General features: G+C 62.9%; 40 protein-coding genes, 3 tRNA genes and 1 riboswitch (1 of these 44 only partly in view). Of the genes, 14 read left to right on the top strand and 29 right to left on the bottom strand.

Annotated features, from left to right (window positions below):
- The 8 genes from ACQ4WO_RS16485 to ACQ4WO_RS16450 all read right to left on the bottom strand — a co-directional run.
- Positions 1-402: GTP-binding protein (locus ACQ4WO_RS16485; RefSeq protein WP_436482359.1), on the bottom strand; the 402-nt coding region annotated here is incomplete at its 3' end.
- Between the two features lie 88 nt (positions 403-490).
- Positions 491-565: transfer RNA gene (locus ACQ4WO_RS16480), tRNA-Thr, on the bottom strand.
- A 43-nt stretch (positions 566-608) separates the two neighbouring features.
- A tRNA-Gly gene (locus tag ACQ4WO_RS16475) sits at positions 609-682 on the bottom strand.
- Positions 683-744: 62 nt separating this feature from the next.
- Positions 745-829 (bottom strand) — tRNA-Tyr (locus ACQ4WO_RS16470).
- 222 nt (positions 830-1,051) lie between these two features.
- Positions 1,052-2,698 carry a response regulator gene (locus tag ACQ4WO_RS16465; RefSeq protein WP_436482358.1) on the bottom strand — a complete coding sequence of 549 codons (1,647 nt, stop codon included), beginning with the start codon at positions 2,696-2,698 and terminating at the stop codon, positions 1,052-1,054.
- A 133-nt stretch (positions 2,699-2,831) separates the two neighbouring features.
- Positions 2,832-4,427: a DUF3369 domain-containing protein gene (locus ACQ4WO_RS16460; RefSeq protein ID WP_436482357.1), complete on the bottom strand. Its 1,596-nt coding sequence runs from the start codon at positions 4,425-4,427 to the stop codon at positions 2,832-2,834.
- Between the two features lie 63 nt (positions 4,428-4,490).
- Entirely contained in the window at positions 4,491-5,576 is a 1,086-nt protein-coding gene (locus tag ACQ4WO_RS16455) for a J domain-containing protein (RefSeq protein WP_436482356.1), read from the bottom strand.
- A gap of 149 nt (positions 5,577-5,725) precedes the next feature.
- Positions 5,726-6,877 carry a class I SAM-dependent methyltransferase gene (locus ACQ4WO_RS16450; RefSeq protein ID WP_436482355.1) on the bottom strand — a complete coding sequence of 384 codons (1,152 nt, stop codon included), beginning with the start codon at positions 6,875-6,877 and terminating at the stop codon, positions 5,726-5,728.
- 74 nt (positions 6,878-6,951) lie between these two features.
- On the opposite strand from ACQ4WO_RS16450, the gene ACQ4WO_RS16445 reads away from it, so the two are divergent.
- The 3 genes from ACQ4WO_RS16445 to ttcA are packed head-to-tail and all read left to right on the top strand — an operon-like array spanning position 6,952 to position 9,151.
- Positions 6,952-7,740: an SDR family oxidoreductase gene (locus tag ACQ4WO_RS16445; RefSeq protein ID WP_436482354.1), complete on the top strand. Its 789-nt coding sequence runs from the start codon at positions 6,952-6,954 to the stop codon at positions 7,738-7,740.
- Positions 7,741-7,793: 53 nt separating this feature from the next.
- Entirely contained in the window at positions 7,794-8,192 is a 399-nt protein-coding gene (locus tag ACQ4WO_RS16440; RefSeq protein WP_092713601.1) for a dihydroneopterin aldolase, read from the top strand.
- Between the two features lie 5 nt (positions 8,193-8,197).
- Entirely contained in the window at positions 8,198-9,151 is a 954-nt protein-coding gene (gene ttcA, locus ACQ4WO_RS16435) for a tRNA 2-thiocytidine(32) synthetase TtcA (RefSeq protein WP_436482353.1), read from the top strand.
- 54 nt (positions 9,152-9,205) lie between these two features.
- On the opposite strand, the gene ACQ4WO_RS16430 is transcribed toward ttcA, so the two are convergent.
- The gene (locus ACQ4WO_RS16430; protein ID WP_436482352.1) at positions 9,206-10,903 is read right to left on the bottom strand and encodes a methyl-accepting chemotaxis protein; all 1,698 of its coding nucleotides are present in this window, start codon (positions 10,901-10,903) and stop codon (positions 9,206-9,208) included.
- Between the two features lie 194 nt (positions 10,904-11,097).
- Between ACQ4WO_RS16430 and ACQ4WO_RS16425 the strand changes: the two genes are divergently transcribed.
- Both ACQ4WO_RS16425 and pepF read left to right on the top strand, forming a co-directional pair.
- Positions 11,098-12,426 (top strand): amidohydrolase, encoded by a 1,329-nt coding sequence (locus ACQ4WO_RS16425; RefSeq protein WP_436482351.1) that lies wholly within the window; start codon positions 11,098-11,100, stop codon positions 12,424-12,426.
- Between the two features lie 148 nt (positions 12,427-12,574).
- Entirely contained in the window at positions 12,575-14,449 is a 1,875-nt protein-coding gene (gene pepF, locus ACQ4WO_RS16420) for an oligoendopeptidase F (RefSeq protein ID WP_436482350.1), read from the top strand.
- Positions 14,450-14,459: 10 nt separating this feature from the next.
- Here the strand turns inward: pepF and kefC are convergent, their stop codons facing one another.
- The 11 genes from kefC to hppD all read right to left on the bottom strand — a co-directional run bounded on the left by kefC (position 14,460) and on the right by hppD (position 31,998).
- Positions 14,460-16,286, bottom strand: coding sequence for a glutathione-regulated potassium-efflux system protein KefC (gene kefC, locus ACQ4WO_RS16415; protein ID WP_034753107.1), 1,827 nt, complete (start codon positions 16,284-16,286; stop codon positions 14,460-14,462).
- Between the two features lie 84 nt (positions 16,287-16,370).
- Positions 16,371-16,955 (bottom strand): SRPBCC family protein, encoded by a 585-nt coding sequence (locus tag ACQ4WO_RS16410; protein WP_436482349.1) that lies wholly within the window; start codon positions 16,953-16,955, stop codon positions 16,371-16,373.
- Complete coding sequence (locus ACQ4WO_RS16405) at positions 16,952-17,527, bottom strand: dual specificity protein phosphatase family protein (RefSeq protein ID WP_436482348.1); 576 nt, start codon at positions 17,525-17,527, stop codon at positions 16,952-16,954. Before ACQ4WO_RS16405 ends, ACQ4WO_RS16410 begins: the two co-directional genes overlap by 4 nt.
- Entirely contained in the window at positions 17,524-18,006 is a 483-nt protein-coding gene (locus ACQ4WO_RS16400; RefSeq protein WP_230518163.1) for a hypothetical protein, read from the bottom strand. Before ACQ4WO_RS16400 ends, ACQ4WO_RS16405 begins: the two co-directional genes overlap by 4 nt.
- A complete protein-coding gene (locus ACQ4WO_RS16395; RefSeq protein ID WP_436482347.1) occupies positions 18,003-19,130 on the bottom strand; it encodes an MGDG synthase family glycosyltransferase in 1,128 nt (375 codons plus the stop codon). Before ACQ4WO_RS16395 ends, ACQ4WO_RS16400 begins: the two co-directional genes overlap by 4 nt.
- A 111-nt stretch (positions 19,131-19,241) precedes the next feature.
- Positions 19,242-20,387 (bottom strand): ankyrin repeat domain-containing protein, encoded by a 1,146-nt coding sequence (locus ACQ4WO_RS16390; protein WP_436482346.1) that lies wholly within the window; start codon positions 20,385-20,387, stop codon positions 19,242-19,244.
- A gap of 61 nt (positions 20,388-20,448) precedes the next feature.
- Positions 20,449-22,269: a M14 family metallopeptidase gene (locus tag ACQ4WO_RS16385; protein ID WP_436482344.1), complete on the bottom strand. Its 1,821-nt coding sequence runs from the start codon at positions 22,267-22,269 to the stop codon at positions 20,449-20,451.
- Between the two features lie 127 nt (positions 22,270-22,396).
- On the bottom strand, positions 22,397-25,120 hold the full coding sequence (locus ACQ4WO_RS16380) for a TonB-dependent receptor plug domain-containing protein (protein ID WP_436482343.1): 2,724 nt from the start codon (positions 25,118-25,120) through the stop codon (positions 22,397-22,399).
- 162 nt (positions 25,121-25,282) lie between these two features.
- Positions 25,283-26,737 (bottom strand): S41 family peptidase, encoded by a 1,455-nt coding sequence (locus ACQ4WO_RS16375; protein WP_436482367.1) that lies wholly within the window; start codon positions 26,735-26,737, stop codon positions 25,283-25,285.
- Positions 26,738-26,905: 168 nt separating this feature from the next.
- Complete coding sequence (locus ACQ4WO_RS16370) at positions 26,906-30,502, bottom strand: indolepyruvate ferredoxin oxidoreductase family protein (RefSeq protein ID WP_436482342.1); 3,597 nt, start codon at positions 30,500-30,502, stop codon at positions 26,906-26,908.
- Positions 30,503-30,870: 368 nt separating this feature from the next.
- Positions 30,871-31,998, bottom strand: coding sequence for a 4-hydroxyphenylpyruvate dioxygenase (hppD, locus tag ACQ4WO_RS16365; protein WP_128141023.1), 1,128 nt, complete (start codon positions 31,996-31,998; stop codon positions 30,871-30,873).
- Between the two features lie 125 nt (positions 31,999-32,123).
- On the opposite strand from hppD, the gene ACQ4WO_RS16360 reads away from it, so the two are divergent.
- Entirely contained in the window at positions 32,124-32,648 is a 525-nt protein-coding gene (locus ACQ4WO_RS16360) for an Lrp/AsnC family transcriptional regulator (protein WP_034753092.1), read from the top strand.
- Here ACQ4WO_RS16360 and ACQ4WO_RS16355 read toward each other — a convergent pair.
- The 4 genes from ACQ4WO_RS16355 to ACQ4WO_RS16340 are packed head-to-tail and all read right to left on the bottom strand — an operon-like array spanning position 32,640 to position 37,192.
- Positions 32,640-33,353, bottom strand: coding sequence for a GNAT family N-acetyltransferase (locus ACQ4WO_RS16355; RefSeq protein ID WP_436482340.1), 714 nt, complete (start codon positions 33,351-33,353; stop codon positions 32,640-32,642). The genes ACQ4WO_RS16360 and ACQ4WO_RS16355 overlap by 9 nt on opposite strands.
- Positions 33,350-34,462, bottom strand: coding sequence for a tRNA nucleotidyltransferase/poly(A) polymerase-related protein (locus tag ACQ4WO_RS16350; RefSeq protein WP_436482339.1), 1,113 nt, complete (start codon positions 34,460-34,462; stop codon positions 33,350-33,352). The genes ACQ4WO_RS16355 and ACQ4WO_RS16350 overlap by 4 nt, the downstream gene beginning before the upstream one ends.
- 12 nt (positions 34,463-34,474) lie before the next feature.
- Complete coding sequence (locus ACQ4WO_RS16345) at positions 34,475-35,191, bottom strand: glutathione S-transferase family protein (RefSeq protein ID WP_436482338.1); 717 nt, start codon at positions 35,189-35,191, stop codon at positions 34,475-34,477.
- A 12-nt stretch (positions 35,192-35,203) separates the two neighbouring features.
- The gene (locus tag ACQ4WO_RS16340) at positions 35,204-37,192 is read right to left on the bottom strand and encodes a lytic transglycosylase domain-containing protein (protein ID WP_436482337.1); all 1,989 of its coding nucleotides are present in this window, start codon (positions 37,190-37,192) and stop codon (positions 35,204-35,206) included.
- A 32-nt stretch (positions 37,193-37,224) separates the two neighbouring features.
- On the opposite strand from ACQ4WO_RS16340, the gene ACQ4WO_RS16335 reads away from it, so the two are divergent.
- Positions 37,225-37,824, top strand: a complete 600-nt coding sequence (locus ACQ4WO_RS16335) for a 5-formyltetrahydrofolate cyclo-ligase (RefSeq protein WP_495542770.1) — start codon at positions 37,225-37,227, stop codon at positions 37,822-37,824.
- Positions 37,825-37,839: 15 nt separating this feature from the next.
- Here the strand turns inward: ACQ4WO_RS16335 and metF are convergent, their stop codons facing one another.
- The 4 genes from metF to metK all read right to left on the bottom strand — a co-directional run bounded on the left by metF (position 37,840) and on the right by metK (position 42,022).
- Entirely contained in the window at positions 37,840-38,670 is an 831-nt protein-coding gene (metF, locus tag ACQ4WO_RS16330) for a methylenetetrahydrofolate reductase [NAD(P)H] (RefSeq protein ID WP_436482335.1), read from the bottom strand.
- Positions 38,657-39,013 (bottom strand): phage holin family protein, encoded by a 357-nt coding sequence (locus ACQ4WO_RS16325; RefSeq protein WP_034753082.1) that lies wholly within the window; start codon positions 39,011-39,013, stop codon positions 38,657-38,659. Before ACQ4WO_RS16325 ends, metF begins: the two co-directional genes overlap by 14 nt.
- Positions 39,014-39,214: 201 nt before the next feature.
- Positions 39,215-40,639 (bottom strand): adenosylhomocysteinase, encoded by a 1,425-nt coding sequence (ahcY, locus tag ACQ4WO_RS16320; RefSeq protein WP_092713571.1) that lies wholly within the window; start codon positions 40,637-40,639, stop codon positions 39,215-39,217.
- Positions 40,640-40,663: 24 nt separating this feature from the next.
- Positions 40,664-40,732, bottom strand: a riboswitch (S-adenosyl-L-homocysteine riboswitch).
- Positions 40,733-40,855: 123 nt separating this feature from the next.
- Positions 40,856-42,022 carry a methionine adenosyltransferase gene (gene metK, locus ACQ4WO_RS16315; protein WP_436482334.1) on the bottom strand — a complete coding sequence of 389 codons (1,167 nt, stop codon included), beginning with the start codon at positions 42,020-42,022 and terminating at the stop codon, positions 40,856-40,858.
- A 188-nt stretch (positions 42,023-42,210) separates the two neighbouring features.
- On the opposite strand from metK, the gene ACQ4WO_RS16310 reads away from it, so the two are divergent.
- The 3 genes from ACQ4WO_RS16310 to dapF are packed head-to-tail and all read left to right on the top strand — an operon-like array spanning position 42,211 to position 44,827.
- Positions 42,211-43,080, top strand: a complete 870-nt coding sequence (locus tag ACQ4WO_RS16310) for a lysophospholipid acyltransferase family protein (protein ID WP_070304528.1) — start codon at positions 42,211-42,213, stop codon at positions 43,078-43,080.
- Positions 43,077-43,952 carry an LpxL/LpxP family acyltransferase gene (locus ACQ4WO_RS16305; RefSeq protein ID WP_034753075.1) on the top strand — a complete coding sequence of 292 codons (876 nt, stop codon included), beginning with the start codon at positions 43,077-43,079 and terminating at the stop codon, positions 43,950-43,952. Before ACQ4WO_RS16310 ends, ACQ4WO_RS16305 begins: the two co-directional genes overlap by 4 nt.
- A gap of 11 nt (positions 43,953-43,963) precedes the next feature.
- Positions 43,964-44,827: a diaminopimelate epimerase gene (gene dapF / locus ACQ4WO_RS16300; protein WP_436482333.1), complete on the top strand. Its 864-nt coding sequence runs from the start codon at positions 43,964-43,966 to the stop codon at positions 44,825-44,827.
- A gap of 11 nt (positions 44,828-44,838) precedes the next feature.
- Here dapF and ACQ4WO_RS16295 read toward each other — a convergent pair whose 3' ends face one another.
- Positions 44,839-46,341 carry a tetratricopeptide repeat protein gene (locus tag ACQ4WO_RS16295; protein ID WP_436482332.1) on the bottom strand — a complete coding sequence of 501 codons (1,503 nt, stop codon included), beginning with the start codon at positions 46,339-46,341 and terminating at the stop codon, positions 44,839-44,841.
- Between the two features lie 415 nt (positions 46,342-46,756).
- Between ACQ4WO_RS16295 and ACQ4WO_RS16290 the strand changes: the two genes are divergently transcribed.
- The 4 genes from ACQ4WO_RS16290 to ACQ4WO_RS16275 all read left to right on the top strand — a co-directional run.
- Positions 46,757-47,776: a porin gene (locus tag ACQ4WO_RS16290; RefSeq protein WP_230518147.1), complete on the top strand. Its 1,020-nt coding sequence runs from the start codon at positions 46,757-46,759 to the stop codon at positions 47,774-47,776.
- Positions 47,777-47,954: 178 nt separating this feature from the next.
- Positions 47,955-48,632 carry a DUF484 family protein gene (locus ACQ4WO_RS16285; RefSeq protein WP_035823876.1) on the top strand — a complete coding sequence of 226 codons (678 nt, stop codon included), beginning with the start codon at positions 47,955-47,957 and terminating at the stop codon, positions 48,630-48,632.
- 7 nt (positions 48,633-48,639) lie between these two features.
- Positions 48,640-49,587, top strand: a complete 948-nt coding sequence (locus ACQ4WO_RS16280; protein ID WP_436482331.1) for a tyrosine recombinase XerC — start codon at positions 48,640-48,642, stop codon at positions 49,585-49,587.
- Positions 49,588-49,725: 138 nt separating this feature from the next.
- Positions 49,726-50,501, top strand: partial view of a CobW family GTP-binding protein gene (locus tag ACQ4WO_RS16275; RefSeq protein WP_436482330.1) — the 5' portion only. Its footprint extends 307 nt past the window's final position; the window shows 776 of its 1,083 coding nt (coding positions 1-776); it begins with the start codon at positions 49,726-49,728; the stop codon falls past the right edge of the window.

The following is a 50,501-nucleotide window of genomic DNA, read 5'->3' as shown; positions in this document are numbered from 1 at the left end:
GAACACGATGATGTATGGAACGCCAACTTGGCGGGCCAGCAGGATGTGTTCGCGGGTCTGTGGCATTGGGCCGTCAGCTGCGGAGCACACCAGGATCGCGCCGTCCATCTGGGCTGCGCCGGTAATCATGTTTTTGATGTAATCGGCGTGGCCTGGGCAGTCAACGTGCGCGTAATGACGCGTTTCCGTTTCGTACTCGACGTGGGCGGTGTTAATCGTGATACCGCGCGCTTTTTCTTCTGGTGCCGCATCGATCTGGTCGTATGCTTTAGCTTCGCCGCCGAATTTCTTCGACAGAACCGTTGCGATTGCAGCGGTCAGCGTGGTTTTACCGTGGTCGACGTGGCCGATGGTGCCGACGTTGACGTGCGGCTTGGTCCGTTCGAATTTACCTTTTGCCATTTTGAACTCCTAATGATTTGATTAGATTGCTCAGGCACACGCCCGACGGTCTGGTTTGAATTGCTTCTGTGCTGCCTGCTGCGAATTCTGGTGCCCTTGACGTGGATCGAACACGTGGCCTCTCCCTTACCAAGGGAGTGCTCTACCACTGAGCTACAAGGGCTGTAATTTGTTGCATGCGATGCATCAAGCATCTGAACGGAAACTGGAGCGGGTGAAGGGAATCGAACCCTCGTCGTAAGCTTGGAAGGCTTCTGCTCTACCATTGAGCTACACCCGCGAGGTATCGTTCACTTTTCTTCACTTGCTTTTTGCTACTACCCAGTTTTCCTTGCAAAAACTTGGTGGAGGGGGCTGGATTCGAACCAGCGTACTCATAGAGAACAGATTTACAGTCTGTCGCCTTTAACCACTCGGCCACCCCTCCGCGGGAACCGCAGAGTATGAAGCATCTACTCACAACTGTCAACCTTATTTACTGATGCCTGACTGCTGCATTTGCGTATAAAAAAGAAGTTGGCTGCTTCGGGGCGTGATTATAAGCTCCCGATTTGAGAATGTGCAAGGGTTGGCGCGAAAAAGTCGGCTTTTTTCGCATTTTTTTTATCCTCCCTGCCCGCAAGCCGCATTTTCCCGTCATTTACTCCATTTACCTTGCGTCAGGCGGATGCATCCAGGAGTTGCCCAAGGGCTTATATTTACGCAACAACTGCTGATGCAGGCCCGACAGTACCGGCAATTTGGGGTTGCGCGGGTCCAAACGGCGCACGCCGGCGATAAACGTCAGCGCCTGCTGGCCCATGCGCTCATCCCAGCCCTCGTGCTCCAGGCATTTCAGCACGGCCACGGCCGCATTGAAGACTACTTGCGGATTATCGGGCAGGCGCGTGACGGCCTCGCCCATCAGGTCGACGGCGCCGCGGAAATCGCCCTCTCCCGCTCGGGCGGCGCCGGCCGCCACCATGTCGGCCACTTCCTGGCGGCTTTGCCGTGCCAGCGCCTTGGCCAGCTCTTCGCGCCCCGCCTGTTCGAACACGGCCATGGCGCGCGTCATGGCGGCGCTGTCGGGCGCATTGCGCATGACTTCGCGCATCACCTCGGCCGCGCCATCCTCGCGCCCATGCGCCAGGCAGTGGCGCGCCAGTTCGGTTTTCAGCATGTTCGAGCCGCCCACGCTGTGGCGGTTGGCGGCCAGCGCTACGTCCAGCGATTGCTGCAGGCGCTCTTCGTTGCCCGTATGCGCATGCAGCATGGCGCTGCACAGGGCACTGCACAGTTCCGCATTCTTTTGCCCGCCCATCGACTTGTCGAGGTCGCGGATCACGGCGCCCGCCTGCAGCGGGTCGCCTTTGCGCACCAGGGTCTGCACGAGGCGCACATGGTCTTCCGGATCGCGGAATTCCGAATACTTGGCCTTGCTGACCACCAACTTGAGGGATTTTTCCGCCATCTCGATATCGTCGGCCGCCAGGGCCGCCTCGCCCAGGCGGCGCAAGCGGCGCACGGCGTGCGGCGAGAGGACCACCGCTTCGCTCAGGGCCGCCTGCGCCAGTTCCGGCTTGCCTTGCGCCAAGTGCGTGCGCGCCAGCCAGTCATAGGCGTCGAGAAAACGCTTGTTGTTTTCCAGCAGCCCTTCCAGGGTGCCCTGCGCCGCTTCGTATTCGCCCAGTAGGAACTGTGTCTTGGCCTGCCCCAGGCGCGCCCAGCCGATGGACTTGCTCTCGTACAAGGCTGCGTAGATCGGTTCGGCGTCGGTCGCCTCGCCCAGCAGCAGATGCAGTTCCGCGCGCAGGCGCAGGAAATCCGTGGCGTAGCGCGGATACAGGCTGGCGCCCTCGGCGCAGGCGGCAATCGCCGCACGCTCGTTGCCCACGTCGATCAGTGCATACACGGGCACGAAGGCATTGCGCTTGTCCAGCGCGCGGCCGATGCGCTCAAGCATGTTGTCAGCGGTGAATGGCTTGAGGATGTAATCGGTGGGCAACAGCTCGACGGCGCTGACCACCTTGGCGAAGCTGCCTTCGCCCGTGACCATGAAGAACATGGTCGATGCGTGCATCAACTTGTGGTGGCGCAAGTCTTCCAGCATCTGCTGGCCATCCTGCCCGCCGTCGAGGTCGTATTCGCACAGGATCAGATCATATGATTTGCTGCCCAGCATGCGGATCGCCTGGCCCGAACTGGCCGCGTCGTCGATCTTCGCCAGGCCGCACAGGTTGAGCATATTGTGCAGGCTGGCGCGCATGCCCGGATGCGGCTCGATGATCAGTGCACTGAGGCCCTTGAGTTCTTTCATGTCGTGATGTCCGAAAACTCCGCGGCGCGCCACACTGGTGCGTGGCGCCGGCCAGCATGAGGCTGCCGAGTATATGACGGCGCCGCGCGCAAGGGAATGGCGGCGTGCCGAAAAGCGCCAACGAAGTTGCTGCTCAAGCGGTGGCGCGCTCCGGATGCCACAGTTGCGGCTCGTTGTCGATCAGGTCGAGCAGCGCCGTCACCACTTCCGGATCGAACTGGCTGCCGCTGCGCTGCTCGATGTATTCGCGCACCTGCGGATACGGCCACGGCTCCTTGTAGGGCCGCTCGTGCAGCAAGGCATCGAAGACGTCGACCACGGCAACGATGCGCGCGGCCACGGGGATGTCGCGCCCCTTGAGGCCATTCGGGTAGCCTGCGCCATCGAAGTGTTCATGGTGGCCACCGGCGATCTGCGCGCCATATGTGAGGTAGCTGATGCCGTCGACCATGTTGGCGGCCCGCTCGAGGATGGTGCGCCCGACGCTGGCATGCAGCTGCATCTGCGCCCGCTCCTCGTCCGTATGCCGGCCCGGCTTGAGCAGCACGGCGTCCGGCGTGGCCACCTTGCCCACGTCGTGCAGGATGCTGGCCAGGCCGATCATGTCGAGCAGCTGCGGGCTGAGCTCGTCGGCATACACGCCGCGCTGGTGCATGCGCTGGGCGATGGCGTCGGACAAGAGCTGCACGCGCCGCACGTGGCCGCCCGTGTCGCTGTCGCGGAACTCGGCCAGGTCGGCCAGCGCCACGACGGTCGCTTCCTGCGCCTTGCGCAGCTGGCCGAACATGTACAGGTTGTCGAAGGCGGCGGCGATACGCTGGCAAAACACTTCCAGCAAGTCGCGCTGGATCTGCGCCAGCGGCCACGGCGGCGTAACGGAGATGGCCAGCTCGCGGTTGCCTTCCGTATGGATGAACAGCACATTGGCAGGATGCTCGAACTGGCTGCGCTTTTCCGCGAACGCCTTGTCGATGGTGGGCGTGAGCGCGTGATCTGCCGGCATCGCTTCGGACTCGGCCAGCACGGCATATGTGCCCGTGGCGGCCACCACCTCGGGCCGTCCGGCGCCGCCCTGCATCAGGCACAGCACGCCGTCGGCACCCACGTCGAGGATGGCGCTGACCTGGTTGAGCACGCCGGAAGCGAATTCGCGCAGGGAATGGATCTGGTACAGATTGGTGGCGCCGGCCAGGATCTTGCCCAGGCCGATGCGGCTGCGCTCGAGCATCATCAGGCTCTCGTAGGCGCGCAGGGCCGAAATGACGGTCGTAAACAGCTTTTGCGTCGTCAGTTCCGTCTTCGCCTTGTAATCGTTGATGTCGTATTCGATGATGACGCGCTGCTCGGGCGCCTGACCCGGCTGACCTGTGCGCAGCACGACGCGCACGATGGAATTATTCAGGTCGGCGCGGATGCGTTTGGCGAGGATCAGGCCCGCATCATCCGTTTCCATCACCACGTCGAGCAGCACCAGCGCGATATCGGGCGTGTCGCGCAGGATCTCGTATCCTTCGCGACCGCTGTAGGCGGAAAACAGTTCCAGTTCACGGCCCTTGAAACTGACATTGCGCAGCGCCAGCCGCGTCACCGCATGCACATCGACGTCGTCATCGACGATCAGCACACGCCACAGGCGCTGGTCGGGCGCGGCCAGCCCGGAGGGACTGGCCACCGGCTCATCTTCGTCGAGCAGCCAGTTATCATCTGCATCGGCTTTGAGGTCGGTCATGAATACTCCTAAGGGATAAGTTCGATGTGGACGCTGCGTTGACGCATATCAAGCATAATCAGATTAGATGCTGCTTACAACAGGATTCTGCGTACCGTCCTCTCCCGCGGCCGGTGCCGGTATCGAGGCACCGCTGCGCGTGGCGCCGCCGCAATTGTCCTGGCCTGGCCCGACGGCCTGGTAACGTACTTCGTACTTGCCCGCGCTGAGCTGCTCCACCGTCAGCTTGTCATTGGCCAGGATGTACAGGTAGCGCACATTCGAGCGCCGTTCCTGGTCATACAACTTGACGAAGACGGGTGCCGTGTTGCTGCTGTTGTCGATGGTCAAGCTCAGTTCGGCGCCCTTGTTACCGATCGGGAAGCCATCGACATAGCCGGACCGCGCAGGCCAAGGCTCGCCATTCGGTGCCACCAGCGACGCCGACTCGGCCTGGCCGGCACCATCGCAGGCGGGCCGGCTGGCTTTCAGGCTCAGCTGCGCCACGGCCAGCACGCGGATCTCGGGCGCCTTCGCTTGCGCGGGCTCGGCCGCATACGGTTTGCCTACCGCCCAGCTATCGACGGCCACGGCCTCGTTTTTTGCCGGCGGCGTGGCGACGCTGTCCGCCGTTGCCGTGTCCGGATGCGCCTTGGCGCCATCGCGGGCCAGGCCGCTCCAGGCCGAGGCCAGCGCGGCAGGCACGGGCTGCGAAGTATCGAGCATCAGCAAGGCGCCCAGCCAGCCCAGCAGCAGGCAGACAAGCAAACTCAGCCACCAACGCCAGTTGCGCCAGATGGGCAGCGCCGCGGTCCGCGGCTTGCCCTTCGGCGGCGGCACATCCTGCGCCCAGGCGTGCTCATGCGATTGGGCATGGCCTTTCGCACGGCCATCGCGGGTCTTGCCTTCTTCGTGGCGGGTGCTTTCCAGCCATTCGATTTCCCACTCCTCGGCGGCGATCCACTCGTCATGTTCCTTGCGGCGTTGTGGATCGGACAAGGTGCCATAGGCGCTGTTGAGGATGGCCATGATGCGGGCGGCCTTTTCGTCGCCGGGATTCTTGTCCGGGTGGTATTTCTGGCTGAGGGCTTTGTACGCGGCACGTATGACTTCCTGCGGCGCCAGGCGCGCCACTTTCAGGTTGTCATAGTGTGTATGTATCTTTCCCATCGTTCTATCTTGAAATCGGTGCGCGGCGACGGGTTCTTGCAGGATGGAACCGTGCTGTGTCGGTCATCATATACGATATGACAAGATAATAACCACCGGCGGACAGGAAATTGCAGGGCGATACTGCCCCGCCTTGATATTGCCGGCGCTTACAGGCGGTGACTGCGGTCACTGGACAACAGCGCTTCCGGCAACTCCACGCCATACCCTACCACCAGCACCTTGAACAATTCCCCCATCTCGGCCGGCGACACCAGCTTTTGTACGGCGCTGGCCTGCGGCAAGTACGTTTTGACCTGTTCGGGGTCGGTACGCAGCAGCAAGTCGCCGATACCGGAGCCCAGCAGGAAGGACGCCTGGTTCATGTAGGCGAGCACGTCGAGGCCCGCGTCCTGGGCCGCCACCGCCATGGCCGTAAAGTCCACGTGCGCCGTGATGTCCTGCAGGCCGGGCAGATAAAACGGTTCCGCGTGGGCGTGATGGCGGTAATGACACATCAGGGTGCCCGTGGCGCGCAAGTCCAGGTAATACTCGTGCGCAGGAAAACCGTAATCGAACAGCACGGCCGCGCCGCCCTTGCCATTCGTCAGCATCTGCGCCAGCGAGCGCATGAAGCCGCAGGCCACACCATGAATTTCTGTGACATAACCGACCGGCAAGTCATCGGCGCCGGGCACCTGGGCGGTGATCTGCGCGGCCACGTCGGCGCCGGCCGGGCGCTCGACAAACACGAACTGGCCGTCGGCAATGCTGACGTCGAGTTCGCACCAGCCGGCCGGTGTCTTGCTGATCAGGTTGACGGGCATGGCGTCGAGCACTTCATTGCCGAACACGGCGCCTTCGAAACTGTCGGGGAAACCGTCGAGCCACACCACTTGCGGGAAGGCGGCCAGCGCCTGCTCCTGGCGCGCGCGCAATTCTCCGGACAATTCGACGATCGCATACTGTTCGATCGCGATGCCGGCATTCGCCGCTTCCGTCAGGATGTCCAGGGCCAGCTTGCCCGTGCCGGCGCCGAATTCGAGGATGCGCGGGGCCGTTTGCGCCATAATAGCGGCTGCCACATGGGCCAGAGTGGCGCCGAACAGGGGCGAAATCTCCGGCGCGGTTGTAAAATCGCCATCTTTGCCCAGCTTGGCGGCACCGCCGCTGTAATAGCCGAGGTCAGGCGCATACAGCGCCAGCTCCATGAAACGGACAAAGGGAATGGCGCCGTCGTTGCGCGCGATTTCGGCGGCAATCTGGTGCTGCAAGGCATGGGACGCGGCCAGCGCGTCGCTATCGGGTACGGGAAGAGACATTCCCGCATTGTAGCGAATCGGCGGCGCATGCCGCCAGTGTGGCGTCCACCGAATATCTCAACCATAGCAAAGACATGACAGAAGCAACGACAACGCCCTTCGACAGCACTCCCCGCGTCGCCCTCGTCACGGGCGCGGCGCGCCGCATCGGCCGCGCCATCGCGCTGGGCCTGGCGCGCGACGGCTGGGATATCGCCGTCCATTACCGCGACTCGCGCGAGGAAGCGCAGAGCCTGGTGGCGGAAATCACGGCGCTGGGCCGCCGCGCGCAAGCGTTCCCCTGCGACCTGGCGCAGGAAGTGGCCGTGCGCCAGCTGTTGCCGCAGGCACAGGCGGCGCTGGGGCCAGTGACTTGCGTGGTCAACAACGCATCGTTGTTTGCATACGACAATGCCGGCGATTTTTCCTTCACCGCGCTCGACGCCCACATGCACGCCAACCTGGCCGCCCCCATCCTGCTGGCGCAAGCGCTGTACCAGGCAACCCCGGCAGGCGGGCAAGCCGTGGTCATCAACTTGCTGGATCAAAAACTGTACAATCTCAATCCTGATTTTTTGTCGTACACCCTGTCCAAGGCGGCGCTGCTGTCGGCGACCACCATGCTGGCCCAGGCGCTGGCGCCGAAAGTGCGCGTGGTGGGCATCGCCCCCGGCATCACCATGGTCTCCGGCGAACAGACGGAAGCGAACTTTGCCAAGGCGCATGAAAACACGCCGCTGGGACGCTCCAGCACGCCAGAGGATGTGGCCGACTGCGTCTGTTACGTGGCCGGCGCGCGCGCGCTGACGGGCACGACCCTGCTGGTCGATGGCGGCCAGCATCTGATCGGTTTGCCGCGCGACGTCATGTTTTTGACCAAATAATCAGCAGCCGCACCAAACAACCAGCATTCCAGCATCCCCTAAAAGGTAAAACTATGTCGTCCGCCCTGTCCCACCCTCGCCTGGCCGATTGCCGCCGGCTGTTCCTGCGCAATTACGAAGTCCTCATCAACATCGGCGTCTACGACTTCGAGAAAAAGGGCGAGCAGCGCGTCCTCATCAACGTCGACCTGTACATTCCCTTGGCCCTGTCGACGCCGAAGGATGACCAGCTGGAAGAAGTGGTCGACTACGACTTCATGCGCGAAACCATCGCCAGGCGCATGGCGCAAGGCCACGTGCAACTGCAGGAAAGCCTGGTCGACGACGTGCTGGCCGCCATGCTGGCCCACCCGCGCGTGCGCGCCGCGCGCGTGTCGAGCATGAAACCGGACGTGTATCCCGACTGCGAAGGCGTGGGCGTCGAAGTATTCAAGATCAAGGATGAAGTATGAGCAATATGAACGACACCGCAATCATGGAAACCGCCGTGGAAATTCCGGCCAACGTGGAAGCGCAGAAACTGGCGCGCAAGAAGGCGGAAAAGATCGCCCTGGAAAACAACAAGCTGCACAAGCGCCTGTGTCGCCTGGTGGGGCAAGCCATCGGCGACTTCAACATGATCGAAGACGGCGACAAGGTGATGGTCTGTCTGTCCGGCGGCAAGGATAGCTATGCGCTGCTGGACATTTTGATGACCTTGCGCGAACGCGCGCCGATTCACTTCGATATCGTCGCCGTCAACCTGGATCAAAAGCAGCCGAACTTCCCGCCGAAAATCCTGCCCGCCTACCTGACGGAACTGGGCGTGGCTTTCCACATCGAAAACCAGGATACCTACAGCATCGTCAAGCGTTTGATCCCGGAAGGCAAGACGACGTGTTCGCTGTGCTCGCGCCTGCGCCGCGGCATCCTGTACCGCGTGGCCGACGAGCTGGGCGCCAACAAGATCGCCCTGGGCCACCACCGCGACGACATCCTGGAAACGTTCTTCCTGAATATGTTCTTCGGCGGCAAACTGAAAGGCATGCCGGCCAAGCTGCAATCGGACGACGGCAAGCACATCGTCATCCGCCCGATGGCCTACGTGAAGGAAGAAGACACGCAGCGCTATGCGGAAGTCAAGGGCTTCCCCATCATTCCGTGCGACCTGTGCGGTTCGCAGGAAAACCTGCAGCGCAAGCAGATCAAGGGCTTGATGCGCGAATGGGACAAGAAATTCCCCGGCCGCGTGGAAAGCATCTTCTCGGCCCTGTCGAACGTGGCGCCATCGCATCTGATGGACCCGAAACTGTTCGGCTTCAAGGACTTGAAGGCGGACGGCGTGGCCAACCCCATGGGCGACATCGCCTTCGACGAAGAGCCGTGCTCGACGCCGACGACGTTCGGCACGATCCCGCTGCAACAAGGCTGACCCTGACGCAAGGCGCCATCAAGGCGATGGCGCCGTTCACTTAAGTAGCCTGTCTTAAAACTCTTCCCAGTCATCACCGGCCAGTGCTTTCGCGGGAGCCGGCGGCTTCGCCTTGACGGCAATGCTGCGCGCGGCAACACGCGGCGCCGGCGCAGGGCGCGCGGCTGCCGGCTGTGGCGCCGGGCGGCGCAGCAAGCCTGGCTGCTCGCGCAGCTTGAATACGCTCACCACTTGCGCCAGGCCATGCGCCTGCTCTTGCAGCGAACCGGCGGCGGCCGCCGCCTCTTCCACCAGCGCCGCATTTTGCTGGGTCACCTGGTCCATCTGGGTAATCGCCTGGTTGACTTGCCCGATGCCATGCGTCTGCTCCTGGCTGGCGCTGGAAATCTCGCCGATGATGTCGGTCACGCGCTTGACGCTGGACACCACTTCATCCATCGTCGCGCCAGCCTGGTCGACCAGCTTGGCGCCCGCGCCCACCTTGCTGACGGAATCGTCGATCAAGCCCTTGATTTCCTTGGCCGCCGCCGCCGAGCGCTGCGCCAGATTGCGTACTTCGCCGGCCACGACGGCGAAACCGCGGCCCTGCTCGCCGGCCCGCGCCGCTTCCACGGCCGCGTTGAGCGCCAGGATATTCGTCTGGAAGGCGATGCCGTCGATCACGCTGATGATGTCGACGATCTTGCGCGACGATTCGTTGATCGAACCCATGGTCTCCACCACTTCGGCCACCACCGCGCCGCCGCGGCTGGCGATACCGGCCGCCGCGATAGCCAGCTGGTTGGCCTGGCGTGCGTTGTCCGCGTTCTGCCTGACGGTGCTGGTCAGTTCTTCCATCGACGAGGCGGTTTCTTCCAGCGAACCGGCCTGCTGTTCCGTGCGTGACGACAGGTCCAGGTTGCCGGCGGCGATTTCCGACGAGGCCGTGGCGATGCTGTCCGTGCCGCTGCGCACCTGGCTGACGATGCCGACCAGGTTGTTGTTCATATTGCCAAGAGCCGTCAGCAGCGCCCCCGTTTCATCCTTCGCCGTCGTGGCGACGGTCTGCGTCAGGTCGCCGGCGGCCACCGTTTCGGCCAGCGCCAGCGCCTGGCGCAGCGGACGCGTGATGCCCGTCGTCAGCAGCCACGAACACACCACGCCGAACGCCACGGCGAACAGGGTCAGCAGGCTGATGACGGTGGTGTCATGCACGGCGGAAGCGTCGATCTGCTTGGCCGTCGCATCGATGCTTTCGCGCTGCATGGTCACCAGTTCCTGCAGCAAATCCTGGTAGACCTTGGCGGCCGGGGTGAACGCGGTGTCGAGGATGTGCGCCGCGCCTTCCACGTCGCCATCGGCCTTGGCCTTGACGGCGCCATCGCGCGAGGCGCTGTACACCTTGCGCTGTTCGAGGATCTTGGCGAACAGGGCTTTTTCCTTGTCGCCCGCGACCAGCGGCTCGATCTGCTTGAGCAATTCGGCCGCCTTCTTCACGGACGCGGCCGAGTCTTCCTTGAAATACGGTCCCAGCGCCGGGTCACTGCTCTTGACGATGGCGGCCGTGCGGCGGATCGAGGCAAAGTTCAAGCCATACCAGTCGGTAATCAGGCGTTCCTTGGTCAGCGGTTCGGCCATCATGGCGCGCGTGGACGTCGCCACTTCATTGAGGCGCCACACGCCTACGGTAGCGATCAGAACGGTCATTGCCAGGATCAGGACAAAGCCGATGCTCAGGCGCTTGCCGATCTTGATATTTGCGATAAAGCCCATGGTGTCTTTTCTCTCAATAAGTGCATCGAAGATATATTTAATTCCATATGGAATTTTTTATCTTGCAGATTATACATTGTTGAAATATATGTAGCTGATTTATTGATTTTGAGAAATGTTTCTGTTAAGTTAAAAGTCTTCTCCGCAACTACGGGTACCGCGCATGTCCGCGCACCTGTTTCTCAAAGAAACCTATGAAATTTTCCTCATTCCCCCTGAAACAAATCACCTTCGCCGCCGCTCTCGCCTGCGCCGGCAGCGTCCACGGCGCGGCCCTGCCGCCCGCCATCGCGGCCCAGCTCGCGGCCAATTACCCGGCCGTCGAAAGCCTGTACCTGGACCTGCACCGCCACCCGGAACTGGCGTTCCAGGAAGTCGAGACGGCAAAGAAGCTGGCCGACAAGGTCAAGGCGCTCGGTTTTGACGTGACCACGGGCGTGGGCGGCACGGGTGTCGTCGCCATCTTGCGCAACGGCCCCGGCCCCGTCGTCATGCTGCGCACGGAGATCGACGCCCTGCCCGTGCTGGAAAAAACCGGCCTGCCGTTTGCCAGCAGCGCGGTCGCCAAGAACGCGGCCGGCGAAACCGTGCCGGTGATGCATGCCTGCGGCCACGACGTGCACATGTCGGCCTGGTATGGCAGCGCCAAGCTGATGGCCGACAACCGCCAGCACTGGAGCGGCACCCTGATGCTGGTGGGCCAGCCGGCCGAAGAGCCGCTGCTGGGCGCGGCCGCCATGCTGAAGGACGGCTTGTTTACGCGCTTCCCGAAACCGGACTACGCGCTGTCTTTCCACGATGAAGCGACGCTGCCATCGGGCACGGTGGGCTACCACGCCGGCTACTTCCGCGCCGCCGCCGACACCATCAGCATTACGGTGTACGGCCAGGGCGGCCACGGCGCCGCGCCGCACGATACGCGCGACCCCGTCGTGATGGCTGCGCGCATCGTGCTGGCACTACAAACCCTGGTCTCGCGCGAAAACAATCCGATGGATCCCGTCGTCATCACGGTGGGCAGCATCCATGGCGGCACGCAGGCCAACATCGTGCCCGACCAGGTCACCATGCAGCTGACGGTGCGCACCTTCAAGGACGCCGTGCGCAAGCGCGTGCTGGCCAGCATCGCACGTGAAGTCAAGGGTGAAGCGTTTGCCGCCGGCGCGCCGAAAGAGCCGCTGGTGGAGATTCGTCCCGGTACGGACGCCGTCTACAACGATCCGGACCTGACCCTGCGCATGGTGTCTACCCTGCAAAAATCGCTGGGCACGGCCAACGTGACGGAAATGCCGGCCAAGATGACGTCGGAAGACTTCGCCAACTACGGCCAGGCCGGCGTAAAAGCCGTGCTGCTGCATATCGGCGCGGTGGAGCCGGCCAAGCTAGCCGCGGCCAAGGCCAGCGGCAAACCGCTGGCCGGCCCGCACTCGCCGCAATGGGCGCCCGAGTACCAGCCGACCATCAAGGCGGCGATCACGGCGGAAACGTCGATCCTGCTCGATTTGCTGAGCAAGAAGCAGTAAGCATGGCGTACGCGGGGAAGCCAGCCTTCCCCGCTTCCCTCCCCCACGTCCGAAATGCTTTCCTTCATCCCCCTGCTGCAGTAAGCTCGGTGTCTGCCGCCACGCCCGTGCCGGCATCCCTTGCAACCAGACCATGAACGGATACTGTATGCCGACACCCGCGCTCAAACGCCCCGTACTGACCCTGCTGGCCCTCGGCTTTGCCCTCTCCACAGCCTTCGCCGCCCCCACCGACCGCCAGGCCGACCGCTGGGATTTGACGGCGCTGTATCAAAACGACGCCGCGTTCGACGCCGACGCGAAAAAGCTGTCGGCCCAGCTGCAGCAACTGGGCGCCTGCAAGGGGCAATTGAAAGCCTCGCCGGCCCGCCTGAAAAGCTGCCTGGACTTGTACGCCGAGGTGCGCAAGCGCGTCAACACGCTGACCACCTATGCGGCGCAGTATTACGACCAGGATACGGGCGACAGCAAGGGCAACCAGTTGAACCAGCGCGCCGCCCTGCTGGGCAACGACTTCAGCCAGGCGACGACCTTTTTGCAGCCGGAAATCCTTGCCTTGGGCAGCAAGCGCATCGACGCCATGCTGGCGAAGGACAAGGGCTTGCAGCTGTACCGCTTTCAATTGAGTAACATGCTGCGCAGCGCGCCGCATACGCTGGACGCGGCCGGCGAACAACTGGTGGCCCAGTTCGGCCTGGCAACAAGTTCGGCCGCCAGCGTCTACCGCACCTTGGCCAATGCGGAAATCCCGTGGCCCACCGTGAAACTGTCGGACGGCAAGGAAGTGCGCCTCGACCAGGCGGCCTACACGAAATACCGGGGCGACGACCAGCGCGCCGACCGCAAGCTGGTATTCGACGCCTTCTTCGGCAAGTGGAAAGAGTATGAACGCACGTTCGGCGAAACCCTGTACGGCCAGCTGAAGACGGACGCCGCCTACGCGAAAGTGCGCCGCTATCCAGACTCGCAAAGCGCGGCGCTCGACGCCGACAATTTGCCGCCGGCCGTCTACCAGACCCTGATCGCGCAAACCAACGCCAACCTGCCCACCTTGCACCGCTACTTCAAGCTGCGCGCGCGCATGCTCGGCGTCAAGGACCTGGCTTACTACGACATCTATGCGCCGCTGCTGAAAAGCGACCGCACGTTCCCGCTGGCCGAAGGCAAGCAGATGATGCTCGACTCCGCCGCGCCGCTGGGCCCCGACTACGTCAAGGCATTGAGCGCCGCCGTGGAGGCGCGCTGGATGGATGTGTATCCGCGTCCGCGCAAGGTGGCTGGCGCCTACATGAATGGCGACGCGTACGACGTGCATCCATTCGTGCTGCTCAACTACACGGACAACTACGAAGCCGTCAGCACCCTGACGCACGAATGGGGCCACGCCATGCACTCGGTACTGGCCAACAAAGCGCAGCCATCGATCTATGCGCCGTACAGCATCTTTGTCGCGGAAATCGCCTCGACGACGAACGAGGCGCTGCTGCTCGACGCGCGCCTGAAGCAGGCCAAAGATGACGACGAGCGCCTGCTGTACCTGGGCGCGGCGCTGGAAAACCTGCGCGGCACCTTCTTCCGCCAGGCCATGTTCGCCGAATTCGAGGCGGCCATCCACGGCAAGGTGGACAAGGGAGAGTCGCTGACGGGCGAAGAGATCACGGCCATCTACGCCGGCATCCTCAAGCGCTACCACGGCGAAGTGCAAGGCGTCATGACCATCGACCCCGCCTACGCGCTGGAATGGGCTTACGTGCCGCATTTCTATCACGGCTACTATGTGTTCCAGTACGCCACCTCGATCGCGGCGGCGCAGGATTTCGCGCAGCGCATCCTCGACAAGGAACCGGGCGCGCTGGCCGCCTACCTGAAGATGCTCAGCGCGGGCGGCTCGGCCTACCCGTATGAGCTGGTGAAGGCGGCCGGCGTCGACCTGGCCTCGCCGAAACCGTACCAGGCGCTGGTGGCGCGCATGAACGGCATCATGGACCAGATCGAGGCGATTGAAGCAAAGCGGGGGAAGTAACCCCTCTGCGTTAGCGGTGTTGAGGGTCTGACCCCGGAATTTCAGCTTCCGCCGCCGCAAACGCCGCCGCATCGCTCTCGAACATGTCTTCCAGCTCCTCGCGCGCCTGGCGCGTGAGGGACATGACTTTTTGCTGGTCCTGGAAGTGCGGCGCCACTTCCAGCAAGGTCTTCAGATTATGCCGGCCAAAGATGCCGGCCGCGCGCTGCGCCCGCTCCTCGCTGAAGCCCACCTGGCGCAAGGTCTGCTCGCCCAGCAGCAGGGCCGCGGCAAACGTCTCGCGCTCGATCAGGGTCACGCCGCGTTTCATCAATTCATAGTAATGCGTGACATTGCGCGCGCGCGCCAGTATCGTCAGTTCGGGCAGGCGCAGGCGCACGGCGTCGACCAGGGCCAGGCTGTCGTCCACATTGTCGATGGCGATCACCAGCGCCCGGGCCTTCTCGATGCCGGCCGCCACCAGTAAATCCACGCGCGTGGCATCGCCATAAAACACCTTGAAGCCGAATTTTCGCAGCAGCTCGATCTGATCCGGGTCGTGATCGAGCACCGTCACGCCGATCTTGTTCGCCGCCAGCAGGCGGCCGATGATCTGGCCGAAGCGGCCGAAGCCGGCGATGACGATGGGATTGTCCTGCGCCTCGATATGGTCGTCGGGACGGCGCTTCTTGTCGCCCTGCAGGCGCGGCGCAACGAATTTGTCGTGCGCCAGCAGCAGCAAGGGCGTGGCCACCATCGACAGGGTCACCACCACGACCAGCAGCGCGGCCGTCTCCGGTGCAAACACGTGCGCGGCCTCGGCGGCGGCAAACACGACGAAGGCGAATTCGCCGCCCTGCGACAGCAGCAGCGCAAAAAACAGCTGCTGGCCGCGGGGAATGTCGACAAACTTCGACAACAGGTACAGCAAGGCGATCTTCACCACCAGCAGCCCCGCCACCAGGGCCAGGATCAGCAAGGGCTGGGCGCGCAGCACGCCGAAATCGACGGACATGCCCACGGCGATGAAGAACAGGCCCAGCAGCAGTCCCTTGAACGGTTCCAGGTCGCTGATCAGCTCATGCCGGTATTCGGAATCGGCCAGCAGCACGCCCGCCATGAAGGTTCCCAGCGCCATCGACAGGCCCACCGATTCCATCAGCACGCAGATGGCGATCACCAGCAGCAGGGCGAAGGCCGTGAAGATTTCGCGCAAATCCGTCCGGGCGATGAAGCGCAGGATGGGATTGACGAGGAAGCGCCCGCCGATCACCAGCGCCGCCAGCACGGCGGCAAGCTTGGCCACGCGCAGCCAGCCCGGTTCGCCGCTATGCGTAACCAGGCCGCCCAGCAGCGGCACCAGCGCGATCATGGGAATGGCGGCGATGTCCTGGAACAGCAGAATCGAAAAGCCGGCGGAACCGGCCGGCGTGCTCATGAGTTTTCGTTCGCCCAGGGTGGCCAGCACGATGGCCGTCGACGACAGCGACAACCCCAGCGCGCCGACCAGCGCCGTGCGCCAGTCCACGCCAAAGGCCATGGCCACGGCGCACAGCCCCGCGCTGACGACGCCCACCTGCGCCCCGCCCCAGCCGAAAATCGGCCGGCGCAGCAGCCACAATCGCTTCGGCTCGAGCTCCAGGCCGATCAGGAACAGCAGCAGCACCACGCCGAATTCGGAAAAGCTGAGGATCACCTCGACATTCTTGATCAGGCCCAGTCCCCACGGTCCGATGACGACGCCGGCCACCAGATAGCCCAGCACGGCGCCCATGCCCAGACGCTTGGCCAGCGGCACCATGATGATGGCCGCGACCAGGTAAAACAGTATGTTGATGAGAAAGCTATGGTGTTCCATGCGGGTTCCGGGCAGATGTGTGGATGAAACAACATCATGCCTGAAGTGGCGTACCAGCGTGAAGTGGCTGCCACGCCACGCCGGCTATTTGCGCGCAGCCACCCGTGCCCGCAGCGCGTCGAACATTTTCGGGATGCTGTCACGGCTCATGCTGTCGACGATCCAGCCCAGGCCCATCGGTACCGGGCCCGGATCCGTGTACACCTGGTACTTGACGGCGGCGGCGCCCGCATCAAACGGATCCGGCGACAACTGCCAGTAGCCGCTGGTGTCGGCGATGGTGTCCTCCACCTTCAGGCCCTCCATGGGCACCAGCTTCCAGGCCAGGCTGCAGCTGGCGTCGAGCGCCTTGGGCGTCATTTTCAGGCGGTACTGCTTGATTTTCCCCATCGGCAGCTTGAGCGTGACGTCGACCAGCGAGGCGCCGCCGCCGGCGGCCATCACCTTGATCTTGTCCACGTTGGGCATAAACTGCGGATAGCCGGCGAAATCCTGGATGGCCGCGCAGACGGTGGCCACGCTGGCCGGCATGCTGGTCGCGGCGGCAAAGGTCTTGCCGGGCATGCCAGCCTTGCTGACGTCGCGCACCTCGAGCGCAGGCGCGGCCGCCGCGGTGGCCAGCGGATAACAGGCGGAGCAGGCGGCCAGTGCGAACAGCAAGGTCTTCATGGTTTTTCCTGCTCGATCTGCGCGCGCAGTGCCGCCACGTCTACGCGTTTGAGGTAGCTTTCGATATTTTTCCACACGGCGTGGTAGCCGTAACCGCCATTTTTCAGCTCGTCGATCGCCTTCTCGCGCGGCCAACCCTGGTACAACATGCGGTACATGGCGGCCATCATGCCCGTGCGGTCGGCGCCGTGCAGGCAATGCAGCAGCACGGGTCCCTGCTGCTCTGCGGCGCGGATGCTGCGCATGGTGTCGACCACGTGCTTGTCGCGGATGGCCCAGGTATTGATGGGGATACGCACGGCGCGGATGCCGCTGCCTTCGAGCACCTGCGTATCGGAGTGGAAGGAGCGCAGACTGATCACCGTCTTCACACCCAGCGCCTGCAGCTGGGCCACGTCGCTGCTATCGAGCTTGGCGCTGCGGTACAGGACGGGCGTGACCTGGTGCAGGTTCGACACCTGCGGCAGCGGCGTGGCCCACTCGGTATTGCGCTCGGGCGGCAGGGGCGCCTGCGCGCCGGCGGAACCGGCCGCCAGGGCCAGGGACAACAGCAGGAGATACGGCAAGGTCATGACTTCCTCTTGTATGAAAACCACAGCAGTACGCTGGCCAGCAGCAGCGACACCCAGTAGTCGGTCGGCGCCCACCACAGCCAGTGCTTGTGCCAGGCGATGTGGGCCGGATTGAAGTGCGCCACGCCATAGGCGGGATTGAGCACGAACCACAGATAATCCTCGATGATCCAGAACAGCATAATGCAGCCGATGGCGCGGCATTCGAGCCGCAGCGACCATTGCGCCAGGAAGATCATGGGGAAATGGAAGAACAGGGCGATGAAGGGAAAGACCCAGGCATGGTAGCCGGTCATCGGCCGCCCGCCCCAGAAGATATCGAGCAGCCAATGGCTTTCGATGCGCCAGGTGGGCAGGTTCGCGGCCCAGCCGGCCGCGCCTTCGATCTGGATTTCCACCTGCGCGAAAAATAGCCCCAGCAGGGCTACCCAGGCCAGGGTCAGGCCGATCTGCCAGGGTTTTACTACGCCCCCCGTCAAACCAGCACCTGCGCCAGTACATCCAGGGCGGCGCGCGGACGGCCCAGGGCCAGCGCTTTTTCGCGCATGGCTTGCAACTGCTCGGGATGATCGAGCAACAGGCGCACGCGGTATTCCAGGGTGACGGCGTCGAATGCCTTCAAGGCCACGCCCTGCTCCAGCAGATAGTCGGCATTGCGCTCTTCCTGCCCCGGAATCGGCGAGTTGACGATCATGGGCAAGCCCAGCGCCAGGCATTCGGACGTGGTCAACCCGCCCGGCTTCGTGATCACCAGGTCGGCGCACGCCATCAGGCGCTCGACTTCGCTGGTAAAGCCTTGCGCCAGCAGACGGCCCGGATACTGGCCGGCCAGCGCCTGCAGCGCCGCCAGCGCGGCCGCGTTTTTCCCTGCCAGCACGATCAGCTGGAAGTCGCCCGGCAAGGCCAGCAGGCGCGCGGCAACCGTTTCCAGGCTGCCCAGTCCCGCCCCGCCGCCCATCAGCAAAATCGTCGTGCGCCGCGGGTCGAGGCCAAACGCCTGTGCGCACTGCCCGCGCTCGGGCAGCTGCGCGAACGCGGGCATGATGGGGATGCCCGTCACGTGGATGCGGTCGGCGGGGATGCCTTCATGGCGCATGCGGAACGCCACTTCGTCGGTGGCGGCGAAATAGCCCTGCATGTGTTCATGCACCCACATGCGGTGCAAGTCGAAATCCGTGACCTGCACCCACACGGGGCAGGACAGCTGGTGCTGGCGCAGAGCGCGCGACAGCAGTTCGGCCGGCAGGAAATGCGTGCAGATGATGGCGTCGGGCTGGAAGGCGGCGATCTGCGTCATCAGCGCGCGTGTGTTGACGCGCTCGACGGCGCGACGCAATCGCTGCATCGAGCTGTCGCGCGGCGCATCGTGGGTGGCGTGGTACAGATAGCCCCACAGCGCGGGCGCCTTGTTGACCAGCTTGATATAGAAATCCGTGTACAGCTTGCGGAAGGCCGGCGTGACGAAATCCATCACGTCCAGATGCAGGGCCAGCGCTGCGGGGCCGCCACCGCCATCGCGCGCCGCATACGCCTCGATGGCTTGCGCCGCGCGCATGTGGCCGGCGCCGGCCGAGACGCTCAGGAGAAGAATTTTTTTTGTCATGGAAAACCGATGCGTGAAACGGGTTGGCGCGGACGCGAAAAAGGTATTGGCAGGATAACATTGCTGCAAGCTTTACGGCTTGATCCGGCCATGCGCGCGTGCATGCCGGCACTAGCCATTCACGGGGACGGGCAAGGCCGACACTTTCCAGCTGCCTTTGAGCTTGCGCTCCATCAAGGCAGGCAAGGCGCTGGCGCCGGGCGCGCCTTTCTTTGTGTACCCCACCGGCACCAGCAGATAAATGGTGACCTTGTCATCGTCGGCAATGTCGTCTTCCTCCTGCGCGGGATTCCAGCGCTTGTCGATGGCCAGCAGCGCATCGACGCCGTCCGGCCACGCCAGGTCCGCCAGATGCGGATCGTCGCGCCGCAGCAGCTCGCCAGCCGCCAGGCTGGCCTGGTCGAGCGTGCGCCGCCCCAGGCGTGCCAGCAGCGCCACGGGAAAGCGCCACGGGCTGTGCTCCGCGAAGCCGTGCACGGTCAGCGGCCAGCGGGCCGGCAGGCAGATGGCCAGTTCGGTCATCGGGGATTGCTGGAACAGGCCCGTGGTAAACAACAGCTTGAAATCGCGCTTGCCTGCGATGCAGCTGATCCCCAGCGAAAAGCGCGCGTCGCCGCTGTCCGGGCTGAACACGGCCGGCAGCACCCAGCCGGCGCTGTTGTGCATGAAGGTGCGGATCGATTCCTGCGGCGACGCGGCCGCCTGCTGCGGCACGTCGAGTATGCTGACGCCACCCGCGGCGGCCAGCAACTGGGCGATCGCGGGAAAGCCCCAGCCGCTGGCGATATCGACCGGCGCCTGGTTCCAGCGCGTATGCAAACGGTTCGGATCGGCGCCCCGCTGCAGCAGCAATGCGGCTACGTCCTCGTGGCCGCCAACGCAGGCACTGTCCAGCGGCGACAGTATATTGTCAGGCAAGCCATCGACGGCGGCGCCCTGCTCGAGCAGCCAGCGGCAGGTATCGAGGTGGCCATGGCTTGCCGCCGCGTCCAGCGGCGTCAGGTTGCGGTAACCGGGCAAGGGCAGATCGACGTCCATGCCCAGCGACACGAGCAGCGCGCAGACCTCGCGGCTGCCGCCGGCCGCGGCCAGGTGCAGCAGCGATTCGCCGTCTTCCATGTTGTAGCGGCGCAAGGACAACAGCAGCGGCGTGGCCTCGAGCAGGCTGCGCACCTGTTCCACCCGATTCTCGTCCACGGCGTCGCAGAGGCGAAAAAACGCCTCGCGGTGCTGGTTGTAGAGTGTCTTGTTGACCATACATGTTCCCTGCTCGTGGTGGCGGCGCCATCATCGAGCGGAGAATAGCATTTTCTTTCGATTAATCTGCGCGATTTGACAACTTCGGTGCGCGCGTCGGCGGCACTGCCAGGCCGGCCGGCGCGACATCCGTGCGCAGCACCGGATACAGGTTCAGGCGTTCATCCCAGGAAGCGTGGCGGCGGGCGAAGAACTCCAGGCGCGCGGCCGGGTTCGTGGCAAACGCGGGATCGCCGGCCAGCTTTGCGTGGAACTGCGCCGCCAGCGCCGGGTCGGCCGCCAGCTGCGCGCGCGCCACATCTTCGGCCACGTATTCTTCCATGTACTCCTTGCGCTCGAAGGCCGTATTGAAACTGCCCCAGGCCAGCAGGGAATCGGGCGCGCGCGGCTCGAGCAGGGCGACGACCAGGCGCGCCTTGGCCTGGTTGACGGGCACGTACAGGTCACCGGCGCCAACCACGCGCTCCTCTTTCTGCCACTCGCCCTGCACGGCCGCCCTCTGGCGTCCCTCGAACGACTGCGCGCCGAATTTCACCTGCGTGGCGCGGAAGGTCTCAACCGGCAGCTTGCCCGGCGCGGTAGCTAATACCTGGTAGGACACGCCATGCTGGCGCAGCTTGGCGGCCACCATCTGCGCCTGCGCGGCGGGCACCAGGTAGCCTGCCTTGGGCGCTGCCTGCTGCAGGTCGGGCACGATCTCGTCGCGCAGGGGCACATTCCAGATCTGCGGCGTGGTCTCGTCGTAGCGCGTCATCAGCGCGCCCGACACTTCGGACGGCGTGCGCGTGTAGGCGTAGCCGCGAAACGCGATCATGCGGCTCTTGTCCGTCGTTTTATACGTGAGCGGCAAGGTCGTGCCGGCCAGCTGCGCGGCGCGCGCGTCCGCCTCGAGCGCCGTTTGCCGCCACTGCGCGCCATGCTGCGCCACTTGCGACAGCAGCGAAACGATGGTGTTGCGCGTGATGCGCACGCGGGTCGGGTAATCCTTCCACGAATGGGTTTCCACCAGCATGCCGAAGCGGTTGCGCAGCTGGAAATAGCCATGCGAGAAGCGCGGATTCGGCGCCGAATCGACAAAGCCCGATTGGGGATTGTCGTTCTCGGCAAACGAGATATAGAACGGTTTCGGATCCGAGCCCTGCTTGGCCAGGTCGGCCAGGACCTGATCGCGCAAGGCCGTGCCGGCCACGCGCAGGGCCGCATCGCCCGCATGCACGGGTTCGACCTGGATCGAGATATCGGGTTCGAACTGGGCGCCGTCGGTAACGTGCAGGTCGACATAGGCCAGCGGATCCCAGGCGTTCACCAGCGCCAGCATGTGCTGCATCTCGGGCGTATCGGCCTTCATGTATTCGCGGTTCAGATTGTAGTTTTGCGCCGTGCTGCGCCAGCCCATTTCCACGGGGCCGCGCTGGTTCGGACGGTTCCACTGGCCGAAGCGCTCATGGCCATCAACGTTAAACACGGGCACGAACAGCAGCACCTGCTTGTCGAGCGCGCCGGGCGCCGCCTTGCCCTCCAATACTTCGCGCAAGGCCAGGAAGCCCGCATCCTTGCCATCGATTTCGCCCGCATGGATGCCGCCCTGTATCAGCAGCACGGGCAGCTTGCGGCGCGCCGCTTCGGCCGGCGTCAGGGCGCCCGTATTCGAGACGGCCAGCGCCAGCATGGGGCGGTTTTCCGGCGTGCGGCCGAACTCCACACAGCGCACCTGCTTCGGATAGCGCGATTGGAACTGGCGGCACAAGGCTTCCACTTCCGCATAGCGGCCCGTATGCAAAAAGCCCGAGCGTTCGGCCACCGTGGTCAACGGCGAGGCGGCATACGCAGGCAAGGCAAAGGTGGACAACAAGGCGGCGGACAGCAGGGCGTGGCGTAGCATGGGTCAAACTCCATCGAGAGAGAACAAGCGGGCAATTATAGGGGTGCTGGCGCATGTAAAACTGCAACGGAAAATAAAAAAGCCGGAACAGCGTCAGCTGTTCCGGCCTTGCTCTGGCAAGCGTGGATTATGAGCCAAAGTGGTAGTTGAATTCTACCCAGCCCTGGCGGCCTTGCGGGCTGTAGCTGCCCACCGGGTAGTACGGCCAGCCGCCGCTGTCGTCGCGCTTGATCTTGTCGAACACGTTGTTGACGATCAGCGACAAGGTGGCGCGGTCGTTGATGCGGTACACGGTGCTGATATTGGCCAGCGCCGTCGGCGTCAGGTAGCCGGTGCCGGCGGCGTTCGGGATCTTGCCGTAGCGGCTGACCAGCAGGGTGTTCGACCAGTCGCCCGCGCTCCAGTTCACGCTCAGGTTCAGCTTGTCGGGCCAATCCATGTTCGTCAGCGATTTCGTCTCGTCGATCTCTTCGTCGCCGACGAATTGCTGCGACTTCTTGCTCAGCACCTTGGCATAGTTGGCCTTGAAGGCAAAACGGCCGTAGTCCGCCGTGCGCAGCAGGTACTTCAGGCTCACGTCGATGCCGCTGCTGCTCTGCTTTGCCGCATTGATCGGGTTGACGGTGATGGTCTTGATCTCGCCGGCGCGGTTCAGGGCATTCGCCGCGAAGCGCTCGACGCGGCCCAGGGTATCGACGCAGGTCGGCGAATTGATATCCGTCTTGCCCAGGCGGCAATCGGCTTCGTCGCGCAGGATCTTGTCGGCGCTCAAATTCGTCACCAGGTCATCGATCTTGATGTTCCAGTAGTCGACGGAGACGTCGAAGTTCGAGCTGGGCGACCAGACGGCGCCGACGCCAAACGACTTGCCTTTTTCCGACTGCAGGTCCTTGCTGCCGTTCTGCACATAATCGGCGCCCGGCGACTTGTTGGCAAATTCGCAGCCTTCGATGGCCTGGCCAGCCGCGCCGCAGCGGTAGTAGTCGGTGGTGCTCGAGTAGTAACCGGTGCCGCGCGCCTTGTAGATGTAGTTCATGTCCGGTGCGCGAAAGCTGGTGGCGTAGTTGGCGCGGAACAGCAGCTCAGGCGCGGGACGCAGTTCCAGGCCGCCGTTGTAGGTGAACTTGCCCTCATGGCGGCCGGCAAAGCTGTAGCGGTCGTAACGGCCGGCCAGGGTACCGGTCAGCTTCTCGTGCAGCGGCAGATTCAATTCCGCCCCCAGCGCATAGCGGGTACGCGTGCCGGCCGTGATATCGGATTTGGTGGCGACGTTGAAATAACCATCGTTCAGGCGCGCATCGGGCACATTGCTGAAGCCCTGCTTGCCCGCTTCGGCGATGGTGGCGATCTTCGCCACGCCGGCGGGCAGCTGGAACAGGTCGCCGTTTGTGGCCAGGCTCAGGGTATTCGTCCAGGCCTTGTCGTCGCTGTCGGAATTGCCCGTGATGCTGTCGAATTCGGCCGCCGTCAGGCGGCGCGACAGGCGGGCCGGATCCGGTGCGTAGATCGGCACGCCGGCAGCGTCGGTGCCCAGTTTCGGTCCCAGGAAGAAGCTGTCGATATTGGCCAGCGCGCGCGGCGTGTGGCTTTCGCTCTTGTACACCGAGGCGTTGTAGTTGGCTTCATACTGCCACGATGACGTGCCGGGAATGCGGCCCTTGGCGCCCAGCGAGATGGCCGTGGCCAGGTCGTCCCACTTGCGGTTGTAGCGCTCCACGCCGCCCATTTCCTCGGGCGAGATATAACGCGTCCACGCTTCGTAGCGGTTCGTATTCTGGTTGCGGAAATAGCTGCTGCCCGTCGACGACGACGTCCACGTCGGGCCGCGCGTATTGTTCTCGGTCGAATTCTTGCCGATCAGAAAGTCGGCGAACAGCGTCGTTTCCGGCGACAGCTCATAGTTGGCGCTGCCGAACATGTTCTGGCTGCGGTTCTTCGTTTGCGTGGTCCAGTAAGTGGGGCCGACTTTCGGACTGGCGCAATAGCTGCCGTTCTTCGCCTGGTACTTGACGACGCTGCCGCCGAACAGGTCGCCGAACTGGTTGCAGGTGTCGCCCAGGTCCACGTAGCTGCCCGAGGTGCCCGCCTGCACCACGCGGCGCGAGGCGATATTTGTCGGCGTGCCCGAGCGCGTGGCCATGAAATCGCGCTGCAGGCTCGACAGCGGATCGCGCTGGCTCAGCTCCACGCTGAACAAGGTATGCAGCTTGTCGAAATTGCCGCCGCCCGTCAGCTGCACGCGCTGGTTGCCGGCGCCGCCGCGCGAGGTGCCGCCCGCCTTGACGTTGATATCGAAACCTTCCGTCTGCTTTTTCAGGATGACGTTGACCACGCCGGCGATCGCGTCGGAGCCATAGATGGCCGATGCGCCGCCGTTGAGGATCTCGATGCGGTCGACTATGCTCGACGGGATGTTCGCCAGGTTGGTGAAGTTGACCGTGCCTTCGTAGGCGACGGGGAAGTCGGCCAGGCGACGGCCATTAAGCAGGATCAAGGTGTGGTTCGGGCCCAGGCCGCGCAGGCTGATGGTATTGGCCGACGGCGTGAACGTATTGCCGAAGTCCTCGCCTTGCGTGAAGCCGCTGTTCTGTACCTGGTTGGTCAGCGCATCGAAGACGTTCTTGTAGCCTTGCTTGGTGATTTCATCGCCCGTCAGGATGGTGACGGACGATGGTCCCTCCAGGCTGGCGCGGGGAATCCGCGAACCGGTGACCACGACGGCTGGCGGGGTGGCCGCCGGCTGCTGATCCGCTGCGGGCGCTTGCGTTTGCGCGTGCGCCTGCCATGCGGAACCGCCCAGGATGGCCAGTACGGCGACGGTGAGCGGTGGTAACTTGAATTGTATAGGCATCTTTGTGCTTCTCAAGGTTAGGGAGAAGGCGAAAGATATCAAAATGCCAGTAATTGCAGAACGAATGGATTCATCTTTCTATATATCAAAATTGTTATATAGAAATATTTCTGAGCAGAAAGCTCCCCCTCCTTCGCCCAGGAAGGGGAGCAAAATTGGGCATTAGCGTTTCAATACAGCAATTTCCTTGTAGGCCGGGCGCAGCAGCCGCGCGGCAGCGTCGGCCGGGTTCTCCATCGAACTCAACAGCCTGAGCGCGCCCGTGGACGGACTACAGCTGCCGCTGTTGCGGTAGCGCAGCGCCGCCGCCAGCATGCCTTCGGCAGGGTCGCCCAGCGGGTTCTGGTAATCGTCGGCCACGTCGCAGGTCGGCGCCATGCCATCGGCGAAGTCGCCAAAGCCCTTGGCGTTGACGCCCTGGAACTGCACGGCGAAATACGTGGTGCCGCAATTGGGCGTGGGATAGAAACCGTAGGGCTTGCCGCACGTCGTGCCGCCGATCAGATTGACCTGCACGTCCACGCCGCGCAAGCCGTTGATGATGGCTTCGCTGGCCGAGCAGGTATTGCCCGTCGTCAGCAAGGTCACGCGCTTGAGGCCCAGCGAGGGCAGCGGCGTGCCCTTGGGCAGAGGGTTCGGCCCGGCAAAGCCCTGGCTTTGCGCATGGAATGGCACGGGCGCTGCCGGCCGCGTCTTGTCATTGGCCAGCACCTGCTCGAAGGTCTTGCCGGTGGTGACTTGCGGGCCCGCAATCATATAGGCGAGCTCGCTGGCGACATCGAGATAGCCGCCGCCGTTGTAGCGCACGTCAAGCACCAGGTCGCTGATGCCGGCCGCCTGGAAGCGGCCCATGGTTTCGACCAGCTGGCGCTCGGCCACGTTGTTGTGGGTGTTGAAGGTCAGATAGCCCACCTTGCCCGTGGGCGTATCGATGATGCGTTCGTTTTGCACGGAACTCGTGCTGACATCCACCGCCTGCAGGCTCGCGGAGATGGGCGCGCCATTGCGGCTGAACCCCAGCGTGTGCGTGCCTTGCGCCGAAGGGAACAGGCCCGCGTTGATGATACCCACGCTGGCAGTATCGGGGGCATTGACGAAATCGACGCCATCGACGGTTTGCAGCGCATCGCCGCGCCGCAAGCCCGCCAGTGCCGCAGGCGAGCCTGGTTCGACGAACGTGACCACGGCCTTGCGCGGCGGCGTGGTGCGCGTCAGCGCCAGCAGCATGCCGTAGCCCAGTTCCACGCCATTGAGCGAGGCTTCCCATTCGGCCGTCGTATACGTGAAATGGAACTGATCCTTCGGCTTGCCGGACGCCGTCGTGGCCGTTGTCTTGAGCACATCGAAATACGCCTTCGCCGTGGCAAAGCTTTGCGGCTGATATGTGGTCGGTACTTCGCGGTACCACAGATACGTTTCATCGATCCAGCTGCGCACCCATGTCTGCTCGTTGAGCAAGGTGCCCGGCTTGTCGATGCTGCTGCCGCTGCGCGGCGCCTCGCAACGGTTCGCGACCGTGGAGGAAGCGACAAGCGCCGTCGGCCCGGTTGGCGCCACGGGCGGCACGACGGGCGCGCTGCCGCTGCTGCCTCCTCCTCCACCGCAGGCGCTCAACACTAATCCGAGGGAAACAACGAGGCAAGGAAGGCGCAGGGAATGCATAAGAAACTTTCCATAAAGAAATTATCGAAAAATTATAATGCGTTTTGCCAGAAAGCGTTGTTTTCTTTGACACAAAAAAATGGCGCCCGCAGGCGCCATTGCTACAAGGTCATGCGCAAACCGTTACGCCACGGTGGCCGCCACGGGTGCTGCCACGACGGGCGGCAGCGGCGTCGGCGCGTTGAAGGCGATCAGCAGACTCGCTTCCTTCTCTTTCGCCGCCTTCAAATAACGCTCCTTCACGTGGCCATAGCCGCGGATGTCTTCCGGGATGCTGGCGATGGCCACGGCTTGCGCCAGCTTGGCCGTCGTCAGTTTCGGCAGCAAGCCGCCCACCGTCGCGCGGTACTCAAGAATCAGCGCGCGCTCCATCTTGCGCTCGGCCGTGTGGCCGAAGATGTCGAACGCCGTGCCGCGCAAGCCCTTGAACTTGGCCAGCACGCCGAACGCCTTCATCATCCACGGGCCGAATTCCTTCTTCACCAGATGGCCCTGGGCATCCGTTTTCGCCATGATAGGCGGCGCCAGGTGGAACTTGAGCTTGATGTCGCCTTCGAACATGGACGCGATCTTCGCCTGGAAGGCGCCGTCCGTGTACAGGCGCGCCACTTCGTACTCGTCCTTGTACGCCATCAGCTTGTAGAAGTAGCGGGCCACGGCTTCCGTCAGGCGCAAGTGCGGGCCATTCAGGGCGCTTTCGGCGGCGCGCACCTGTTTGATGAAGTCCAGGTACTGCTGCGCATACGCGCGGTCCTGGTAGGCCGTCAGCAGGGCGACCCGTTTTTCGATAATGTCGTCGAGCGTGTCGATGCGCTTGAATTCCACCACCTTGGCTGGCGTTGTCATGCGCACCAGGCTGGCCGCGTCATGCGCACCGGCGCGGCCCCAGTTGAAGGCCGCCTTGTTGAACGCCACCGAGACGTTGTTCAAATCGATGGCCTTCATGATGGCAGCTTCCGACAGCGGCACTTTGCCCTTTTGCCAGGCGTAGCCGAGCATGAACATATTCGTCGCGATCGAGTCGCCCATCAGCGCCGTGGCGATCTGGCCCGCGTCGATGAAGTCCACGTGGTCGCTGCCGCAGGCCTTTTCGATTTCCATGCGCGCGGAAGCGCCGGGGAATTGCCAGTCCGGGTTCTTCACGAAGGCGGCCGTCGACGAGCTGGTCGAGTTGATCATGGCCCAGCTGCGGCCCTCTCCCATGCGCGACAGGGCATCGCGGCTGGCCGTGACGATCAGGTCGCAGCCGATTACCAGGTCAGCCGCCCCCGTGCCCACGCGCGTCGAGTGGATATCTTCCTGGCGGTCCGCCAGGCGCACGTGCGACATGACAGGGCCGCCCTTTTGCGCCAGGCCGCTCATGTCCAGCACGGAACAGCCCTTGCCTTCCACGTGGGCCGCCATGGCCAGGATCTGGCCGACGGTGACGACACCTGTGCCGCCGATGCCGGTCACCAGAATGCCGAACGGCTCGGCCGTCGAAGGAATCTGCGGTGTCGGCAAGACCGGTGCGGCTGGCGCGTCCTTGTCGGCGGCAGCTGCCTTTTTCGGCTTTTTCAAGCCGCCGCCTTCCACCGTCACGAAACTGGGGCAGAAACCCGTCGTGCACGAAAAATCCTTGTTGCAGGACGACTGGTTGATCTGGCGCTTGCGCCCCAGTTCCGTTTCCAGCGGTTCCACCGACAGGCAGTTCGATTGCACGGAACAGTCGCCGCAGCCTTCGCAGACGGCTTCGTTGATGACGGCGCGCTTGGCCGGATCCGGGTATTCATTGCGTTTCCGGCGGCGGCGTTTTTCCGAGGCGCAGGTCTGGTCGTAGATCATGGCCGACACGCCGGGCATGTCGCGCAGTTCGCGCTGCACGTCCATCAGTTCCGAACGGTGGCGCACGGTGACGCCTTCCGCCCAGGCGTAATCGTCCGGGTATTTTTCCGGTTCGTCCGTGACGACGATGATGGGACCGACGCCTTCGGCGGCGATCTGGCGCGAAATGATGGCCGGAGATAATGGCCCGTCGAATTCCTGGCCGCCCGTCATGGCCACCGCATCGTTGAACAGAATTTTATAAGTGATGTTCACCTTGGCCGAGACGGCAGCGCGGATGGCCAGGATGCCCGAGTGGAAATACGTGCCGTCGCCCAGGTTGGTAAACACGTGCTTTTCATTCGTGAACGGCGCCTGCCCCACCCACGTGACGCCTTCGGCGCCCATGTGAGTAAACGTCGACGTTTCGCGGTCCATCCATAGCACCATGTAGTGGCAGCCGATGCCGGCCAGCGCGCGCGAGCCTTCCGGCACCTTGGTCGAGCTGTTGTGCGGACAGCCGGAGCAGAAGAACGGCGTGCGGTCTTTCTGCGGATCGGGCTTCACGCTGATCGCTTTCAGCACATTCTCTTTGGCTTCCAAATAGGCGATGCGTTCCTTCACGCGCTGCTCGACGGGGTGACCCGCGTAGTAGCGCGAAATGCGGCTGGCAATCGCGCGGGCGATCATGGCCGGGTTCAGCTCATACGTGGCCGGCAGCAGCCAGTCGCCGTGGCCGGTGCCCTTCTGGTTGCTCCATTCGCCCGTATCGTCGAACTTGCCGACCACGCGCGGACGCTCGCCATCCTTCAGGTTGTACAGTTCTTCCTTCAGCGCGTATTCGAGGATTTGCCGCTTTTCCTCCACCACGAGGATCTCGTCCAGGCCCTTGGCGAATTCGTGCACGCCATCGGCTTCCAGCGGCCAGGTCATGCCGATCTTGTACAGGCGGATGCCGATGTCGGACGCCGTCTGCTCGTCGATGCCCAGGTCGGCCAGCGCCTGGCGCGTGTCCAGATACGATTTGCCGGCCGTGATGATGCCGATGCGCGCCTTCGGGCTGTCCCAGATGATTTTATTGAGCTTGTTGGCACGCGCATACGCCAGCGCCGCATACCATTTGTAGCTGTTCATGCGCACTTCTTGTTCCAGCACCGTGTCGGGCCAGCGGATGTTCAAGCCGCCTGCCGGCATCTCAAAGTCGGTCGGCAAGGTGATCTGCACGCGGTCCGGGTCGAAATCGACGGCGGCGCCCGACTCGATGATGTCGGTCACGCATTTCATCGACACCCACAAGCCCGTGTAGCGGCTCATGGCCCACGCATGCAAGCCGTAGTCGATGTATTCCTGCACCGACGACGGGTACAGCACGGGAATGCCGCAGGCGTTCAGGATATGGTCGGACTGGTGCGCCGTGGACGAGGATTTGGCCGCATGGTCGTCGCCGGCCAGCACCAGCACGCCGCCGTGCTTGGCGGAACCGGCGTTATTGGCGTGTTTAAAAACGTCGCCGCAGCGGTCGACGCCGGGGCCCTTGCCGTACCACATGCCGAACACGCCATCGTATTTCGCGTCTTCGAACAGATTCGTTTGCTGCGTGCCCCAGACGGCCGTGGCGGCCAGGTCTTCGTTCAGGCCCGGGTGGAATTTGACGTGGTGTTCATCGAGATATTTTTTTGCCTTGATCGCCGTCATGTCGACAGACGTCACAGGCGAACCGCGGTAACCGGTGATGTAGCCGGCCGTATTCAGGCCAGCCTTCAGGTCACGCTCGCGCTGTAGCATGGGCAGGCGGATCAGCGCTTGCGTGCCCGTCATGAAGGCGCGGCCACGCTCCAAAGTGTATTTGTCGTTCAGGGAAATGTCGGACGCGTGCGCGCCCGGCTCAAGACTCGAGCCCTTGATTGGTGCATTCATTACTTGTCTCCATTATTCTCTGTGCTACGCGTGCAAAGTCGGTTGAACTCACACGTACCGGCCGCGCTTTGTGGGCAATGCCGGTGCGGAAAAATGACTTGTTTGTCGTAGACTACCACAGGAAGGCGCACAGTTCTTTTGCTGCACTGCACTCCTGCGTTCGTACCTTTTGCTGCTTTTTAGTGCTTCTTTTTGCGGGCATGTCGGGTTACGCCATTCTGGCTAACCCGACCTACAGCCTGCGTTTTTTGCTGGCAATGTCGGATTACGCTGCGCCTCGGCGGCCCCGCTAATCCGACCTACCTGAATGGCACGGGACGCGTAGGTCGGCTTAGCCGGAACGGCGTAAGCCGACAAACAGCCCCGGCTTACGCCGCGCTCGTATCTTTCAATACGCCGCGCTTGATCTGGTCCAGCTCGATCGATTCGAACAGGGCGCGGAAGTTGCCTTCGCCGAAGCCCTGGTCGCCCTTGCGCTGGATGATCTCGAAGAAGATCGGGCCGATCACCGTCTGCGTGAAGATTTGCAGCAGCAGTTCGCGTTCGTTTTCCGTGCTGTGGCCATCGATCAGGATGCGCAGCCGGCGCAGTTCTTCCAGCTGCTCGCCATGGTTCGGCAGGCGGCGGTTGACCAGCTCATAGTAAGTTTCAATCGTGTCCTGGAAATCGATACCCGTATCGCGCATGCCTTGCACGGACGCGTAGATATTGTCCGTACCCAAGGCGATATGCTGGATGCCTTCGCCGTGGTACTGGTCCAGGTATTCGGCGATCTGCGACTTGTCGTCCGACGATTCATTGATCGGGATGCGGATCTTGCCACATGGCGAAGTCATGGCTTTCGACTTCAGACCAGTATGCTTGCCTTCGATATCGAAGTAGCGCACTTCGCGGAAGTTGAACAGGCTTTCATAGAAATTCGCCCATTCCTTCATGCGGCCCCGGTGCACATTGTGCGTCAGGTGGTCGATATAGGTCAGGCCATGGCCGACCGGGTTGGCGACGGCGCCGGGAATGGCGACAAAGTCGACGTCATAAATGCTGATGTCGCCGATACCGCCCGGAGCGGCCGCGTCCGGCTTGTCGGCGCCCTTGCCGCGCCAGCGGTCGACGAAATACAGTAGGGAATCGCCGACGCCCTTGATGGCGGGGATATTCAGTTCCATCGGGCCCGTTTTATTGTCGAAACCCCAGGCGCCCAGTTCCAGCGCGCGACGGTAGACGAAAGCCGCGTCATCGACGCGGATAGCGATGGCGCACACGGACGGGCCGTGATGGCGGGCAAAACGCTGCGCGAACGAATCTTGTTCGGCATTGATGATGAAATTGATGTCGCCCTGACGGTACAGGGTCACATCCTTGTGGCGGTGGCGCGCGATGGCCGTGAATCCCATGTTCTCGAACAGCTTGCCCAATGCTTTTGGGTCTGGTGCTGCATACTCGACGAACTCGAAACCATCGGTACCCATCGGGTTATCCCAAGGCTGAAATTGCATGATGTCTCCTCCAAGAAGTAGCGCACAGTATAGGCGCGGTCTGTGGGCATTAAATGCCAAAGATCTCCCGAACATCCATGATTTGCGCAATAATATTGCGTGAAACAAGAACCACCGGAGGAAGCATGAGCAAAATTACGCTGGATAAAACGGACCGCAAGATCCTCGCCGTCCTGCAGGCCGATGGCCGCCTGTCGAATCAGGACGTGGCCGAGCAGGTCAGCCTGTCGCCGTCGCCATGCTTGCGCCGCGTCAAACGGCTGGAAGAAGCGGGCGTGATCCGCCAGTACGTGGCCCTGCTGGACCCGGAAAAGATCGGCCTGGGGCTATTGGCTTATGTCAACGTGCGGCTGGAAAAGCACAGCGACGCCACGGCCCACAGCACGGCAAGAGTGCTGGCGCCGAATCTGGTGACGAACACGTCGCCGCGCGCCGACTTCGCCGTGGCCGTAGCGCAATGGCCGGAAGTGGTGGCCTGCTATGCGATGACGGGCGAAATGGATTATCTGCTGCGCGTGCACGTGGAAGACATGGAGCACTTTTCGCGCTTCATGATGGCGACCCTGCTGCGCCACCCGGCCGTGCTGGACGTGAAATCGAGCTTTGCCTTGCAGCGCATCAAGGATACGACGGCCCTGCCCTTACTGTGACGGCGGTGACGGCGGCCCGGGCTTCTTCTTACGGCCCGGCAAGCGGTCCCACAACTTGAACGCGGCGCGCGCATTGGCCTTGAACGTGTAGTCGAACATGGCGAACTGCTCCTGCACGGCTTCCTGCAGCATGCTGCTCGGATTCGGCGGCAACAGTTTCAGATAGGCATCGGCTTCGCCATAGTCGCGCTGGATTTCCATGCCCGCCTTCTTGGCAATATGCATCATCGTCTTGTTTGACGACAAACAATGCATGTACAGGGTATCGACATCGTTGTTGCGGCAGTGGATCGCCGCCCGCTCGAACAGTTTCGACCCTACGCCCATGCCGCGCATGGATTTCGACACCGATACGCCAAACTCGGCCACCTGCTCCTTGTCCGTCACGACGCTTTTCGCCGGCGACGTGTCCTTCGGCGCGAACGCCAGATGCCCCACGCCCACCAGCTTGAACAGGCTGTTGTAGACGCCGTAGACCATGTCGCGCGAGAAATCCATCTTTTGCACGTACTGGGCGACGAGCTCATCGGGCAAGGCGCTGCCGAAGCGCAGCAGGCGGTCGCTTTTCTCCAGATTCAGGAAATGCTTCATCATGCGGCGCCGGTCGCGCTCATGCAATTGCTTGACGAGCACGGTCGGACGCCCGCCGCCGCTACGGTTGAGCCAGCGGCGAAACGGGTTCTGGAACAATTTGGGCAGGGTCATGGCAGCTCCGTGCTGCTGATCGCGTTCGTGACGGCTTCGACCCGCGCCGCATGGATGAGCTCGGGAATCCGCTTCGGTTCGTGTGCGCAAGCTTGTGCCAGCGCGCCCGCATCGACGCCGCGCACGGCCGCCAGCATGGCTTGCAGCCAGGCGGACTGCGGGAACACCGGATTGTGGGCCTGCACGTCGCAGGCGATGGCGTCCAGCATCTGCACAAAGCGCTGCGGCTTGCGCAGTCCGTCGCAGCGCTCGCACAAGCGCACCAGTTCCTCGGCGCGCAAGGCCAGCGCACCGGCGACGACAGCCTGCTCGCGCGCCGCCATCACGGCCAGCTCGCGGCAATCGTTGGGCACGCGCAGGCGCTCGCTGAGCGCATTGATCTGCCCAACCGGCACGGCCAGCATCAGCACGGCAAAGCGCACGCACAGTGCGTGGCCTGCGCCCGCCGCGTGATCGATCACGCGCAGCAAATGGTCGTTGATTGTCAATTCCGGCAGGATACGCGCCAGGGCGCCGCACTCGTGCAGCACCGTCAGCATGCGTGACGGCCGCGCTTCCATCAATCCTTTCGCCACTTCCTGCCACACGCGCTCGGCCACCAGGGCGTCCACTTCGCCGTCCAGCACCATCCGGCGCATCAGTTCCATGGTAGCGGACGCTACAGTGAAAGTATGAAAACGGGCGGCAAAGCGGGCCAGGCGCAAAATGCGCACGGGATCTTCGCCGAACGCATCGGAGACGTGGCGGAACACTTTGTTTTGAATATCGTCAATGCCGCCGAACGGGTCGGTCAAGCTACCGTCCTCGGCCTGCGCGATGGCGTTGATGGTGAGATCACGGCGCACCAGGTCTTCTTCCAGGGTGACGTCGGGCGCCGTGTGGAAGACAAAGCCCCGGTAGCCGGGGGCAGTCTTGCGTTCCGTGCGGGCCAGCGCGTATTCTTCCTGCGTCTTCGGGTGCAGGAAGACGGGGAAATCCTTGCCCACGGGCCGGAAGCCCCGGCGCAGCATGTCTTCCGGCGTGGCACCGACGACGACGTGGTCGTGATCTTTCACGGGCAAGCCCAGCAGTTGGTCGCGCACCGCGCCACCGACCGTGTAAATCTTCATGGTAAACGTCTCTTAATCAGGCAATTCCGCGTCGTGCTTGGGCGCCGTTTCCGTCTCCGCCAGCGCTTCCGCGATCCAGCGGGCCACGGCCGGGTGCGCCTGCACGCGCTCGCAATACGCGTTCAGGGCCGGCGCCAGGCTTACGCCATAGGTGCGGAAACGCATGACGACGGGAGCAAAGTACGCATCGGCGATGGAAAAATCGCCGAACAGGAACTGGTGGTGGCCAAAGCGAGATAAACACTCTTCCCATATTTCGCTGATGCGGCCGATGTCCGCCTGCGCGGCAGCCGTGCGGCCCCGTCCCGGCAACTTGGCCTTGATATTCATCGACATGTCCGTACGCAAGCCGGTGAAGCCCGAGTGCATTTCCGCGCAGACACAGCGCGCCATGGCGCGCGCGGCCACGTCCTGCGGCCACATGTGCTTATCGGGAAACTGCTCGGCCAGGTATTCGCAGATGGCCAGGCTGTCCCAGATCGTGATCTCGCCCGCCAGCAGCACGGGAACCCGGCCGCAGGCCGAATACTCGGCGATTTTGGTGGCCGTGTCGCTCTGGTCGAGCAGCACGCGCACTTCCTGAAACGCAATGCCGAACGCCGTCATGGCCACCCACGGGCGCATCGACCACGATGAGTAATTCTTGTTGCCGATGATGAGGGTCAGGCCCGGCTCGCGCGCGGCGGCCAGGGTTTGCGTCAGGCTGGGATCAAGGATGGTCGTTTGCATGGTCGGGTATCTTTAGTTGGATGAGGGCAAGTCAACCGCGATGGCGCTGTTTTTCGGCCCAACGGTACCCAGGCGCGCTTTCAGCGATTGCGGGCTCTTCTCGAACAGGGCCGCGTAATACGTGGCGTTGGCCATCACGTTTTTCACGTAGCCGCGCGTTTCCGTGTACGGAATGATCTCGGCAAAGACGGCGCCTTCCAGCGGACGGGTCATGGTGGCGCGCCAGATGCGCAAGCGCCCCGGTCCCGCGTTGTAGGCGGCGCTGGCCAGCACTTGCGAACCGTCAAGACCGCCAAGCACCATGTTCAGGTAATTCGTGCCCAGCAAGACGTTGGTGCGCACGTCGCTCAAGGTTTCCGTGACGAAATCCGTCAAACCGATCTTCTTGGCGACGTAGCGGGCCGTCGACGGCATCACCTGCATCAGGCCGGACGCGCCCACGTGCGACTGCGCATCCATGATGAAGCGCGATTCCTGGCGGATCAGGCCATACACCCAGGCTTTGTCGAGACCCAGGGTTTGCGTGGCCGGGTGCATGACGTCGTCGTGCGGCGTCGGGTAGCGCTGCGTATAGTCCACTTCCAGGCGCGTGCGGTCCGAGGTGTTGACCATGCGGTCGAGCACATTGTTCTGGCGCGCAAATTCCGCGGCCGCCAGATGCTGGCGGTCCGTCATCGAACGCAATTCCCAGTTCCACTCGCGCGTGCCTTCGAAACGCAAGCGCATGTTGAAGAATTTCAAGGCGCGCTGCAGTCCCGGATTGGCGGCCATGGCGGCGATTTCCGCCGGCGTGATGGGCTGGCCAGGCGGCGGCAGCACCAGGTGGTTGCCCAGCTCTTCATTGGCCAGCAAGCCGTAGAAATTCGATTGCTCGGCAATCGTGCGGTACAGGGCGTCCGCCTGCGCGTTCGGACGGCCCGGCGTTTCCGCCTGCTGCGCGCGCGCCAGCCAGTAGACCCAGGTCGGATCGGCACGCAAGGACGCCGGCATGGCCTGGATGGACGACTTCACCACAGGCCAATTGCCTTCACGCAAGGCGATACGCGCCTTCCACTGCATCTGCTCCTGGGTCAACGGCGCGCCATTGGTTTTTTGCCAATACTCAAACGCTTCCGGCGCCAGCGAATACGACGCTTGCAGGGCCAGGCTGGCCCAGCCGATGGCCTGTTCCTGCGGCGTCAGCTGCGAACTCGCCTTTTGCAAAGCCACGACGCCCAGCTTCAAGGTGCTTTTCGCCATGCGGCCGACGGCCACCAGGTACATCTCGTGGTCGGCGCGGCCCGCGCCCGCGCCCTTGGCCAGCACCAGCGCCGGCAAATCGATCGCTTGCGCCATCTTCGCGTCGGACGCGCCCAGCAGCAGCGCGATGCGGCGCGCCGGGCCCGTGGCGTTGGTCTGGCCCGCCAGGCGGATCTGCGCCCACAGGTCGTTCGTGTCGAACTGGCCGTTTTGCGCCAATGCCGCGATCAGGCTGCCGCACGCTTCGCCATAGCCGGGCGGAGACACCAGCAGGTTGCGCGCCTCGGGCGCCACGTTCTGTCCCTTGGCGGCGCGCGACATCAGCGCGTAGCACTTGAGCTGGGTGTCGTCGTCGAGAGCGAATTGCGGGTATTGTTCATCGAACACAACCCAGTCACGCTTGCGGCCCAGCTCCAGCAGCCAGTCGTTGCGGAAACGGTCGGCGATGGCGCTGCCCTTGTAGCGGTTCAGGTAATCGCGAAATTGCGCCTCGGTCAGCAGTTTGATGCGCGGTTTCAGCCGATAATAGTCAACATACGATGGAATCTGGTAATTCGTCAGGCGCCCCGCATAGAAGTCGGCTTTTTCGACGTCATCCTTGCGCGCGGCGTCGCGCAGCAGCAGGAAGGCATCATCCTCGCTGCGCGTGTCGGGGGCGGCTGGGGATACGGTGGTGGAAACCTGGGCCAAGGCGGCCAGGGGAGACAAGGCCGATGCAACACACAGCATCGTGCCGGCAATCCATTTCAGTGGGGAAATCAATGTACGACTCTCAATCTTAACTTGATGGTGATATGAATAGCGACCCTAGAATAACATGCGATCCGGCTACACGGCCACCCATTGCGCCACAGGAAAAAGCCGGCTTGCGCAAAGCCTTGCTGGCGGCCCGGCGCGCCTTGCCCGACGCCACGCGAGTAACGTGGGATGCGGCCATCGCGCAACGCCTGCTGGACTGGAGCGCACAGGAAAACGTCAAGGAACTGGGCGTGTACTGGCCCCTGCATGGCGAGCCGGACTTGCACGGCGCGTATGCGCAGCTGGCCGCGCGCGGCGTGGCGCTCAGTCTGCCCGTGGTGCTGGAAAAACATGCGCCGCTGGCATTCAGCCACTGGACGCCGGGCGAGCCCATGGTTAAAGATGGCATGGGCGTGGCGGTGCCGGCCCGGTTGCGCCTGCGGCCTGCGCCCGCCACCCTGCTCGTGCCCTGCCTGGGTTTTAATACGGAACGTTACCGGCTCGGCTATGGCGGCGGGTATTACGACCGCACACTGGCGGCCGCGCCGCGTCCACGCACGCTCGGTATCGCCTATGCCTGCCTGGCGGCCAGCTTTCCCAACGGCGAATACGACATCGCCCTCGATCACATCGTGACGGAGGGCGATCTGTACTGACGAATCAGACGGGGATTACTTGACCAGGCGCTGCCACAGTGCGGTCGTGGGCGCCGCCTGGTTCATGCTATAGAAATGCAAGCCTGGCGCGCCGCCGTCCAGCAAACGCTCGCACAAGCCCGTCACCACGTCCAGGCCGAACGCCTTGATGGACGCGCTGTCGTCGCCGAAGCTGGCCAGTTTCAGACGCACCCAGCGTGGAATTTCCGCGCCGCACATGTCCGAAAACCGCATCAGCTGCGTGTAGTTCGTGATCGGCATGATGCCGGCCACGATGGGCACGTCGATGCCCATCTTCTGCGTCTGCTCGACAAACTGGAAATACGCGTCGGCATTGTAGAAGTACTGGGTGATGGCCGCATTCGCGCCAGCCTGCACCTTGCGCGCGAACGCGTTCAGGTCGTCCTGCGGCGAACGGGCTTGCGGGTGCACTTCCGGATAGGCGGCCACTTCGATATGGAAATGGTCGCCCGTCTCGGCACGGATGAATTCCACCAGCTCGTTGGCGTAGCGAAACTCGCCCGAAGCGCCATAGCCGCTGGGCAAGTCGCCGCGCAAGGCGACGATACGCTTCACGCCGGCCGCCTTGAAGTCGGCCAGCACGGCGCGGATCGATTCGCGCGAGCCACCGACGCACGACAGGTGCGGTGCGGCCTGTTCACCGGCAGCCAGGATCTCGCGCACGGTGTCCAGGGTACCTTGCTGCGTGGTACCGCCGGCGCCAAACGTCACCGAGAAATACTTTGGATGCAACTCAGACAACTTGACACGCGTGGCGCGCAGCTTTTCCGCCCCTTCCAGGGTTTTCGGCGGGAAAAACTCAATACTGAAATTATGCTTTTCCATCGTCATTACTCAAAAGTAAGGTCGACAGGGCCCAGGAAATGACGCTGTACAGCAATGCACCCCCCACGGCCGACCAGAAACTGGCGACATGGAAACCATCGATCACCTGCGCCACCAGCCAGAACATGAAGCCGTTGATGATGAAAATGAACAGGCCCAGCGACAAGAACGTCACGGGCAAGGTCAGCAGGATCAGCAAAGGACGGATCAGCGCATTGACCAGCCCCAGCACGGCAGCGGCCAGCAGCGCGGTCCAGCCGCTGCTCATCGTCACCGAATGCATCAGGTAGGGGACGGCAAACAGGGCTGCCGCATTGATAAACCAAATCAGTAGCAAGCGCATTTCTCTAGCCTGTCAAAGAAAGTCAGGCCGGCAACAGCCGGCACAAAAGATATACCGATCAGTCTTGTTGCCTCAGGAACCGTAGCGAGCGGATGCGCGGCGTGGCCGAGAAGCGTAGCTGTACGAAGTACGGGGCCGCCGAGGCAGCGAGCATCGCCGGCCGCGCCCCGCGCCGCGCAGTAGGTTCATGAGGCAACCATCTTAGTAACGGTAGTGCTCTGGCTTGTAAGGACCTTCCGTGCGCACGCCGATGTAGTCGGCTTGCTCTTGCGTCAGTTCCGTCAGCTGCGCATTCAACTTTTTGAGTTGCAGGCGGGCGACTTTTTCGTCCAGGTGTTTTGGCAGGGTGTACACGCCGACCGGGTAGTTGGCCGTGTTTGCGTACAGTTCGATCTGGGCGATCGTCTGGTTGGCGAACGACGAACTCATCACGTACGACGGGTGGCCCGTGCCGCAACCGAGGTTGACCAGGCGGCCTTCGGCCAGCAGGATGATGCGGCGGCCCGACGGGAAGATGATGTGGTCGACTTGCGGCTTGATGTTTTCCCACTCATATTGTTTCAACGAAGCGACGTCGATTTCATTGTCGAAGTGACCAATGTTGCAGACGATGGCCTGGTCTTTCATGCGCGTCAGGTGATCGTGCGTGAGGATGTGATAGTTGCCCGTGCAAGTGACAAAGATGTCGCCGTGTTCGCAGGCGTAATCCATGGTCACCACGCGGTAGCCTTCCATCGCCGCCTGCAGTGCGCAGATCGGATCGACTTCCGTCACCCATACTTGCGCCGACAGGGCACGCATGGCTTGGGCCGAACCCTTGCCTACATCACCGTAACCGGCGATGACGGCCACTTTACCGGCGATCATCACGTCGGTGGCGCGCTTGATGCCGTCGACCAGGGACTCGCGGCAGCCATACAGGTTGTCGAATTTCGATTTCGTGACGGAATCGTTCACGTTGATCGCAGGGAAAGCCAGCTTGCCTTCCTTGTGCATTTGATACAGACGGTGCACGCCGGTCGTCGTTTCTTCCGTCACGCCGAGGATTTCCGGCAGGCGCTTCGAGTACCAGGTCGGATCGGCCAGCAAGTGCTTCTTGATCGAGTTGAACAGGCAGATTTCTTCGTCCGAACCGGGGTTGGCCAGCACCGACAGGTCGGTTTCCGCGCGCACGCCCAGGTGCAGCAGCAGGGTGGCATCGCCGCCATCGTCGAGGATCATGTTCGAGTAGACAGCCTTGCCGTCCACGTTCGGCCATTCGAAGATGCGGTGCGTGTATTCCCAGTAGTCGTCCAGCGACTCGCCCTTGACGGCGAACACAGGCGTGCCGGCGGCAGCGATGGCGGCAGCGGCGTGATCTTGCGTGGAGTAAATGTTGCACGATGCCCAACGCACTTGCGCGCCCAGTGCTTCCAGGGTCTGGATCAGCACGGCGGTCTGGATGGTCATGTGGATGGAACCGGTGATGCGCGCGCCTTTCAGAGGCTGCGCTGCCGCGAATTCTTCGCGGATGGCCATCAGGCCAGGCATTTCCGTTTCAGCAATCTTGATTTCTTTGTCGCCCCATGCGGCCAAGGTGATATCGGCGATGGTGTAGTCGTGTTGCGATTTGAGTACGGCGTTCATCACGCCCTCCTTTCAGTTGAAAAAGGTACGTGAGCGCAGTTGCAGGATATTCCGAGCCTGGCGAATTTCTTCGTCGCAACGCTCCTCGGACGGGGGATTTTAACATTGTCAAGGCCGGTACGCCAGCTTGTTTGCCATGCATTGCCATGTAACAACACATAAAAAAAGCGCCCACGACCTAAAGGCCGGGGCGCTTTTCTTGCAAGTCTGACTAGATTACTTCAGGCCGGCGGCGTCGCGCAGCAGGGCGACCTTGTCCGTGCGCTCCCACGTGAATTCCGGCTCTTCGCGGCCGAAATGGCCGTAGGCGGCGCTCTTCTGGTAGATCGGGCGCAGCAGGTCGAGCATTTGCACGATGCCTTTTGGACGCAAATCGAAGTGCGCCAGCACCAGCTTGGCGATTTCCGCGTCAGGAATCACGCCCGTGCCTTCCGTGTAGACGGTGATGTTGATCGGTTTGGCCACGCCGATGGCGTAGCTGACCTGCACCTGGCATTGACGCGCCAGGCCGGCCGCGACGATGTTTTTCGCCACATAACGGGCCGCGTAGGCTGCCGAACGGTCGACTTTCGATGGGTCCTTGCCCGAAAACGCGCCGCCGCCATGCGGGGCTGCGCCACCGTAGGTGTCGACGATGATCTTGCGGCCGGTCAAGCCGCAATCGCCTTGCGGACCGCCGATGACGAAACGGCCCGTCGGGTTGACGAGGAATTTCGTGTCCGTCAGCCATTCGCGCGGCAGGACAGGTTTGATGATTTCTTCGATGACGGCTTCTTCGATCTGCTTGTGCGAGATTTCCGGCGCATGCTGGGTCGACAGCACGACCGTGTGCACGCCGACGGGGCGGCCATCGACGTAGCGCAGGGTCACTTGCGATTTTGCATCCGGACGCAGCCATGGCAAACGGCCATCCTTGCGCAGCTGCGACTGGCGCTCGACCAGGCGGTGCGCGTAGTGGATGGCGGCCGGCATCAGCTCGGCCGTTTCATCGCAGGCGTAGCCGAACATCAAGCCCTGATCGCCAGCGCCTTGATCCAGATCAATGCCCGCACCTTCATCGACGCCTTGCGCGATGTCGGGCGACTGCTTGTCATAGGCCACCAGCACGGCGCAACCCTTGTAGTCGATGCCGTATTCCGTGTTGTCGTAGCCGATGCGTTTGATGGTTTCGCGCGCAACTTGAATATAATCCACATTGGCGTGAGTGGTAATCTCGCCAGCCAGCACCACCAGACCCGTGTTGCACAGGGTTTCGGCAGCCACGCGGGCGGCTGGATCCTGGGTCAGAATGGCGTCAAGGATGGCGTCGGAAATTTGATCGGCAACCTTGTCGGGATGGCCTTCCGAAACGGATTCGGAAGTGAAGAGATAGTCGTTTGACATTGCAAGCTCCTGATTACTATGTGAATGTTCTGTCGCAGTAAAGAGGATTTTGCCTGCGACGCTTTAGCGATATTTATATTCCGCTTCGCAAGTTGTCTATTAACTCAGCGGTTACTGCATACGTGGTATTTTACGCTTCTTAAAAAATTTTGGCACAGCAACACGCCATTCCTGGAAACCGCTTATACATGTTAGTCCCAATTTTTCGCTTCTTGTCCGTCTTTCCCCTGCCCGTCCTGCATGGCCTGGGCGCTGCGCTCGGCTGGGTGATTTACGCCATTTCCCCGTCCTACCGCCGCCGCATGCGCGAGAACATGCAAGGTGCGGGGTTTTCGCAACACTTGCACACGGCCGTGGCCGAAGCGGGCAAGAGCGTGCTGGAATTACCGTTCATCTGGTGCGCGCCGGCCGAGCGCGTGGCGCGCCACGCAACGGTGGAAAACTGGGAACTGGTGGAAAAAGCGCTGCAGCATGGCCGCGGCATCGTCTTCCTGACGCCGCACCTGGGCTGCTTTGAAATCGTCGCCCAGCAAATCGCCCTGCGCACGCCGCTCACCGTGATGTACCGCCCGCCCAAGCGCGCCGCCTTGAAACCGCTGATCGAAGGGGCCCGCGCGCGCGAAAACCTCATGCTGGCGCCAGCCAATATGTCGGGCGTGCGCATCTTTGCCAAATGCCTGAAAAAAGGTCAGCCCATCGGCCTGCTGCCCGACCAGGTGCCGCAGGAAGGCGAAGGCGTGTGGGCCGACTTCTTCGGCCGTCCCGCCTACACCATGACCCTGCCGGCCAAGCTGGCGCAGATGGGCGGCGCCGAAGTCATCATTACCTACGCGGAACGCCTGCCGGGCGGACGCGGCTATGTCGTGCATTTCGTGCCGTTTACCGAATCGCTCGACAGCACCTCGGCCGAACAGGCACGCACCATCAATGCGGCCATGGAGCAATTGATCGCGCGTAGCCCGGCGCAATACTTGTGGAGCTACAACCGCTATAAAGTGCCGCGCGGCGCACCGCCGCCCACGCCGGCCACGTCCGATGCCGCCGGGGAGCAGGCATGAGACTGCTGATCGCCTTCATGTGGCTGCTGCACTGGCTGCCCTTGCCTATCCTCGGCCGCTTCGGCGTGGCCGTCGGCAGCGTGCTGTTCATCGCCATGCCCACGCGGCGCAAGATCGCCCTGACGAATCTGCGCCTGTGCATGCCGGAATTGACGGAACAACAGCGCGTGGCGCTGGCGCGCCAGCATTTCCAGGCCTATTCGCGCAGCGTGTGGGAACGCAGCATCCTGTGGTGGTCGTCGGAAGCGCGCCTGAACCGCCTGATCAAAAAGGTGCCCGCCTTCCCGGGCCAGCAGATCGCGGCCAAGCCCACCATCCTGCTGTGTCCGCATTTCGTCTGCCTCGACGTGGCCGGCGCCGCCACGGCCATGGAAATTTCCGCTTCATCGATGTACGTGCAGCAAAAGAACGCCGCCTTCGACCAGGCTTTGCGCAACGGCCGTTCCCGCTTCAAGCCGCCCAAGCTGTTTACGCGCCAGGACGGCATCAAGACGATTTTGCGCGCGCTGCGCGACGGCTTGCCGTATTTCATGCTGCCGGATATGGATTTTGGCGAAAAGGATGCGGAATTCGTACCCTTCTTCGGCGTGCCCGCCGCCACCCTGACGGCCACGGCGCGCCTGGCGCTGGCCGCCAAGGCGCAGGTGATTCCCGTCATCGCCACCTTCCTGCCCAACTACCAGGGCTGGCAAGTGACCTACTATCCGGCGTGGGACGATTATCCGGGCGACGACATCACGGCCGCCACGCGCCGCATGAACGAGTTCATCGAGGAGCGCGTGCGCGAAGCGCCGGCCGAGTATTTCTGGACCCATAAACGCTTCAAGACGCGTCCGGAAGGCGAAGCATCGTTCTATAACCAGCACAAGTGATACGGCAGACCATGAAACTCCACTTTACGAAAATGCATGGCGCCGGCAATGACTTCATCGTCATCGACGCCATCAACCAGGATATCAACTTCACGCCGGCCCAGTGGCAACGCCTGGCCGACCGCCGTTTCGGCATCGGCGCCGACCAGATTCTCGTGGTGGAAAAGCCGCGCCTGCCCGGCTGCGACTTCCGCTACCGCATCTACAACAACGATGGCGGCGAAGTCGAGCAATGCGGCAATGGCGCGCGCGCCTTCGTCAAGTTCGTCAGCGAAAAAGGTTTGTCGAACAAGGCCAGCATCCGCGTGGAAACCATGGCCGGCGTCATCGCGCCGCGCCTGGAACTCGACGGCAGCATCACGGTCGACATGGGCGCGCCCATACTCGAGCCCGCGCTGGTGCCGTTCGATGCAGCCGGCCTCGATGGTGTGGCGCAAGGCAGCGACACCTTGTGGCCGCTGGACCTGGCACTGCCGGGCCAAACCGCGCCCGTGCTGGTATCCGTCGTCTCGATGGGCAACCCGCATGCCGTGCAAGTGGTCGGCGATGTCGATGCGCAAAACCTGGAACAATCGGGCCCGCTGATCGAGCACCATCCACGCTTTCCCCGCAGGGTCAACGCCGGCTACATGCAGATCGTCGACCGCCAGAACGTGAAATTGCGCGTATTTGAACGGGGCGCCGGTGAAACACTGGCGTGCGGCACGGGCGCCTGCGCCGCCGCCGTGGCCGGCATCCGTCGCGGCTTGCTCGATTCCCCCGTGCGCATCAGCGCGCGCGGCGGCGAACTGTCGATCGCCTGGCAAGGCCCCGGCCATCCCGTCCTGATGACGGGCCCGGCCGTGACCGTGTTCGAAGGCACGATCGAGCTGTAAGCACCTAAAAGTCAGGCCGCCAGGAACTGCTGTTCCTGCGCGACATCAAATTCGGCCAGGTAACATTTCAGGCGGTACAGGCGCTGCCGGTAATTGCCTTCCGGTCCCGCCACGCCGCAATCGACGCGTTCAAACAGGCGCACCACCTGATCGAGCAACTGGCGCTCCTGCGCCGTGCGGATCAGCACGAGGCGCCGCTTGCCGCGCCCATGCGCGGCACTGATATCGATCAACAAACAATGCCCCTGGTCGGCCGCATGGATATCGAGCAGCAGCGCCTCGGCACGCGACAGATGAAAGCAGCGCGCCAGTTCCAGGCGCGCCGCCAGCAAGGGATGGCTCTGGCCCAACTGGCGCAGTTGTCCATGCGCATGCATGGCGGTGCCCTGGCCCCAGTCGCCGGGTTCGCCTTGCGGCGCGATTTTCGCCAGCGCCGCTTCCGCTTCACTGCTGCCTTGCGCCTGCGCCTGCAGCAGCCAGTACGCGGCACGCACATCGTTGTTGACGCCGTCGCGGCGATTGCGCCACGCATGCATGCCGCACTCGAGCTGGGCCGGGCCATGCCCCAGGTCGGCGGCCCTCTCCAGGCAGAAATGGGCTTCGACCACATTACGCTGGGAAAATTCCGGTTTCGTATAGATGCGCGACAGCACGAACCAGGCTTCGGCCAGTCCCTGCTCGCCCGCCTGCGTCAGCCAGCGCACGGCACGCTTGAAATTGGCTGCGCCATTGCGCGTGGCCAGACGCTGGCCATGTGCATCCATGCGCGCATAGCCGAGCCCCAGCTCCAGCTGCGCCGTGCGGTCGCCGCCATGCGCGGCCAGCTCGCAGCACTGCCACCCTTCGGCATCGCCGCCAGGCGCCAATGCCTGGGCGCAGCGCGACAGCAACAGCACCTGTTGCGCGTCGAGGGCGATCGTGCGCGTACCGGCCGCCGCCTGGCGCTGCAGCAGCTCGCGCGCCAGCGGCAAGCCTTGCGACAGGAAACCCGCATGGTTGCCCTGGCTCCACGCCTGCTCCAGCCAGGCGTACAGCGGCGCGTCGCCATCGAAGGCTTGTTCGCCAGCCACGCTGCTGTCCTGCCCGGGTGCTGCCGATGATCTTTCTTGCAGGGATAGCAACCATTGCGCATCGGGCAAGCCTGCGCGTACGGCGGCGTCCAGCGCCACGCGCGCCTTGGCGCGCAAGGCTTCACTGCTGCTGGCGGCATTGCCCAGCACCAGTTGCGCCAGCACCAGGCCCGCCTGCACCAGACCCGCATCGAACGCTTGCGCGTAATACGGGATCAGCGCCTTGGCTGCCGGTTGCGCCACTTCGAACGGCACGTGCGTGCCAATCAGCAAGCACGCTTCCTGGCTATCCTCCTGGGCCGCCCGCGCCAGCCAGTGCAAGGCCGTCGGCAGGCTTTGCGGCACACCTTGTCCAAACAGATACACGCGCCCCAACGCCAGCTGGCAAGCCACATCGCCCGCACGCGCCCCCTTGATCAATCCTAATGTTTCGCGATTTGCCATCGATTCTCGATATTGAGTCAATGATTCTAATAATAGTGAGTCGTCTCCAGGCCCATCAGTGCAGGCCGTCCCTTAGTGTAACGTCCTTGTGTCATAAATCCGCCAAAGCGGCCGCAAGAACTTGATTCAACGCAACAATCTCGCGGCCAGGGCATGCCAATATCACAAGGCACCGATACCGTGGCGATGGGAGAACGCGTGCCATCGGTGCAGGATCGGCAGAAACCGCGCGTTACAAAAATACAACAGGGGCATGCAGTTACGCCGCTTTTCACCAATCTTTTCACGCATATTTGACCAATCCCGCACGTCTAGCGCGCCGACGAATTAAGGTTCATTCATCGAAACGCGGCAGTTGGCGCATTTCAATCTGCTCGGATCTCGGACGGAACTCACTTTTAATAGGGAATAAGACATGAAAAAATCACTCGTTGCCCTCGCACTCTTCGGCGCCTTTGCCGCAACCGCACAAGCGCAGTCGTCCGTCCAAATCTACGGCACGATCGATGCTGGCCTGGGCAAGTCGACCGGTGATACCACCAAAGTCACCAAGCGCGACAACAACAAGCTGGGCTTCAAGGGCACGGAAGATCTGGGCAATGGCTTGAAAGCTATTTTCCAACTGGAAATTCGCTATGAATCCGACACGGGTACGCTGGAAAGCAACGCCCGTCCGCTGTTCCAGGGTCAAAGCCGCGTCGGCCTGCAAGGCAACTTCGGTACCGTGCGCCTGGGCCGTGGCCTGACCGCCTTCCAGGAATCGAGCACCGCGTTCGAACCATGGTCGGGCATGCCTACGCCAGCCGGTTTCCAGACCGACCTCACCGTAGCCGCCTACACCAGCGATCCGCTGAGCCCGGCAGGCAACTCGCGTAACCGCTTCTCGAACGCCGTGTTCTACAACTCGCCAGTGTTCAGCGGCTTCCAGATCAATGCCACCGTCGCCGCCAAGGAAGCCAATGGCAACGCTGCCGTCGCTGCCACGGCTGCCAACCGCGCCGTGCCGGCCAATGCCACGCCCGATTCGAATCCATATTCGGTCTCGGCCACGTACACGAACGCGCAATTTGCCGCCATGGCCGCTTACGAGCGCAATGCGCTGGAAGCGAAGCTGTGGTCGGTTGCAGCATCGTTCAATCCGATCACGGAATTGAAACTGATGGCGTCGTACCAGCATCAGGATGACAGCAACTTCAAGCTCGTCAATACGGACACCAAAGCATGGCTGCTCGGCGCCAACTACGACGTCGGCCCAGGCAAGGTTCGCGCTGGCTACGGTCAAAAAACGCCAGACGGCGTGACCAAAACCAAGCAGGCATCGCTGGGCTACGACTACAACCTGTCGAAGCGCACCTACCTGTACGCGGACATCTCGAACCGCAAGGCAGCAACGTCGGTCACCTACATCGGTCTGGGCGTACACCACAATTTCTAATGGCCCGCCTGTCACCCTCCGCGGGTGACAGCTGACCAGGAAGACAAGGCGGCATGGGCAACCATGCCGCTTTTTTCATGGGCGTGCGGAAAATGCATCGGCGCCACGCCCTTTGCGCCTATGCCGCCGCACTCTCGGTTAGAATGAAGCGTTCAACTTTCACTGACAGATATTTTCAATGACCGCCACACTCGATTCCAGCACCGTCGCCCAGTACCTGAGCGAGCACCCGAATTTCTTCGAAGAGCATACCGCGCTGCTCGGTGAGGTCAAGCTGAGCAGCCCGCTGACGGGACGCACCATCTCGCTGCAGGAGCGGCAGATGGAAGTGATGCGCGACAAGTACAAGGCGCTCGAGCTGCGCATGTCCAAGCTGAGCCGTGTAGCCGAGGAAAATGGCGATATCGCCAGCAAGTTCCACGGCTGGAACCAGGCCATGCTGCAAGTGCGCAATGATGCCGACATGCCGCGCGTGCTGGTCGATGCCCTGCAAAGCAATTTCGACGTGCCTTACGTCAGCCTGCGCCTGTGGCAAGTGCTGCCGGAACACGCCGACGGCTGGTTCACGGAAGACGTGACGGCCGACGTGCGCATGTTTGCCAACAGCCTGCAAACACCGTACTGCGGCAGCAACCGCGATTTCGAAGCCGTGCACTGGTTGCAGGCAGATAAAATCGAATCGACCGTCATGATCGCCCTGCGCGCACCGAACACCACGGGCACCTTCGGCTTGCTGGTGCTCGGCTCGCCCGACAGCGAACGCTTTACGTCGAGCATGGGCACGGATTTCCTCGTGCATATCGGCGCCACGGCCAGCGCCGCCCTGGCCGCGCTGCGCGCCGGCTCGCCTGCCTGAGTACGCCATGAATGCGGCGCGCGGCAAGGCCGAGTGGCTCGACGCCTACCTGGCGCAGCTGGCCACGCAGCGCAAGCTGTCGCCGCATACCCTGGACGCCTACGGGCGCGACTTGCGCGCCTTGCTGGAACTGAGCGGCGATACGCCGTGGACGGCGCTGGCGCACAACGAAGTGCGCCGCTACACGGCCAAGCTGCACGCCGGCGGCCTCGACCCGCGCTCGATCGCGCGCAAGCTGTCGTCGTGGCGGGGCTTTTTCAACTGGCTCAGCGGCGAGACCACCCTCGACGCCAATCCCGTCGACGGCATCCGCGCCCCCAAGCGGGCCAAAACCTTACCCAAAGCCTTGTCGGTGGATGACGCCGTGCGCCTCGTGGCGCCCGCGCAACACCAGCAAGGCGCCGCCGAGCCGGAGCAGCTATGCAACCGCGCCATGTTCGAACTGCTGTATTCGAGCGGCTTGCGCGTCTCCGAGCTGACCAGCCTGGACACCCATTACTGCAAGGCCGAGAACGGCCAACCCGCCTCGCTGGGCTGGCTCGACATGGCCAGCTTCGAAGTCATCGTCACGGGCAAGGGCAACAAGATGCGCAAGGTGCCCGTCGGCAAGGCAGCGCTCGTGGCCCTGACCGCCTGGCTGGCCGTGCGTCCGCCGGCGGCCGATGGCAGCGCCGCCCTGTTTTTAAGCACGCGCGGCACGCGCATTTCGCCGCGCGTGCTGCAGCTGCGCCTGAAGGCGCACGCGCTGGCCACGGAAATTCCCGCGAATGTGCATCCGCATGTGCTGCGCCACTCGTTTGCTTCGCACGTGCTGCAATCGTCGGGCGACTTGCGCGCTGTGCAGGAAATGCTGGGCCATTCCAGCATCACCTCGACCCAGGTCTACACGGCCCTCGATTTCCAGCACCTGGCGCACGTGTACGACCAGGCGCACCCGCGCGCCAAGGTCAAGTAGGCAGCCGCGCCCGTTTGACAGCCTGATCCATATCAAGCGGATCGGCGCGCATTTGCAAGCTTTTGCAAAATTCCGGCATAATCGTCCGCATTCTTCCGCTTGCGCGGCGGCACCACCGATTACAGCATAGGCATCTTCATGGCACTGATTCCAACCACCATCCTCACCGGTTTCCTGGGCGCAGGCAAAACCACCTTGCTCAACCGCATACTGCAGGAAGACCATGGCATGCGCATCGCCGTGATCGAAAACGAGTTTGGCCAGGAAAACATCGACAATGAAATCCTGGTGCAAGATAGCAACGAACACATCATCGAGATGAACAACGGCTGCATCTGCTGCACCGTGCGCGGCGACCTGATCGTGGGCCTGACGGAACTGGCGCGCAAGCGCGACGCCGGCCTGCTGGCGTTCGACCGCGTCGTCATCGAAACGACGGGCCTGGCCAATCCCGGCCCCGTGGCGCAAACCTTCTTTGTCGATGAGGAAGTGGGCAGCCGCTACATGCTCGACGCCATCATCACGGTGGTCGATGCCCGCCATGCGATGAAGCAACTCGATGAATACGAGGAAGCCCAGCGGCAAGTGGGCTTTGCCGACAAGCTGCTGCTGTCGAAAACCGATCTCGTCAGTGAAGAGGACGTGGCCGCGCTGACGCGCCGCCTGAAGCGCATCAATCCGCGCGCACCGATCGCCAAAGTCGATTTCGGCCGTGCGCCGCTGGCCGAAGTGCTCGACATCCGCGGCTTCAACCTGAATGAAAAGCTGGAACTGGACCCGGATTTCCTCGCCACGGAAACGGCGCACGTCCACGATCACGACCATGCGCACGAGCACGAGCACGGCCATGAGCACAAACATGAACACACCGAAGCCTGCGCCACCGATTGCGGCCATGCCGACCACCACCATGC

Origin of the sequence: Janthinobacterium aestuarii (assembly GCF_051380835.1) — a bacterium.
Taxonomy (GTDB): Bacteria; Pseudomonadota; Gammaproteobacteria; order Burkholderiales; family Burkholderiaceae_D; genus Janthinobacterium; species Janthinobacterium aestuarii.
This window is presented reverse-complemented; position numbering and strand designations above follow the sequence as displayed.

Bases quoted from the DNA above. Each gene is read 5' to 3' on its own strand.
- ACQ4WO_RS16465 (WP_436482358.1), bottom strand. From the start codon at position 2,698: ATGAAAGAACTCAAGGGCCTCAGTGCACTGATCATCGAGCCGCATCCG.
- ACQ4WO_RS16460 (WP_436482357.1), bottom strand. From the start codon at position 4,427: ATGACCGACCTCAAAGCCGATGCAGATGATAACTGGCTGCTCGACGAA.
- ACQ4WO_RS16455 (WP_436482356.1), bottom strand. From the start codon at position 5,576: ATGGGAAAGATACATACACACTATGACAACCTGAAAGTGGCGCGCCTG.
- ACQ4WO_RS16450 (WP_436482355.1), bottom strand. From the start codon at position 6,877: ATGTCTCTTCCCGTACCCGATAGCGACGCGCTGGCCGCGTCCCATGCC.
- ACQ4WO_RS16445 (WP_436482354.1), top strand. From the start codon at position 6,952: ATGACAGAAGCAACGACAACGCCCTTCGACAGCACTCCCCGCGTCGCC.
- ACQ4WO_RS16440 (WP_092713601.1), top strand. From the start codon at position 7,794: ATGTCGTCCGCCCTGTCCCACCCTCGCCTGGCCGATTGCCGCCGGCTG.
- ttcA (WP_436482353.1), top strand. From the start codon at position 8,198: ATGAACGACACCGCAATCATGGAAACCGCCGTGGAAATTCCGGCCAAC.
- ACQ4WO_RS16430 (WP_436482352.1), bottom strand. From the start codon at position 10,903: ATGGGCTTTATCGCAAATATCAAGATCGGCAAGCGCCTGAGCATCGGC.
- ACQ4WO_RS16425 (WP_436482351.1), top strand. From the start codon at position 11,098: ATGAAATTTTCCTCATTCCCCCTGAAACAAATCACCTTCGCCGCCGCT.
- pepF (WP_436482350.1), top strand. From the start codon at position 12,575: ATGCCGACACCCGCGCTCAAACGCCCCGTACTGACCCTGCTGGCCCTC.
- kefC (WP_034753107.1), bottom strand. From the start codon at position 16,286: ATGGAACACCATAGCTTTCTCATCAACATACTGTTTTACCTGGTCGCG.
- ACQ4WO_RS16410 (WP_436482349.1), bottom strand. From the start codon at position 16,955: ATGAAGACCTTGCTGTTCGCACTGGCCGCCTGCTCCGCCTGTTATCCG.
- ACQ4WO_RS16405 (WP_436482348.1), bottom strand. From the start codon at position 17,527: ATGACCTTGCCGTATCTCCTGCTGTTGTCCCTGGCCCTGGCGGCCGGT.
- ACQ4WO_RS16395 (WP_436482347.1), bottom strand. From the start codon at position 19,130: ATGACAAAAAAAATTCTTCTCCTGAGCGTCTCGGCCGGCGCCGGCCAC.
- ACQ4WO_RS16390 (WP_436482346.1), bottom strand. From the start codon at position 20,387: ATGGTCAACAAGACACTCTACAACCAGCACCGCGAGGCGTTTTTTCGC.
- ACQ4WO_RS16385 (WP_436482344.1), bottom strand. From the start codon at position 22,269: ATGCTACGCCACGCCCTGCTGTCCGCCGCCTTGTTGTCCACCTTTGCC.
- ACQ4WO_RS16380 (WP_436482343.1), bottom strand. From the start codon at position 25,120: ATGCCTATACAATTCAAGTTACCACCGCTCACCGTCGCCGTACTGGCC.
- ACQ4WO_RS16370 (WP_436482342.1), bottom strand. From the start codon at position 30,502: ATGAATGCACCAATCAAGGGCTCGAGTCTTGAGCCGGGCGCGCACGCG.
- hppD (WP_128141023.1), bottom strand. From the start codon at position 31,998: ATGCAATTTCAGCCTTGGGATAACCCGATGGGTACCGATGGTTTCGAG.
- ACQ4WO_RS16360 (WP_034753092.1), top strand. From the start codon at position 32,124: ATGAGCAAAATTACGCTGGATAAAACGGACCGCAAGATCCTCGCCGTC.
- ACQ4WO_RS16355 (WP_436482340.1), bottom strand. From the start codon at position 33,353: ATGACCCTGCCCAAATTGTTCCAGAACCCGTTTCGCCGCTGGCTCAAC.
- ACQ4WO_RS16350 (WP_436482339.1), bottom strand. From the start codon at position 34,462: ATGAAGATTTACACGGTCGGTGGCGCGGTGCGCGACCAACTGCTGGGC.
- ACQ4WO_RS16345 (WP_436482338.1), bottom strand. From the start codon at position 35,191: ATGCAAACGACCATCCTTGATCCCAGCCTGACGCAAACCCTGGCCGCC.
- ACQ4WO_RS16335 (WP_495542770.1), top strand. From the start codon at position 37,225: ATGAATAGCGACCCTAGAATAACATGCGATCCGGCTACACGGCCACCC.
- metF (WP_436482335.1), bottom strand. From the start codon at position 38,670: ATGGAAAAGCATAATTTCAGTATTGAGTTTTTCCCGCCGAAAACCCTG.
- ACQ4WO_RS16325 (WP_034753082.1), bottom strand. From the start codon at position 39,013: ATGCGCTTGCTACTGATTTGGTTTATCAATGCGGCAGCCCTGTTTGCC.
- ahcY (WP_092713571.1), bottom strand. From the start codon at position 40,639: ATGAACGCCGTACTCAAATCGCAACACGACTACACCATCGCCGATATC.
- metK (WP_436482334.1), bottom strand. From the start codon at position 42,022: ATGTCAAACGACTATCTCTTCACTTCCGAATCCGTTTCGGAAGGCCAT.
- ACQ4WO_RS16310 (WP_070304528.1), top strand. From the start codon at position 42,211: ATGTTAGTCCCAATTTTTCGCTTCTTGTCCGTCTTTCCCCTGCCCGTC.
- ACQ4WO_RS16305 (WP_034753075.1), top strand. From the start codon at position 43,077: ATGAGACTGCTGATCGCCTTCATGTGGCTGCTGCACTGGCTGCCCTTG.
- dapF (WP_436482333.1), top strand. From the start codon at position 43,964: ATGAAACTCCACTTTACGAAAATGCATGGCGCCGGCAATGACTTCATC.
- ACQ4WO_RS16295 (WP_436482332.1), bottom strand. From the start codon at position 46,341: ATGGCAAATCGCGAAACATTAGGATTGATCAAGGGGGCGCGTGCGGGC.
- ACQ4WO_RS16290 (WP_230518147.1), top strand. From the start codon at position 46,757: ATGAAAAAATCACTCGTTGCCCTCGCACTCTTCGGCGCCTTTGCCGCA.
- ACQ4WO_RS16285 (WP_035823876.1), top strand. From the start codon at position 47,955: ATGACCGCCACACTCGATTCCAGCACCGTCGCCCAGTACCTGAGCGAG.
- ACQ4WO_RS16280 (WP_436482331.1), top strand. From the start codon at position 48,640: ATGAATGCGGCGCGCGGCAAGGCCGAGTGGCTCGACGCCTACCTGGCG.